The organism is Ensifer sp. GW101-20A05 (genome assembly GCF_059424735.1).
Window position 1 is genome coordinate 56913 of record NZ_JBWKZT010000021.1, and the last position, 42853, is coordinate 99765.

Sequence of the window (42853 nt, forward strand, 5' to 3'; positions counted from 1 at the left end):
CTATCTCAAGGGTGGTCAGGAGAGCATCCGCAGGATGATCGAGCAGTATGGGCTCAATGATCCCTCCTACATCCAGTATGGTCGCTGGATCGGCGGTGTGCTCAGTGGCAATCTCGGCTGGTCGGAAACCGCGCGTCAGCCGGTGTCCACGGCGTTGATGTCGTTGTTTCCAGCGACGCTGGAACTGGTGGTGCTCGCCTTCGTTCCCTGCCTGCTGCTCGCCGTCTTCCTCGGTTCTCGCGCCGGCATCTATCTCAACCGCTGGCCGGACCACGTCATCCGCATCTTCACCATTCTCGGCTGGTCTTTCCCGGTCTACGTCTTCGGCCTGTTGATGCTCTTGATCTTCTATTCGGCGCTCGACTGGTTCCCGCCCGGCCGGCTTAGCCAATGGGCACAGACGGTGGTCAGCTCCAGCGACTTCGTGCGCTACACCGGCGCCAATACCGTCGACGCGCTGCTCAACGGCAATCTGGCAATCTTCGGCGATGCGCTTCGCCACCTCGCAGCACCCGTCATCACGCTGACCTATGTCAACGTCGCCAGCATGACGCGGGTGATGCGCACCTCGATGCTGGAAACGCTGCGCCAGGATTATGTGCGCACCGCGCGTGCCAAGGGTCTGCCGCGCCGCGTCGTCGAATTGCATCACGCCCGGCGCAACGCGCTTCTGCCGCTTGCGACCATCGCCGGCATGGAGCTCGCCGTGATGATGGGTGGCGTCGTTATCACCGAGACCATCTTCGATTACGCCGGCCTCGGCCAGTTTGCCGCCAAGACCGCCGCCAATCTCGACTTTCCCGCCGTCCTCGGCTTCGGCCTCTATTTCGCGATCGTTCTGGTGCTGATGAACCTGGTCGTCGATCTCATCTATCCGTTGCTCGATCCGAGGGTGAAGACGCAATGAAGGTTCTTCGTTACCTCGCAAGAAATCCGGTGTCCCTGTTCGGCGTCGTGATCCTGCTTGCCTTCGTGCTGATCGCCGTTTTCGCGCCGGTCCTGGCGCCGCCGCAAAGCTTCCAGCTTTCCCCCTACGACACGCCGCGCGCCGGCTTCCTGGCAACGCCGCAGCCACCGTCGCCGGAGGCCGTTTTCGGCACCACGCAGGGCCAGTACGACATCTTCTACGGTGTCGTTTGGGGCACGCGCACGGCATTCAAGATCGGGCTCGGGGTCGTCGCGATCTCGGTGCTGATCGGCACGGTCGTCGGTGCAGTCGCGGCCTATTACGGCGGGGTCATCGAGGAAGTGCTGATGCGCATCGTCGACGTGTTCATGGCAGTGCCCTTCCTGATCGCGGCGATGGTGCTGACGGCGCTGCTCGGCAAGGGCATCGTGCCGATCACGATCGCGCTGACGACATTCGGCTGGATGAGTTATGCCCGCATCGTGCGAAGCGAGATCCTGAGGATCCGTGAGATGGATTACATCCACGCGGCGAGGAGCTACGGCGCCAGCGACCTCAGGCTGATTGTGCTGCATATCCTGCCGAATGCCATGTTCCCGGTGCTGGTTCTGGCGACGATGGCGACCGGCTCCATGGTGCTGTCGGCCTCGGCGCTCAGCTTCCTCGGTGTCGGTACCGAAGAAGGCTACGCCGACTGGGGGCAGTTCATCGCCTATTCGCGCAACTGGATCGTCGGCCAGCCCGGCAACCCCTTCCAGTTCTGGTACACGCTTGCCTTCCCCGGCGCTGCCGTCTTCCTTTTCGTGCTGTCGTGGAACCTGGTCGGCGATGCGCTTCGCGACATGCTCGACCCCCGTCACGCCCATTGAGACCCAATGCCTTTAAGGTCCCCCAATCCCTTTAAGATCAAAGGAGCATTTTCCATGTCCTCTCTGTCTGCTGCGTCCATCGAGCTGTTCGAGGATCTGATCCGCTACGAGGTCGAGGACAAGGCGATCCCGTCGATCTCCTACGCCCTTGTCGACCGTGACGGCGTGCTTGCCGAAGGCCATGTCCAGCGCCACGACCGCCATTTCGACATGGGCAAGGACACCTGCTTCCGCATCGGCTCGATCACCAAGACCTTCACGTCGCTGGCGATCATGCAGCTGGTCGAAAAGGGCCTGGTTGATATCGATGTCGACGTGTCGACCTATCTGCCGGGGTTCAAGCCGGAGAACCCGTTTGCCGGCGCTGAAGGCGGGCCACACGGTTCGGTCATCAGCCTGCGCAAGCTGATGACCCATACGGCCGGTCTCGTGCGCGAGCCGAAGAGCGGCCACTATCTCGACGCCACCCGGCCGCCGCTCGAAGATACCGTCAACGAGCTCGCGAGCTCGATCCTGAAGCAAGATCCGAGCCTTGGGGTGATGCACTATTCCAATGCCGGCATCGCTGTCGTCGGCCGGGTGATCGAGACGGTGACCGGCCAGAGCTATTCCGACTATGTCGCCGCCAATATCCTGAAGCCGCTCGGCATGGACAACTCCTCCTGCGGCATGGCGCCCGGCATTCGCGAGCGGCTCGCGCCTGCCGACATGTGGACGCTCGACGGCGACACGCCGGCGCCTGTGTTCAGCCTCGGCGGTTCGCCGGCGGGCAACATTTTTTCCACCACCGGCGACATGGCACGCTACGCCCAATGCCTGCTTCGTGGCGGCTTCGAAACGGAAGGGAATTCCATCATCTCGCCGGCCTCGCTGCGCGAGATGTGGACGCCATTCGGCAAGCGTCCGGTCGGCCACGACAGGACGTTCAACGGCTATGGCCTGTGCTTCGGTTCCGGCGACGTCGATGGCTGGACCTCCGTAGGTCACGGCGGTGCCGTCTATGGCTACGCCTCGCAGATGATGCTGTTACCGGCTGCGGGCGTCGGCGTGCTGATCTTTGCGACGCTCGATTTTGCCAACCAGATCGCCTCGCGGCTCGGCGTCGACGGCGTGCGCATCGTCCTTGCCGAGCGCAAGATGGGCAAGATGCCGGAGCGGACACAGCGTCCTGCGGAGATCTCCGAAGCTCAGTTCAAGACCCTGCCGGGCTACTACAGGGACGACGCCACACAGGAGATCGTCGAGGTCAAGTCCAAGGACGACAAGATCTATCTGATGGGCGAGGGTGTGCCGCACCGGATCCGTCCGGTTGCCGGCAACGACTTCGTCATCGATGGTCGTATCTACGGGCGGGGCGCGGACTACGCCCACATGAACCTCTCCTTCCCCGAAGCCGGCAAGCTTGCCTGGAAGGATGCGAGTTGGACACGCATCGAGGCACCTGATGATGAGACCGTTCCCGACGGGATCGCGCCGCATCTCGGCGAATACGGACCGGATTTCAACATCACCTACCTGACCTACAGCCATGGCGCGCTGAAATGCCTGATCGAGTACTTCTGCACCCACACTTGCGAGCCGGTCGAGGAAGGCCGCTTCCGCATGCATGGACGGCTTTACGAAGACGAGATCCTCGAGCTCGACGCCGTCGACGACAACGGCAAGCGCGGCATCCGCGTCGGGCCGATGTTCCTGGAGCGGCGCAGCCCATCCCAGGCGGAAGCGGCGTGACCCGGACCATGACCGCTCCGATCAAGATGGAGTCACCCCTCGGCGCCCGCATGTTCATCGGCGGGCGCGAGGTCGACTATTACTGCGGCACTTCGTACTTCTGCCTGCACGGCCACCCCGAGGTGATAGAGGCGGCCTGCGATGCGACCAGACAGTACGGCATGGGCCCGGGCACGCTCGCCCACATGCAGGTCTATGCCGACCTGCAGGAGCGGCTGCGTGACTGGTTCGGCACGGAAGAGGTCGTCTACATGATCTCCGGCTACACCAGCCCGATGGTGCTGCTGCAGGGCCTGCGCGACGATTTCGACGTGATCCTGATGGATTCGGCGACGCATTACAGCACCCGCGACGCCATCCCGACGCTCGGCAAGCGGATCCATGAATTTCGCCATGCCGACCCGGACGATCTGGCCGCGCAATTGTCGCAGCATGTGAAACCGGGCGAGCGGCCGGCGGTGCTGACGGATGGCGTTTTTCCGTCCTCGGGCAAGTTGGCGCCGCTTGCAGATTTCCGGCAAGCGATGGCCTCCTATGATGGCGCATTGCTCTGCATCGACGATTCCCACGGCGTTGGCGTCCTTGGCGAGACCGGCCGCGGATCGCTGCAACATGCGGGGCTCGAAGGCGAGGGCAACTATCTTGCCGGTACGATGAGCAAGGCATTCGGTGCGCTCGGCGGCATCGTCCCTGGGGATGCGGGTCTTGCGGCAAAGATCGCGGGCAATGCCATGATCATGCGTGGTGCCTCGCCGGCGCCCCCGGGTCTCGCGGCCGCCGCCGCAGCATCGTTGCGGGTTCTGCAAACGACGCCTGAAAAGCGTGCCAATCTCGTCCGCAACGTCAAGCATATGCGCAGCGGGCTGCGGGCACTGGGTTTCGAAGTCGCCGACACGCCAGTGCCGATCGTCACCACCAAGGGCGTCACCGATCTTGAGCAATTGCGCGATCGTCTTGCGGAGCGCGACATCATCGTCAGGGTGCAGCAGCCCGGCGGCTATTCCGATGCGTCAGACGTCTCGACGATGCGGCTTGCGGTGTTTTCCGAGCACACGCCTCACCAGATCGACCGGCTCCTACGGTCGATGGCCGAGCTTCTTTAAACCTGAGAGGCAGCGCCGCGGCCGAAGCTGGTGTCGGTAGAGTCCGGCCGTCCGTCGACGGAGCGCGGATGTCCGTTTGTGGGTGAGCCAATAAGTAATTGAAGTATCAGGAATTAGGCGATTTTTGCATGGAGTTTTGCCCAAATTGAATTGGTCAGTGGCGGCGAGTTGCACCAATGTTCCGTGCAAACGACGCGCGAATAGATCGCATATGGCTGTCCGCCAGGCGCCGCTCCGATGACTGTCTCGACCGTGCTCCCCGATCGTCCGCAGAGACCACGTCGTCGGCGGCACTGAACGTGCAATGCTTGGGCCCCGCGACGCTTGCCCGAAACGACCGCATCTACCCCGTAGTTGCCGACAGACATAAGAGGAACCGCCTATGAACGTCTTTATCTCCGCCGATATCGAGGGTACCGCAGGCATCGCCCATTGGGACGAGGCCGAGCGTACCCATGCCGACTGGGCCGAATTCCGAGCCCTGATGACCGCCGAGGTGGTCGCCGCCTGCGAGGGGGCGCGCGCCGCGGGCGCGACCGAAGTCGTGGTGAAAGACGCCCATGACAGCGGCCGCAACCTCATTCTCGACCGCTTGCCCGACTACGTCCGCATCGTTCGCGGCTGGTCCGGCCATCCGGATGCCATGATGTTCGGCCTTGATGCCGGCTTCGCAGCGGCGATCTATACGGGCTATCACTCCAAAGCCGGCAGCGAGGACAATCCGCTCGCCCATACCTCCACCATGCGCATCTCGCGCCTGCTCCTCAATGGCGAGGTCGCCTCGGAATTCACCGTCAACGCGCTCTGCGCCGCCGCCTACGGCGTGCCGTCGGTCTTCCTTGCCGGCGATGCGGGCATTTGCTCGCAGGCGCGGGCCATGGTGCCGGGGCTGAAGTCCGTGGAAACGCTGGAGGGGAAAGGTCGTTCGACGACTTCGATCTCCCCGGCCTGGTCGCGCCGGCTCATTCGCGAAGGCGTAGCAGAGGCGCTTTCCGGCGATTTCGCACAGGTCCTGCCGAGAAGGGCAGAGCGCTACGAGGTGGTGATCGAGTTCAATAATCCGACGGATGCCTATCGTGCCGGCTGGTATCCCGGTGCCTACGCGCACGGTCCCCGCGCCGTCGCCTTCAAGCACGCGGATTTCGCGGAAATCCTGCGCGCGCTGGTCTTCCTGAAAGCCTGATCAGGTGGGCTCGCGTTCCAAGAGCAGCTTTGCTGTTTGCCAGAGGTCTTCGACCCTGCGGCTGCGCGTCGCGGTGTGACGGTAGAGGCGAATTTCGAGGTCGAGGTTCCATCCCGCATCCTTGGAGGCGGGCACGAGGCCGCCGGTCTCGATCACGTCGTGCGCGAGGCTCTCCGGCAGCCAGCAGACGCCTGCCCCTGTCATCGCCATGTTCATCAGCCCGGCGCTGATCGTGTTCTCATGTGTGGTGCGGCGCCGGAAAGGCGGACGCCGGAGCATAAGGCGGGAAAGGGCGACACCGAAAAACGAATTGAACCCGTAGCTCAGATAGGGGATGGCGAGCCTTGGCTGGGCGACGGCGCGGTCGAGAATGTGCAGCCCCGGCAGCGTGCCTCCGGCCAGGGAAACGTTTGCCGCGGCAAGCGGGATCAGCCGGTCATGTGCGATTGTCAGCGACGAGAACTGTCCGCGGTCGAGGTGGAACGGCACCTCCGAATGGGCATAGGTCAGGAAGAAATCTGCCTCGTCGCCGATGAGGGCCTCGAGGTTCGCTTCGATGCCGCCACGGTCTGCCATCAGTGAGGTGCTGAAGGCGCCGCCTGCTTTTTCCAGCAGTTTGAGCCAGCGCGGGAAGATCGTTACCGTCAGTGTATGGAGCGCGGCGAAGCGGATGAGACCTTCTTCGTGAGACGGGCGTAGCGACTCGCGTGCCGCGTAGAAGGTTCGGATTGCCTCCTGCGCAATGGGGAGGAAATTGCGACCCGCCGGCGTCAGTTCCGCCGGCATGGTGGCGCGGCTGATCAGCGTCGCGCCAAGCCAAGCCTCCAATTGTTTGATGCGCCGGCTGAAGGCCGGCTGCGTCACGTTGCGCAACTCGGCAGCGCGCGAAAAGCTCCACGTGTCGGCCAGCGTCACGAAGTCCTCCAGCCACTTGATCTCCATGCCCGCTCCTTGTGCGTTAGAGTTGTAGGGGATCATAAGTTGTTGGAATGAAATCGCTATGCCGATATTGCATCGGCTTTTGCTAAAAGCGAATTAGCCAAACCCGATCAAACCTTTCAGGTTGTGCCCAAGGCAAACAGTTCTGATTTCAGAGCAGCGGAGGAGGCTGCGAAATCAGGCTGATAACAAAAGGGGGATTGTTAATGGCCTTCCAGCTTCACGCTGATCTTATCCTGTGCAACGGCCGAATCTGGCGCGGCAGGGAGGAGGGGATCAGCGAGGCCCTTGCCATCTGGCAGGGCAAGGTCCTGGCCACCGGCAGCGACGCTGACATGCTGAGCCTCAAGGGGCCGCGCACCGAGGTCATCGACCTCGAAGGACGTTTCGCCAGCCCCGGCCTCATCGACAACCACCTGCACCTGATCTCGACCGGCATTACCATGGGTTGGGTCGATGCGACGCCTGCCGCCGCGCCGACACTTGCCGTGCTGCTCAAAAAGCTTGCCGAGCGTGCCGCCGCCACCCCGAAAGGCACCTGGGTGCGGGCGCGGGGCTATGACCAGGTCAAGCTCGATGTTGGCCGGCATCCGACCCGAGAGGAGCTCGACTGTGCAGTGCCGGATCATCCTGTGCTGCTGACGCGGGCCTGCGGCCATGTCGCCATCGCGAATTCGCTGGCGCTGAGGCTGGCTGATGTCACCGAGGCGACGCCGGTGCCGGATGGCGGTGTGATCGGCACCACTGACGGCCGTCTCGACGGCTTCCTCGCGGAAAATGCGCAGAACCTCATCAAGGGTGCCATGCCGGAGGTGACGACGGAGGAACTGATCGACGGTATTGAGCGCGCAGGGCGTTATCTTGTGTCGCTCGGCATCACCAGTTGCGTGGATGCGGCCGTCGGCCAACTTGCTGGTTTTGCAGAGATCCAGGCCTATGAGATGGCCAAGCTTTCCGGTCGCCTGCCGGTGCGCGTCTGGCTGACGCTGCTCGGCGATCCCGGTGTCTCGATCGTCGAGGACTCCTGGCGTGCAGGGCTCATTTCCGGTGCCGGCGACGATATGTTGCGGGTTGGCGCTGTGAAGATCTTTCTCGATGGCTCGGCCGGCGGGCGCACCGCCTGGATGTCGAAACCCTATCTGGGCGAGCCCGACAATATCGGCGTGCAGATGCTGCCCGACGCGGAGGTCGAGGCGATCGTCAAGTCCTGCCACGATCGGGGCTATCAGATGGCCTGCCATGCCATCGGTGACGGTGCGATCGAACAGCTTGTCACGGCCTATGAAAAGGCGCTTGCCGCCAATCCCGATCCGGACCGGCGTCACCGCATCGAGCATTGCGGCTTCTCATCGCCCGGGCAAGATGCGCGCATGAAGGCCGCCGGCATCCTGCCCGCGCCGCAGATGGCCTTCATCCACGATTTCGGCGACAGCTACGTCTCCGTGCTCGGCGAGGAGCGCGGCAAGGCCTCCTACCAGATCGGTACCTGGATGCGCATGGGCCTCAAGCCCTCGACTGGCTCGGATTCTCCCGTCTGCTCGCCCGATCCCTTCCCGAACCTTCACGCCATGATCACGCGCAAGACCGGCAGGGGCACCGTGATGGCGGAGGCGGAGAAGCTGAGCCGTGAGGAGGCGTTACAGGCCTACACGGAGTACGGCGCCTATTCCCAGAAGGCCGAGGAAGTGAAGGGCAGGCTGGTGCCAGGCCAATGGGCCGACATCGCCGTCTTCGACAACGACCTGCTGGAGGCGCCGGCGGATACCATTCTCACAGGCACGCGCTGCCTGATGACCCTGCTTGCGGGCCGCGTCGTGCATGACGCGCGCTGACGGCCTGCCGGACTGATCAACACAAAGCCGAAAACGGCACGAGAGGGAAAACAGCATGCTGAAAAGATTGACACTGGCTGCAATGCTTAGTCTCGGGGTGGCTACAGGGGCGCTGGCCGCGGGCGAGCGCCATGGCGGAACGCTCGTCTTCACCGCCCCCTATGGCTCGAGCTTCGCCACACTCGACGTGCAGGCGAGCCCGAACACGCAGGAAGAATTCATCACCCAGGCTATCCACCGCGCGCTTTACAGCTGGGATTCGAACCAGAACAAGCCGGTGCTGGAACTGGCAACCTCGGAAGACGTCTCCGAAGACGGCACGGTGCACACCTATCACCTGCGCGACAATGCCGTCTTCCATAACGGCAAGCCGCTGACGGCTGACGACATTATCTACAGCTACAAGCGCATCGCCAACCCAAAGAATGCCTTCCCTGGCGCCAGCTACATTTCCGTCATCAAGGGCGCGGAAGATTTCATCGCCGGCAAGGCGGAGGAGATTTCCGGTCTCAAGAAGATCGATGACCACACGCTGGAGATCACCTACACAGGCCCGATCAATCCCGGCTTCCCGCTGATGCAGAATACGACGGTGATCTATCCGTCGAATGTCGAGGATGAATCGAGCTTCGCAAAGACCCCCTTTGGCCTCGGCGCCTTCGTCTTCAAGGAGCACGTGCCGGGTTCGCAGGTCGTCGTCGAGAAGTTCGACAAGTATTACGAAGAGGGCAAGCCCTATCTCGACCGCATCAACATCGTGCTGATGGCCGAGGACGCCGCCCGCGACGTCGCTTTCCGCAACAAGGAAATCGACGTCTCCATTCTCGGCCCCACCCAGTACCAGGCCTATCAGGGCGAGGAAGTTCTAAAGGATCATCTGCTCGAAGTCGCCGAGGTCTATACGCGCAATATCGGCTTCAACCCGGCCTTCGAACCGTTCAAGGACAAGCGGGTACGCCAGGCGATCAACCACGCGATCAACGCGCCGCTGATCATCGAACGCCTCGTCAAGAACAAGGCTTACCCCGCCGCCGGGTGGCTGCCGATTTCCTCGCCTGCCTTCGACAAGGACAAGGTGCCCTATGCCTTTGATCCCGACAAGGCGAAGGCCCTTCTGGCGGAAGCAGGCTATGCCGACGGCTTCGAGTTCGAAGTGACGGCGAGCCCGAACGAAAGCTGGGGCGTGCCGATCGTCGAGGCCATCCTGCCGATGCTGAAAAAGGTCGGCATCTCGGTAAAGCCGAAGCCGGTCGAAAGCTCGGCGCTCGGTGACGCCGTGACGTCGAACAACTTCCAGGCCTTCATCTGGTCGAACCTTTCCGGTCCCGATCCGCTGAATGCGCTGCGTTGCTACTATTCCAAGACGCCGCAGTCCGCCTGCAACTACGCGAGCTATGCGAGCCCGGAGTTCGACAAGCTCTATGAGGCAGCCCAGCAGGAGCGCGACTCGGCCAAGCAGAACGACCTGCTGCGCCAGGCCAACAACATCGTGCAGGACGACGCGCCGGTCTGGTTCTTCAACTACAACAAGGCGGTCATGGCCTATCAGCCATGGATCCACGGCCTTGTTCCGAATGCGACGGAACTGGCGGTCCAGCCCTATGACGAGATCTGGATCGACGAAACGGCGCCGGATGGGCGCAAATAAGCCTTGAGAGGTTCGGGGCGGCTTCGGCCGCCCCACACATCAGTTGTCCCGCCCGTCTGGGGTGGCCAAAATGGAACCGCTCATGCTTCGTTTTACCCTGCGCCGCATCCTGCAGGTCGCCCCGACGATCGTCGTGGTGGCGCTGCTGATCTTCGTTATCTTCTCCGTCGTTCCCGGTACCTTCGCGGCCAGCCTCTTTGCTGACGGCAAGCGTGCCGCCGATCCGCAAATGATCGCTCGCCTCAACGAGGAATTCGGGCTCAACAAGCCGCTGATGGAGCGCTTCGTGGCCTATGTCACGGATCTTGCACAGTTCGATCTCGGCACCAGTTTCCGCACGCGCCAGCCGGTCATCGACCTCATCAACGATCGCATGGGCGCCTCGCTTCAGCTTGCCGTCGCCGCCATGGCCTTTGCCATTATCGTCGGCGTGCCGCTCGGCTTCCTCGCAGCACTCCGGCCAGGTTCGATACTCGATACGGTCACGATGATCGGCGCGGTCTCAGGTCTGTCGATGCCGCAATTCTGGCTCGGCCTGTTGATGATGTATCTCTTCGCCCTGCAGCTGAACTGGCTGCCGAGTTTCGGCTATGGCGACGGCTCGTTGCAGAACCTCATCCTGCCTGCCGTAACCCTCGGCGTTACGCCGCTGGCGCTGCTCGCACGCACCACGCGGGCGGGCGTGCTCGACGTGTTGAACGCCGACTTCATCCGCACCGCCCATTCCAAGGGCATGAGCGAGGCGAAGGTGGTGCGCTGGCATGTGGCGCGCAATGCGCTGGTGCTGATCGTCACCACGGTCGGCCTGCAGTTCGGCTCGCTGATCGGCCAGGCCGTCGTCATCGAAAAGCTGTTTGCCTGGCCCGGTATCGGCTCGCTCCTGGTCGATAGCGTCGCGATCCGCGACATCCCCGTGGTGCAGGGCACGATCCTCGTCATCGTGCTTTGGTTCCTGATCATCAATACCGCCGTCGATCTGGTCTATGCCGCGATCGATCCGCGCATCAAGCAGGAGTGACGCGCGTGCGCCTCGGCTTCAACTTCTGGCTCGGTGCGACGCTGACAGCGCTGGTCATCTTCGCCGGTCTTCTCGCCCAATGGATCGCACCCTTCGACCCGGTGCTCGATGCGGACCTGATGAATTCCGAACTGCCGCCGGATGCCACCTTCTGGTTCGGCACGGACGGGCAGGGACGGGATGTCTATACCCGCATCCTCTACGGCGCACAGATTTCATTGACCGTCGGCATCGTGTCGCAGGTGATCAACTCGATCATCGGCGTCACGCTCGGCATGACGGCCGGCTATTGGGGCGGCTGGTGGGACGATCTGGTGAACGGGCTGACCAACGTCATGCTCGCCATCCCTTCTTTGATCTTCGCGCTCGCCGTGATGGCCGTGCTCGGCCCCGGCCTGCCATCGCTCCTGATCGCGCTCGGCCTGACTAATTGGAGCTGGACCTGCCGCATCGCACGGTCCTCGACACTCTCGTTGAAATCGCAGGGATACGTGCAGGCGGCACAGACGCTCGGTTATGGGGATCTCCGCATCATGTTCACGCAGATCCTGCCCAACATGATGGGACCGATCCTTGTCATGGCGACGCTCGGTATGGGGTCGGCGGTGCTGTCGGAGGCGGCACTCTCCTTCCTCGGCCTCGGCATTCAACCGCCTTTCCCGAGCTGGGGCTCGATGTTGACCGATGCGCGCCAACTCATCCAGCTCGCGCCCTGGGCAGCGCTCTTCCCCGGCCTTGCCATCTTCCTCTCGGTGCTCGGTTTCAACCTTCTCGGCGACGGCCTGCGTGACAGCCTCGATCCGCATATGAGGACGCGCAAGCCATGACCACGCCGCTTCTCGACATCAGAGACCTGCGCCTCGGCGTTTCGCTCGGTCGTTCGGCCCACCATCCGCTGCTCAAGGGCGTCTCCTTCCAGATCATGCCGGGCGAGGCCTATGGTCTCGTCGGCGAATCCGGCTCCGGCAAGTCGGTTACATCGCTCGCCGTCATGGGGCTTTTGAAAAGGCCGCTCGCCGTTTCGGGCGGGGAGATACTGTTCAAGGGACAGAACCTGTTGGCGCTGCCGAAACGCGAGATGCGGCGCCTGCGTGGCAACCGCATCGCCATGATCTTCCAGGAACCGATGACCGCGCTGAACCCGCTTTCGACCGTGGGCCGGCAGATCGCCGAAATGTTCGTGCTGCATCAGGGAAAAAGTTGGGGGGAGGCTGAAAAGCTCGCCGTCGACGCGCTTGGGAACGTGCGCGTGCCCAACCCCGATCGGCGCGCGAAGAACTACCCGCATCAGATGTCCGGCGGACTGCGCCAGCGCGTGATGATCGCCATGGCGCTTGCCTGCAGCCCGGACCTGCTGATCGCCGACGAACCGACCACCGCGCTCGACGTCACCGTGCAGGCCGAGGTGCTACGCCTCATCAAGGAGTTGTGTGCGGCGCGCGGCACGGCAGTTCTGTTCATCAGCCACGACCTCGGGGTGATCGCCAGCATCTGCCAGCGCGTCGGCGTGATGTATTCGGGCTGCCTCGTCGAGGAAAATGAGACGCGGGCACTCTTCGAAGGCCCGCGGCATGAATATACCCGCGGGCTGCTCGGCGCCCTGCCGCGCCTTGGCAGCCGCAGCGAACATGGGCGGCAGCGGCTCGTCGATATCGACAGCATCATCTCCGATCGCTCGAAACTGACCGAGAGCCGCTTCATCGCACCGCGCGAACTGGAGGGGAGCCAGCCATGACCGCTCCGCTGCTGCAAGTGGACGATCTGCACGTCCGTTTCCCCATTTCCGGCGGCGGCCTGCTCGGCACCGGACGGCGCACGCTTCACGCCGTCAACGGCATCAGCTTCGAGCTGGCCAAGGGCGAATGCCTGTCGATCGTCGGTGAATCCGGCTGCGGCAAGTCGACGACGGCGCTTTCCATCCTCGGCCTCCAGGAGCCGAGCGAGGGCATGATCCGCTTTCGCGGACAGCCGCTTGCCGGCCCCGGCGCGCCAGGTCGCATGGATAGGGCGAAGGCGGTGCAGATGGTGTTCCAGGACCCCTACGCCTCGCTCAACCCACGCCAGTCCGTGCGCACCTCGCTTGCCGCGCCGCTGCGCCTTCACGGCATAACCGCTGCCTCCGAAATCGAGGGCCGCATCGAGGCGATGCTGAAGAATGTCGGTCTGACGCCCGAGCAGGCGGGGCGCTACCCGCACGAGTTCTCCGGCGGCCAGCGCCAGCGCATCGGCATCGCCCGCGCGCTGATCCTTGAGCCCGAGATCGTCGTGCTCGACGAGCCGGTCTCTGCCCTCGACGTATCGATCCGCGCACAGATCATCAACCTGCTGCTCGACCTTCAGGAAAAGCTCAGCCTCTCCTATCTGATGATCAGCCATGATCTTAGCGTGGTCGAGCATATGAGCGATCGGGTGCTGGTCATGTATTTCGGCGAGATCGTGGAAGAGGGCGGCTGGCGCGAGATTTTCGAAGCGCCCACCCATCCCTATACGCGACGGTTGATCGCGGCCATTCCCGATCCGGATGCGGCCCTGAATCCGGCGGCCAGGCAGGATCTCTACGCCACCATGCCGCAACTCGTCGGCCGCAGCTTCGTTTCCGACGGCTGCACCGCGCCGGATGTCTTTACGGCACCGGCGCGATCCGAGCTTATCGAGATCGGCGGAAACCATAGGGTCCGGATGGCTTTGGCCTAGCCAGCGGCTCTCGTTCGGAGATAGATGTGGTGTCGGTATGAAAACGACTGCCTGCGCGGTCCGGACGGGATAAATATACGTAGAATTTCTAGATTCTGGGATGAACCAATGGACCGCATGCCGAAGATCGCCGTGATCATGGATGAGAACACCAGTTCAGGTGGCGGACGCTATGATACCTCGAAGAATTACTTCTCTGCGATCCGCCGCGCCGGCGCTTTTGCCTTCGGCATCCCGTACATTCCTGATCTGGTTGACCAGGTCGTCGAGGAGTTCGATGGGTTCCTGAGCGTCGGCGGCCGTATCAGTTTTCCGAAAGGCTGGTACGTTGAAGGAGTCCAATCCCAGTATCCGCCATCTGATCGTCTTGCCGTCGATATGGCATTGATGGAAGGGTTCCTTGCGCGTAACAAACCTGTGCTTGGCATCTGCAATGGCATGCAAATGCTTGGGTGTCTCAACGGCTGCCGGATGGTCTCGGATGTCCATTCGTCGTGGCCGGAAGCCCTCAATCATGACCAGGCAAATGTGTCGCATGACGTGCGCATCGTCGCCGGCACCAGAATGGCTGAAATCTTCGGCGCCGACACATTCGCTGTGAACACGTTTCATCGAGAGGCGATTGTGGAGGTAGCCGGCGCCGTGACCGTCACGGCCCGAGCATCCGATGGAGTCGTCGAAGCGATCGAGATCGGCTCGCAGTCTTTTGCCATGGGGCTGCAATGGCACCCGGAATTGCTGGACGCCGAAAGCCATCCGGGCGCTCGCGTATTTGACGCGTTTGTGGAGGCTGCAAGCCGTCGATCCCGTTAAGCGGTCAAAACGACATTGCATCGCGAGGGTAGGCTTCTGTTGGCGCGCTCAGTTATTGTGGCCGCTGTAGCGTAGCAGTTCCGGAACACGCAGAGCCAAGATCGCAAGTGAAATGGCCAACAGCGTCCCGCTGATCAGCGCCACATTGGCAATGCCGATGATTTCTGCCGCCGAGCCGAGCAGCAGGCTCGAAACCGGCATCACGCCGATGGTCAATTCCTGGATGCCCATCACGCGTCCCTGCACGTGCGGTTCGGTCATCATGAGCATGAGCGTGGTCTGCAGGATGCCGAACGGTGACGCCGACAGTCCGATGAGCCCCATGAGAGCAAACGACAGAGGCACCGAGGACGACAGAGCGAAGGTCGCCCATAGTCCGCCCCAGATGGCCGTGCCAATCAGGAAAAGGCCGCCCTTGTAGCGGAAGTCTCCGAGACTGGCGATGACGAGAGCCCCGGCCAGGCTGCCGGTGCCGCCGCATGCCAATAACAGGCCGAGCCCCTGTGGCGTCAGGTCCAGATGTTCCCTAGCGATAACCGGCATGAAGCCCTGGTAGATCGGCCACAACAGAATATTGGCCAAGAACGTGACGCCCAGGACAGACCGGAGGAGGACGTTCCCGGAGATGGTGCGAAAGCCTGCCGCTACAAGACTCACAAAGCCTTCTTCTCGATCTGGTTGCCGGCCGCTCTTCAGGTTCCTCATCGGCCAGAGCGCTGCGAACGAAACGAGATACCAGCCGGCGGAGATCGCTAGCGCCGATGCAGCTCCGAATGCCACGATCATCGTTCCTCCAAGCGCCGGCCCGATCATCTGCGTCATGCTCAGGACAAGCGAGTTCAGAGAATTCGCGTTACTGAGCTTCTCGCGATCGACGAGGTCGGCGACCAGCGCGAAACGTGCCGGCTGGGATGGGGATTGCGCCAGGCCAATGCAGAAGCCCCCAAAGACCAGGCCCCAGAAGGATATTTTGTCCAGGGCTACGAGAAGCGCAATCACGCTGAGGACGGCAAAGGCCCAGCCGGACGCAGCCAAAAGCAGTTTGGGCCGGTCGAAGCGGTCCGAGATCACGCCTGCGAGGGGACCAAGCATCATCGGCCCCAGCCTTGCCGCGGTGAAGAGGGCGACGGAAAACTCCGAGCGGGTGGTCTCAAACACCAGCCAGCCGAGCACGAGCGTCTGCGTCCAGAGGCCCCCGAAGAAGAAAAGGTTGGATATCCAGAGCCTTCGATACCCTGGATAAAGGAGAAGAGATGACGCGATCCTGGCCAGGAAACCGACGCGAAGCGCGCATGTGGAGGAGCGCTCGCCTGGGATCGTGTCGGAACGGGCTGCGCTGTCCAGTTCTTGCGTCATCATATTGCACCTTTCCAGGCGGCTGTTCACCCTCGGGCTAGCCGCCTTTCGAGAGGCAGCTGCTCGTTGCGGCGTCTGGGGTACCAATGCGATGTTCGCCGCTGCCGCATTGCGCAATTCGCGACCGGAGAGCGCGACATGGCCTCGCCTATAGGGATGTTTTCGGCTGTTCGGAAATTAAGAAAACCGATGGAAACCATTGCGTTAGCGAATGGACCGGGGTGCGAGATGCAGGAACCGATTTTTCCGTTCCAAACGCGACGATCCCTCATGAACTCGTCGGGCAGATACCTGGCGCGCTCCAGGGCTTCTCGGGTAGGTTCGGATGGAGGCTGGCCATCGTTCCGCAGCGAAGCCTGTACTTTTCCCTTTGCATGCAGATTGTATACAAGATAATAAATGCAACGCATTCAATCTTGGTGTGACGCGTGATCTGGACCGCCTGGTGATCGCATGGTGCGGCGATCCGCCGTCATCCTCGCCGAAATCGGCTCCAGCACATTTTTGGGGGACGAATGAACCGCTATCCCATGTTCAATCCCCAGCTGTTGCTGAGCTTTGTGGCCATTTGCGAAAGCAACAGCTTCACCCGTGCAGCCGAGCGGGTGAACCTTTCCCAATCGACAGTCAGTCAGCAAATTCGCCGACTGGAGGAAATGCTCGGGAAGGCGCTTTTCGAACGCTCGTCACATCAGGTGCAGCTGACGGAGGAAGGCGTCAAGTTGCTGAGCTATGCGCGCCGCATCATCGCGCTGAACGAAGAGGCGCATGACGCCTTGGCGGGCCCATGGCGCGACGGCGTGCTTCGCTTGGGAATGCCCGAGGATTTCATGGTGCCGACGGCCGATCTGCTGGCGGCTTTCAATAGCCAGCATCCGCACTTGCGGCTGGACGTGACGAGCGGTCTCAGCGCCGATCTGCAACTCGCCTATCGGGACGGGGAGCTCGACCTTATTCTCGTCAAGCAGCGCCGCAAGCAACAGCCGCGCGCGGCAAGGCCGGAACCGTTGCTGTGGCTGGACAGCCTCGTTCGCCCGGCAATCGAACAGGTGCCGGTGCCTTTGGCTGTGTTCCCGCTGAACGGCCTCTACCGCGACGAATTATGTCAGGCGCTCGATACTCTCGGCATTCGCTGGCGCATCAGCTACAGCAGCGCCAGTCTCGCAGCGCTTGCCGCCGCCTCGGCTGCCGGGCTTGGTGTCAGTCTGCTGCCTGCGAGCTGCCGTCTGCCTTCCCACCGCGTGCTGGGCGCTGCCGAGCGTCTGCCGTCCGTCGATGACTTTGAACTGGCGCTGTTTTACCGCGACGATGCTAGCCCTGCAGCACTGGCCTTGGCGGAACGCCTCATCGAGTATTGTGACCTGCGGAGGTAGCGACAGAGGGGAGGCGTCCACGCCTTTGTTATTCACGATCGCTGCGTGGTCGCCCGCTTGCATTGGCAAATCGAATAGCCAGCATTGGTAAATGTCGCTGCCATGCGGTGGCGCCGTTCGGTAGATTGGCGGCCCTAACCCAATCCATGATGAGGCAACGCAACAATGTTGGAACAGATGCTACCGCAAAGCCGCAGAACCTTTCTCAGCCGGACCGGGGCGCTGACCACGGCGTGCGCTGTCGCCGGGTTGTCTGGCGGAGCGGTTCGCGAGGCATCGGCCAGCGCGGGTAAGAGCGCCGGCGAGACGAACACCAAGACGCTCGCGGATCGCCACTACATCCTGACCGGCGTGCGATTGGAGGAGGGGTTTGAGTATGACGGCGATATCGTCGTCGCCACACGGACTGCGCTCTACGCGTTGGAGATCAAGGACGGCGCGATTGTCGCCTTGCACGCGGAGAATGCGAACCTGCCCGAAGGTGTGCCGCGCTATCAGGCGCACGGGCAACTGTTGCTGCCGACGATGCGCGATATGCACATCCATCTCGATAAGACGTTTTATGGTGGCCCGTGGCAGGCGCCGCGCCCGCGTCAGGGCAAAACCATCATGGATATGATCGCGCTTGAGGAGAAGCTGCTTCCTCAGTTGCTGCCGACCTCGCGAGAGCGCGCCGAGGGCCTGATCGCGCTGCTGCAGTCCAAGGGAAGCACCGTCGCACGCAGCCATTGCAACATCGACCCGGTTAGCGGCCTCAAAAGCCTTGAGCACCTGCAGCAGGCGTTGGAAAACCATCGTGATGATTTCGTGTGCGAAATCGTGGCTTTCCCCCAGCACGGCCTGCTTCACTCCAAGGTCGATGGCCTGATGCGTGAAGCCATGCAGATGGGCGTTCAGTATGTCGGCGGCCTGGATCCGACGAATGTCGACGGCGCCATGGAAAAGTCACTCGACGCCATGTTCCAGATCGCGCTGGATACCGGCAAGGGTGTGGACATTCATCTGCATGAAACGAGCCCCGCCGGCGTGGCGGCGGTCAACTACATGATCGATACGGTCGAGAAGAATCCCGCTCTGCGCGGCAAAGTCACGATCAGCCACGCCTTCGCACTGACGACACTTGCTCCGGAGGTGCTGGAGGAGACGGCGTCGCGCCTGGCGGAACAGAAGATCTCGATTGCCTCGACGGTGCCGATCGGTGGACTGATGATGCCCTTGCCGCAGTTGGCGCAGAAGGGGGTCTTCGTCATGACCGGAACCGATAGCGTCATCGATCACTGGTCGCCGTTCGGCAGCGGGGACATGTTGGAAAAGGCGTATCTCTATGCGCAGCTTTATCGTGGGTCGGACGAGTTCCGTCTCTCACGGTCCATGTCTATCGCCACCGGTGGCATCTTGCCCCTCGACGACAAGGGCAAACGCGCGTGGCCAAATGTCGGCGATGAGGCCTCGTTCACACTCGTCGGAGCGAGCTGCTCGGCAGAGGCGGTGGCCCGGGTGCCCGCCAGGACTGCGACCTTCCACAAGGGGCGTCTCGTGTCGGGTGGGGTCGGCGAAGCCTGATAAGCTCTGCGTTTGGGTGTCACGACGACGTTCGTCATCACGAGCCGGCCAGCGGCCGTATCTTGCCGAACGTCGAAGTGCTCCAAGAGCTGGTAGCGTGTGTGTCAAAGGAATGGTGCGCGCGCCGACTGTGCACAAGGCTCCCGCGTATCCTCCGGGAGTGCTGCGTTTCGCCTAGGCAAGGCCCTCCGCAACGGCGTAGGCAGACAGCACTTCCTTGATGTTTCTGTCCCCGTCGGTCGGAAGCAAAGCCCGGGTCGTCACCGAATCGAGGTGATGCGCCATAAGGGCTGCCGCCTCGTCGGTTTTGCCGGCGATCAATTTGTCCAGAAGCTCCTGGTGCTCCGATACGGCGCATTCCGAAGAATGCGGTCGGCCATAGAGCGCAAGGATCAGGGAACTGCGGGCGACCAGTTCATTCACGTAGCGGATGAGGCTGGCGTTGTTCGTCATCTGTGCCAGCAGCGTATGGAATTCGCCCGCCAGACGGATCGACGGAGCGCGCTCCTTCTTTGCCGCTTCCTCGGCAGCGATATGAGACGAGAGAATGCCGATTTGCTCGTTCGTCAATTTTCCAGAAAGCGTCTCGACCACCAGCCGTTCCAGCGCCATTCGGGTCAGGAACAGATTGCGCCCTTCCTCAAGGGTTGGTCGCGCGACCACGGCGCCCCTGTTCGGCCGCAACTCCACTAGCCCTTCCTCGCTGAGGCGAACCAGCGCCTCGCGCACCAGGGTCCGGCTGACACCCAACCTTTCGCCGATCGAATCTTCCGGCAGCTTCGATCCTGGAGACAGCGCCTGATCAAGGATTGCGCGTTTCAGGACGCGATGAACGGCCTGAGCGCGGCCGCCGCCGCCTTCGCTCTCTTTCTTTGCCATACTGGTCACTCCAAGCCGTAACAATTGTCTCCTCGAATTGCATACAAAACGGCGAGATGTCTAGTGATTTGGCATCGACCCTCGGCAACAGCGGTGGGCGCAAAACGAAAAGGCTCGTCGGCAGGTGATGCCTCTCGTGTTCTGGCCGAGTTCGTTCGCAAGATGCCGGTCAGCCCACACGAGGAGGGCCAAGGGTCGAAACCCATCGAGAGAGCAATATTTTGCTCAGATCGGTGAATGCATGGCTTGTGCGTAGCGTGACGGGTTGAAGCGCGTATAGAGGAAGAAAACGCCGACGACGCAGACGAGATGCAGCGTCCACCCAGGGGCGAAGCTGCCGCTGATGTCGTGCAGAAATGCCGTGGCGAAGGGGCCGAGTGACGCGATCAGGAAGCCGCCGCCCTGCATCAATGCTACCAGCACACCGGCTTCTTCCGGCCGCGGCAGATGATCGAGGGCCGTAACGATTGCCAGCGAGAAGCTGCTGCCGAGGCCGGCACCGCACAGGCCAACCCAGATCGCGGGCGCCGCTTGGGGCAGGAACGCAAGACCGGCGAAACCAATCGCCTGCATCGCCAGCGTCAAGCGCAGGAACGCACGGCGATCGATGCTACGGCGGGCCAAGACCGGAAGGGCGAGGGCGGCAGCCGCCTGACAGATGGCCATCAGCGCTACGAGATTGCCGCTGGCTCCGCTGCTCCAGCCGAGAGACTGGTAATAGGAGGCGAGCCAGGCGACGGCCGAAGAGTAGCCGGCGTTGACCAGGCCGAAGGCGAGAATGAGCGTCCAGGTCCGGGGCCGGCGGAGCAGCCGGCCGGTGAGCGCCTTGTCCGGGCGATCGCTGCGCGAATCCGACAGGATCAGCCACGCGGCACTGAGAGCAACAAGCGCCGGTGCCGCGAGCCAGGCAAGAGCCGGGCGCCAGCCGTAGCCGGCACTGACGAGGAATGGCGTCAGCCGCGCGCCCAAAGCCCCGCCGCCCATCAGGACGGCGGAATAGAGGCCGGTGACCACGGGTATGCTGCGCGGAAACTCCGCCTTGATGATCCCCGGGAAAGCCGCCTGGATAAAGGCGACGCCTGCGCCGCAAAGGGCGGCCGTCATCACCAACGCTATGCCGCCCGGTGCGACGAGCCGAAGCAGGGAACCGGCAGCCAGCACAACGAGAGCGATGAGAATGCCGCGCCGCGTGCCGATCAAGGCCTGCAGCGACGGCGATACGAAGGCACCGACGCCCATCAGCATCATCGGCAACAATGTCAGCAGGGCCAGGCTGCCATATCCCATGCCGGTATCGGCGACGATCTCGGACAGCACAGGCCCGGGAGCGGTAAGAAATGGCCGCAGATTGACGGCGACCAGCACGACGAGAATGAGCAGCATCCATTGGCGGCCCGTCGTGGGCTGGGTTGATTTGGGCATGATCGGGTATTTCCTTTACGTCTTCTTCTTGTTTGTGGCCCGAACGCGCACTTGCGCGGTGGCGCGTCAGTCATTCGCGATGGGCAAATACCCCAAGGTCACCAGCGAAGCCGGGGTAGCGGCAGGCTAAAAAGGATGGCGGCGACAGGTTCCCAATCCCGTTGGACTTTCGGCGGTGCGGAAAAGTCCAACGGGATTGCCATCCACGCTTACGCCGAAGCCAGCTCCCGCCCCATGATGCGCTCGACCGAGGGGGCAAGGCGGAGAAGCTCGCGGGTATATTCGTGTTTGGGCGCGGTGAAGAGGGTTTCGGTATCGGCGAGCTCGACGATCTCTCCAGCCTTCATCACGGCAACGCGGTCGCACATCTGGCGGATCACCGCGAGGTCGTGGCTGATGAACAGCATGGAGAGCCCAGCGAGATCACGCAGATCCTTCAGCAGGTTGAGGAGCTGTGCCTGCACCGAGACGTCGAGCGCCGAAGTCGGCTCGTCGCAAATGAGTAGCGACGGGCGCGGACCCAGAGCGCGGGCAATGGCGATGCGCTGGCGCTGGCCGCCGGAGAAGGCGTGCGCGAAGCGTGCGCCGGCATCGGCGGGAAGGCCGACCGCTTCGAGCAATGTCTTTGCGTCCTGCCTGGCTTCATCCGCATTCGAGGCGAGTTTGTAGAACAGAATCGGTTCCGCAATGGCGGCGTTGATCCGCAGGCGCGGATTGAGCGCCGAATAGGGATCCTGGAACACCATCTGCAGGGACTGGCGGATCGATTTTTCTCTTCGGCCGCCAAGCGCCGTGCCCTCGAAATCGATGAAGCCTGCGCTCTGGGTGACAAGACCGGCGATGGTGTTGGCAACGGTGGTCTTGCCGCAGCCGGATTCGCCGACGAGGCCGAAAATCTCGCCACGCCGAACATCGAACGAAACGCCTTTGACGGCCTTGAAGACCGACGCCTTGCGGCCGGGGAGCAATCCGCGTCCCCCGTACTCCACCGCAAGGTCGCGCACGGAGAGCACCACCTCGTCACGGCTGCCGGTCTCGCTCTTCGCACTCTTGCGGCGCACCGTGGCGCGCGCGTCAAGCGTTACCTGCGTTTCTTCGCTCGGCACTGGCAGACGATCGAGCCGCGTATCGATGGGCGGCACGGCCGCGATCAGTGTGCGGGCATAGGGCGCTTTGGGTGCTGTCAACACGTCGCGCGTCGGGCCGCTTTCCACGACCGCACCGTTCTGCATGATGGTAACGCGGTCGGCGATCTCGGCGACGACGCCCATATTGTGGGTAACAAGCAGCACGCCGACGCCCCGCTGGTCGGCAAGATCCCGGATGAGCTTGAGGATCTGCGCCTGCACCGAGACGTCGAGCGCGGTGGTCGGCTCGTCGGCCACGATCAGCTGCGGATTGCAGGCGAGTGCTGTGGCGATGACCACCCGCTGGCGCTGTCCGCCGGAAAGCTGGTGCGGGTAGCTGCCAAGCCGACGCTCGGGCTCCGGGATGCCGACGGCCTTCATCAATTCCAGCGCGCGAGCCTTCGCCTCCCTTGAGGAGAGCTTCAGATGCGTGAGCATGCCTTCGCACAGCTGGCTTTCCACCGTGAAGAGCGGGTTGAGGCTCGTCATCGGATCCTGGAAGATCGCACCGACGTCACGCCCGGGCACGATGCCTTCGGTGCGACCGGTGCGCAGGTTGATCTCCTTGCCGGCGATGGCGATCGAGCCGGCGGCGATCTTGCCGGGGGCCTGCAAGAGACCCATCAGCGCGTTGCCGACGGTGGTCTTGCCGGCGCCGGATTCGCCAACGAGGGCGTGGATTTCTCCGGGCCGGATCGAAAGATCGATGTCCTTGACGGCGACAAGCGTGTCGCCGTTGGCCAGCGGATACTCGACACGGAGATTGCGAATATCGAGAACGGGGCGCGTTGTTTCGGTCATCTCATCGAGCCATCAGTTTCGGGTTGAAATGGTCGCGCAGATAGTCGCCAATCACGTTGACGGCCAGCACGAGGATGACCAGCACTGTCGCCGGCATCACTGCGATCCACCAGAGACCGGAGAACAGGAACTGGTTGCCGATGCGGATCAGTGTGCCGAGCGAAGGATAGGTCGGCGGCATGCCTGCGCCGAGGAAGGAGAGCGTTGCTTCCGTCAGGATCGCGCCGGCGAGGTTGATCGTGGCGATGACCATCACCGAACTCATGATGTTCGGCAGGATGTGGCGGCCCATGATGCGGGTGGATGGCAGGCCGATGACCTTGGCGGCGCGCACATAGTCTCGCGCGATCTCCACCATGGTCGAGGCGCGTACGGTTCGCGCGTATTGCACCCATTCGTTGATGGCGATGGAGAAGATCAGCACCAGCGGCGCCCAGGCGAGCATCGTCTCGGCGCTGAGCTGGGCGCGGGCAATGCCACTGATGAGCAGTGCGACGAGGATTGTCGGGAAGCTGACAAAGATATCGGCGATCCGCATCACGATGCTATCGACCACGCCGCCGAAGAAGCCGGCGACGAGGCCGAGCACGACGCCGAGCACGGCCGCAAAGACCACTGCGCCGAGGCCGATGACGACGGAGATCCTCAAGCCGAACAGGATGACCGAGACAAGGTCGCGGCCCTGGTTGTCGGTGCCGAGCAGGAAGCGGGAATCGCCGCCCTCCATGAAGGCTGGCGGAATTTCCATGTCCATCAGCGAATAGGAGGCGACGTCGCGCGGGTCCATCGGCGCGATCATCGGCGCGAAGATGACGAGGACCAGCATGACGACGAGCACCAGGCTGGCGATGACAACGGAAACCGGCGGAAGTCGGCGCATCAGGGATTGCGTAGCCATTATCGTGTCCTCAGGCGCGGATCGATGAAGGTGTAGAGAATATCGACGATCATGTTGATCATGACGAACAGGAAGCCCACGAAGAGAAGGTAGGCGGCCAGCACCGGCACGTCGGGATAGCCGACGGCGTTCGTGAACAGCAGGCCCATGCCCGGCCATTGGAACACCGTCTCGGTGACGATCGCGAATGCGATGAGTTGCCCGATCTGCAGGCCCGTGACGGTGACGACCGGCATCAATGCGTTGCGCAGCGCGAGCCGGCCATAGATGTAGGTCCGCGGCAGGCCGCGCGCGAAGGCGAAGCGGATGTAGTCCGACGACAAGACGTCGATCATTTCCGAGCGCACCAGCCGCATGATCAGCGTGAGCTGGAACAATGCCAGCGTGATCGAGGGCAGGATCAGCGACTTCAGGCCCGAGAGCGAGAGAAAGCCGGTCTGCCAGAACCCGATATCGACGAGATCACCGCGTCCGGAGGACGGCAACCATCGCAGGTTTACTGCGAAAACCAGGATCAGCAGCAGGCCTGTGACGAAGGTGGGCATGGAAATGCCGACAAGTGTCGCTGACTGGGTCAGCCGCGAGAAAAAGGCGTGCGGCTTCAGCGCGCAGAGCACCCCAAGCGGTATGCCGAGCGACAGTGCCAGCACGGTGGCAACGATCACCAGTTCCAGCGTGGCGGGAAGGCGACTGAGCAACAGGGTCGTCACTGGCTGCTGGTAGCGATAGCTTGTGCCGAGGTCGCCGGTCAGCACTTGGCCAACGAATTTGACGAACTGAGCCAAGACCGGCTTGTCGAGACCGAGCGCGACACGCACTGCGTCCTTTTCCGCCTGGGTTGCCCCCTCACGAACCATTGAGGCGACTGGATCGCCGACGAAACGGAACATGACGAAGGCGATGGCCGTCACCGCGACCATCACGAGGATGGCCTGAAGCAGCCTGACTGAAAGAAGTCTGATCATCGGATAGTCCTTACGGGGAGCGATCTTGCCCTAAGGGCGGCCGCCGGGCTTATGCGCTCCCGCATCCTCCGTGCCGTCGCCGGTTCTGGAGGGGTTGACCCGGTTTGCGGTCCAGTCCCAGCTTGCTTTCGCTTGCCGGGACTGGCCTTGGGAGAGTCCCGATTACTTCTTGATCTGCGCGAACCACGGACGGACATATTCGTCCGGGAACTGCGGCATGTCGACCTTGCTGTTCATCGCCCATGCGACCGGCTGCTGATGCAGCGGCAGGTAGAGGACCTGATCATGGGTGATGCGGAAGGCCTGCTTCAACTCCTCGACGCGCTTGGTTTCGTCGAGTTCCGTCGAAGCAGCATAGGCCAGCTTGTCGATCTCGGGATTGGAAAGCCCATCGGCGTTGCTGCCGCCGAAGGTGCCGTCATTGGTGGCGAGCAGCGCTTGCAGCGGGCTGAAACCGTCCATCGGCGGCAACGAAGCCCAGCCGAGAAGATAGACATCGAACTCGCCCTTGTCGGTCCGTGGGAAATAGGTCGTCTTGCTCTCGACGCTCACATTGGCCTGGACGCCGATCTGCGCCCACATGGAGGCGACGGCAAGGCAGATCTGTTCGTCAGCGATATAGCGGTCGTTCGGGCAGGCGAGGCCGGTCTTGAAGCCGTCCGGATAGCCGGCTTCCACCAGCAGCGCCTTGGCCTTGGCGACGTCGTAATGCAGCGGTACATCGATGTCGTCGTCGTAGCCGGTCACTGCCGGTGCGACGAGCATGCCGGCCGTGCGGGACTTGCCGCGCATCAGGCGCTTCTGGATCGTGTTGGTGTCGATCGCGTGCCACAGTGCCTGGCGCACGCGCACATCGCGCAGCGGGTTAGGCTGGCCTGGAGTTGCATGCAGTTCCGGCCGGTAGCTAAAGACAAAGAAGATGGTGCGCAGCGACGGGTTTTCGATGACCTTCAGTCCGTCGGTGGCCGCAATGCGGTCGACGTCCTGCAACGGAACCGGTGCAATCATGTCGACTTCGCCCGACAGCAGGGCCGCGACGCGGGTCGCGTCGGAGGCGATCGGACGGAACTCGACCTCGTCCAGATTATGCTGCGGCTTGTCCCACCACTCCTTGTTCACTTCGAAGACCGAGCGCGAGTCCGGCTCGTAGGCCTTCAGCTTGAACGCGCCCGTGCCGTTGGCATGGTTGCTGGCATAGGTGACGACGCCGGTCGAAGCATTGCCCGGCTTCAGTGCGTCGTGCTCCTCCATCCAAGGCCTGCTCATGATGTAGATGGCGGCAAGATCGTTGAGGAGCAGCGGGTAAGGTGCGCGCAGGATGAGGTCGACGGTATATTCGTCCACCTTCTCGACACCGACAACGGTGGAGAGGTTTTCGCGGTTGCGCGCGCCGGGATCGATCTGGCGCTGGATCGTTGCCACCACGTCGTCGGCGTTGAAGGGCTGGCCCTCATGAAACTTCACGCCCTGGCGTAGCTTGAAGCGCCAGCGCGTCGGCTCGACGACTTCCCAGGACGTGGCAAGCGCCGGCTCCAGCTTCAGATCCTTGTTGCGGCGCACCAGAGGATCGAAAACCATGTGGTGAACGCTCTGGGTGAAACTGTCGACCTGAGCGTTCGGGTCGTAGGAAATGACATCGCCGGATGAGGCCCACCGCAGCGTTTCGGCAAATGCGGGCGCAGACAGCGGCGCCAGAAGGGCGAGTCCCGCCAGAAGGGTCTTTATAGAGGTTTTCACTGGTTTCTCCCGTTTAACGTATACATGTTGTCTTTGTTATTGGATACGAATGGTCCCAAAAATAGTGTACATCTGATGCAAGCAATATCAAGATGGCGAAAGTCGATTTGGCAGCGCTTTGTCAAAAAAGAACGCCAAACCCGGCAGCCGGAGAGGGAAACGTCCATGACGAACGCACTACTGATTGAAAATGCCACGATCATCACGATGGATCCGGGACGGCGGGTTCTCGATCGCGGCCATATTCTGGTCGAGAATGGGCGCATCGCCGCCATCGGTAACGGAAGCCTTGTCGGAAAAACGCATGCGGAGCGCATCGACGCGGCCGGCATGGTCGCGATGCCCGGATTGATCGACACGCACGCCCATGCCGGACATATGCTGACCAAGGGGCTGGGCAGTGAGGCCGAGGACTGGATGTCCGTGACCGGCCGTATCTACGCAACCGCGACAGATCCTGAATTCTGGGCGGCGGAGGCGGCGCTGTCGGCCGCCGAGAGGATCAAATGCGGCACGACGACCGCGGCGCTGCTGTTTGGCGGCGGCCCGGATATCATGCGCAGCGAGGCGCCGGAGGCAGCCGAAGCGCACCTCGCCTCGGTTGCCGCCATGGGCGTGCGGGAGGTTCTGGCAGTGGGGCCGAACCGTCCAGGACAGGATCATGTGTATCGCCAGTATACGCCGACGGCCCACAGCGACATCGTCGTCGACCCGGACCGGCAAATCGACGTGGCCACGGAGTTGGTCGATGCCTGGGCGGGACGTGACGAGCGGCTGCAGGTCGTCTTCTCCCTGCCCGTATTCGATGAGCAGGAATTGCGCGATGAAACGGTATACAGAATTGCATGCAAGGTCCGAGATCGTGCGCGGGAAAGAGAATGCCTCCTGGTACAGGATGGACACCGCGACGGATCCATCGCCGCCAATGACGTGCGCCTCGGCCTCTTTGACGAGCGATCGCTGCTTGCCCATTGCATAGACCTGACCGAGGCCGACCGCGCAGTCCTGAAACGAACCGGTGCCAAGGTCGCACACAATCCCAGTGCATTGATGTCGGTTTACGGTCGGTGCCCGGCGCCGGAACTGATGGCGGACGGTGTCACGGTTTCCCTCGGCACCGATGCCGCGGCACCCGATAGGCCCTTCGACATGTTTCGCAACCTGTTCCAGGCGCACCGCTACCACGCGCGCCATTTCGCGGACGATGCCGTGTTGCCGCCGCTGCAGCTGCTTGAGATGGCGACGATCGAGGGTGCGCGCGCGCTGATGATGGAGCATGAGATCGGCTCGCTCGAGGCCGGCAAACGCGCCGACATCCTCCTCATAAACATGCGTCAGCCCCACCTCTGGCCGCCGCACGATCCGGTGCAGCGCATCGCGCGCTTCGCCAACGGAGCGGACGTGGATACGACCATCGTCGGTGGACGTGTGCTGATGCGCGCGCGGCGCCTTGTTGGTCAGGCCGAAGACGCGATCCTGGATCGCGCCTTGCGCGCCTTTGATCTCGCCATGGCCCGTGCCGGACTAGGCGATCGCACGTAAACACCGGCATAGACGAGGATTTCAAGGTGACTGCAGACCTACTCATCCGCAATGCCCGTCCCTTCGGCGGCCCGCTCGAAGACCTTTTCATCCGTGACGGCCGGTTCGTTGCGGCAGATAGCGTCCGTGCCGCCGTCGAGATCGATGCGGCCGGACATGTCGCCATGCCGGGTCTTGTCGAGGCTCATACCCATCTCGACAAGACCCTCATCGGCATGGACTGGTTCGAAAACCGCGTTGGCCCGACCCGCAATGACCGGATCCTGGCCGACCGCAACGCCAAGCGCGAACTTGGCATCAATGCCCGCCGGCAGTCGGCCCGTCAGATCATGCAGACGCTTGCCTACGGCGTCTTGAGCATTCGCAGCCACGTTGACGTGGATACCGAGATCGGCATTGCCAATATCGAGGGTGTCCTCGAAACGCGCGAGGCGATGCGTGATCTGGTCGACGTGCAGATCGTGGCTTTCCCGCAGAGTGGCATGCTGCCGCGCGTGGGCACGCTCGAGTTGATGGACGCGGCCCTCAGCGCCGGCGCCGATATCGTCGGCGGTATCGACCCTGCCTCCATCGAGCGCGATCCGGTGCGTCATCTCGATGCCATCTTCGCTCTTGCGGAACGTCATGCAAAACCGATCGACATCCATCTGCACGAACCGGGTGACCTCGGTGCATTCTGCCTTGATCTCATCATCGAACGCACGCGCGCCTTGTCGCTGCAGGGGCGGGTCATGGTAAGCCATGCCTACTGCCTGGGGATGCTCGATGCCTCACGGCAGGCTGGGTTGATCGAACGGCTGGCTGCCGAGCGTATCGCGATTATGACTGTGGGAAGTCCATCGGCGCCCGCATTGCCACTAAGGTTGATGCGCGCGAGCGGTCTCACCGTCGCCTCAGGTTCCGACGGTATTCAAGGCACCTGGGAGCCGTATGGAAATGGCGACATGCTGGAGCGGGCGAAGTACCTGGCGCAGCGCAATGGCATGGCCAACGACGTCGATCTCGAATATGCGGCCCGCGTCTGCACTTTCGGTGGAGCGGAAGGCATCGGGCTCGGCGGTTACGGTCTCTCCGAAGGTTGTTTCGGCGATCTGGTGCTGGTGCCGGCGCGCACCTTGGCGGAAGCGGTCGCGCTGACCCCGCGCAAGCGCACCGTTATCCGGCGCGGCCGCGTCGTCGTGGACGGCGGCGAACTGGCAGATGACCTGCCGGTCATCGAGTGACGCTTTGTGGATGAGATCGGCAACCGGGCTGACGAAGGAGAGTTCGACCGGTTGAGACGTCGACAGGCAATCGCAGGAACGGTCGGTCCATGAGGTCGGCCGCGCCTTTGCCGTTCCGATTGGGGGATGATAGTTGTTTGCGGTCCATCCTCGGCAGACTCTTTCGACCGCACGCCCGCCATTTTTCAGGTTCTTCATGACGACGCCCAAACCCAGCGACAGCAATGCAAAGTCTTCGGTTCCCAAGTCGGACGTGGTCTATCGCATCCTGAAGCGCGCGATCCTAGACCAGGCCTTCGCTGCGGGAACGAAGCTTCCGGAGGATTCGATCGGCGAGCGGCTCGGCGTTAGCCGCACGATCGTGCGCCAGGCCCTGGCCCGGCTGAACGGCGAGGGACTGATCGAATTGCGTCCCAACAAGGGCGCCTGTGTCAGCCATCCCAGCCTCGAGGATGGACACGATATCTTTGCCGTGCGGCGAGCCCTGGAGACATTGGTGGTCGATAGCCTGATCGGCAGGCTGACGCCGCCGAAGATCAAGGAGCTTGAAGCGCATGTCGATGCGGAGGACAAGGCAAGGGTCAGCAATCCGTCGACCTCGATACAACTCGCCGGTGAGTTTCACGTCCTGCTCGCAAGACTGACCGAGAACGCGACGCTGTTGCGGTATGTCACTGAACTCGTTTCGCGCTCGTCGATGATCCTGTCGCTCTATGGGCGCCCCCATTCTTCCGATTGCGCCGTATCCGAGCACCGCGCCCTGATCGCCGCCCTTGCGCGGAACGATCGCGAAAAGGCATGCGAGCTGATGGGCCATCACATCGGCGCCATCACCGCCCGAGCTCTGCTGAAAAGCAACGTTGAGGACGGCTTGCCGGATCTCCTTGCTGCCTACGCAAAGGAAGAGGGCCTTTAGGTCGCAACGCCCACTCGGACGCTGCTTGCCTTGCGGAAACCCAGGTTCGGGGATGCGTACCCGCACGTTTTGTATGCAATTTATTCGGGGACGCGATCAAGGAAAGCTCGTCCACATCTTTCGCGTGCGGGTGACCTGGATCCGCCTCTACCACCCCTTCTTCCCGTAGAGTTCGGCAAGATCCTGTTTTCTTTTCCATATATGCCTGCCAGTTTTACGCGGCGAGTTTCTTGCCTTGCTGGAGAAAGGTCCACCTCTCTAATCTCCCCTATTATTGTATGCAATGATCGTGTACGATATTGACGTTATAATGGATGCAATATAGCTTGTTCTTCGGGATTGGCACTGTCGGGGAGGGCAGCATGCGCATCGTACCCGTTGCCGACCGGAGGGCCGGCGATGCTTTCCTGCGGATCTATCGTTCCCAGCGAAGGATGTACGCCGGTGTTGGCCGTGTCTGCGCGCACAAGCCATCAGTGCTTTGGGCTGCCCTTTGCCGTGCATCGACGCCGTTCCCCAACGTAGTCAACGGCGGGCGTGCGCGCTGCCGCCCCGATTGTCGCCGCGCCGGGCGTCGGGGTTCTTTGCTGAATTTTTCAACAGGCAAGCAGGAGATCCGGACTTGAACATAGATTTCACCACGCTACCGCCTCCGGATCGCTATCGACTGCTGACAAACTTCATCGGTCCGCGCCCCATCGCGCTCGTTGGCACGCGATCGCCAGCCGGACACAACAACGCAGCGCCCATGAGCTTCTTCAACGTGTTCTCCCATGAACCGCCGTTGGTCGTGCTCGGGATTCAGAACCGTGGCAATGGCGACGAGAAGGACACGGTCGCGAACATCCGCCGAACCGGCGAGTTCGTCGTCAACATGGTCGACATGGCGCTCGCCGATGCGATGATCGTCTGTGGCGTCAATTTCGCCTCGGAGGTCGATGAACTCGATTTCGCGGGCCTGACGCCGATACCGTGCAACCAGATCGACGCCGCCCGTATTGGCGAAAGTCCCTGCAGCTTTGAATGCAGGGTCGAACAGATCCTCGACTATCACAGACGCGTGCTGGTTATCGGCAGGGTCGTGCACATGCATATCCAGGACCGGTGCCTCGATCCTGCGGGGCGTTATGCGAACCCCGAGACCTATCAGCCGATCGCGCGGCTGCATGCCGACAATTACATCACCTCAGATCGACAATTCGAACTTAAGAAGCCGGAGGAACTGCTGCCTCTCGAGCTCGCGCAAGTGAACCCAAGGCCGGAGAGGGCCGCCCGATGATCCGCATACATGTCATCAACCCCAACTCGACCGCATCAATGACCGATCAGATCGCACGGGCCGCCGAAGCTGTGCGATCGGAAGGCTCTGTGATCGATGCGGAGACCGCAATCGGTACGCCCGTCTCGATCGAAGGTTACGCGGACGAGGCGATGTCCGTCCCGGCGATGCTGGCGGCGATCAGTGCTGCGGAGAAGCGGGGTGCGTCGGCGCATGTAATCGCCTGTTTCGATGATCCCGGCCTTGCGGCTGCGCGCGAAGTGGCAACCGGCCCGGTGATCGGTATCTGCCAGGCGGCGGTGCAGGTGGCAATGACGGTGGCAACCCGCTTTGCCGTGATCACCACCTTGCCGAGGTCGGTGCCGGTGATCGAGGATCTCGTCAGGCAATATGGTGCTGCCGCGCGCTGCCGGCGCGTGCGCTCAGTCGATCTGCCTGTTCTGGCCCTGGAGGCCGACCCGGAAAGTGCGCGGACGAAACTCCTCGGCGAAGCGCGTGCGGCGATACGCGAGGATGGCGTCGACGCCATCGTCCTTGGCTGTGCCGGCATGGCGGAGTTGTGCGATTGGCTCTCTCGCGAAGCCGGGGTACCGGTCATCGATGGCGTGGTGGCGGCCGTTAAGCTCGCCGAGGCATTGGCGAGTGGCGGCTTTCGGACCTCAAAGGCAGGTGCCTACGCCTTTCCGCGCGACAAGTCGGGTGATGCCGCGGCCGCTCGCTGAGCCCTCCGGCCGCATTGGAAATCGAGCGCGGCCGAAAGATTGGCATCGGCACTGACGGTACGAACAGGGGTACGGTGCGCCGAGATCAGGGATGTCGAAGGTCGGATCTTTGCGGTGATACGGCAAGGCGCTGTGGGAGGCCGGTTTCATGCCGAGTGGACGAAGCTCAACCACCCTGCGGCTCAAGTCTCAGGTGTATCGCAACACGCGGCCGGAATGTGCGCTTCGAGCGGGTACAATCCAGTTGCCCCACCGCGCATGCGGCGGGGCAACTGGAAACATTACGCAGCGGATCGAAGTCCGACCGCTGCGGCGAGACCCCTTGCCCGTTCCAGGCACGCAGGTTGCTGATCGGCAAACCGCTCGGCGCCGATTTCCATGATCAGCGTCGTATCCGGAAGGAAGGTCAGTTCGGAGAAGATGTCGTCCCAGGCAATGTCGCCCCAGCCGATCGGCAGATGCAGATCGCCAATGCCGAGCGCGGTCGCTTCGGCCGGATGATAGAAGCGGTTCATGGAATAGGGCAGGCCGAAACTGTCGTGAACATGCAGGTGGCCCGTAACCGGCGCCATTGCCCTCAGTTCGTCACGGAAATCCAGCCCGCGATGCGTGGCCTCGATATAGGCATGCGAGAAATCGATGAGCGCGACGACGTTGTTCGAGCCGATCGCTCGCACGGTTTCGGCCACCTGGCTCGGTGTCTGTCGATACTGGCCGCTTTCCGTCGTGAAAATGTTCTCGAGCGCGATGCGGACCCCGTATCCCTTTGCGATCTCCGCCGTCTCCGCGAGTGCGTCGCGTTCCATCTTGTCGAGATCCGCGGCATTCTCTCCGGGGGCAAGCTGCGCTGCGCCGGAGTGGTGGACGAGAATCCCCGCACCAAGCCGGTCGCACAGCTCGAGCATCGCCCTCACGACCTTCTTTTGCAGATGGTGGTGCTGGCGATCCATGAAGTTGGATACGATCTGGCCGTGCAGCGAAAGCTTCTTGAAGGTGTACTTCTTCGTCATCTCGGCGACGCGCTGGACACGGTCTTCGATGATGCGACCGCCACTGACGATCTCTTCGCCATAGATTCCGATCTCGCAGGCGTTGGCTCCGGTCTCGGCAATTTCGCGCAAGGAGGCGTCAAGGCTCGAAAGATCGCCCTTGCCCGTTCGATTGCAGAATCCCACGGCGGATATGATGTCGTTCATCACGGTTTCTCCTGATTTATTGAAGTGATCAGACTGCTTGGAGCGTCGGATGGCTGGCTGCGCTGCTGACGGCGCGGGGCTCCAGATCGACGTGGATCCGCCGGCCGGTCTCCTGGTCGAAGAGGTGCAAATGCCCCAGAGGCAGCTCCAGGGTGATCCGATCGCCCGGCCGGGCGCGCGTATGCTCGTCGACACTGGCGGCGAAGGGATGGCCATTCAGTTCCGAGTGGATGACGCGGCCGGAGCCGAGCTCCTCGACGAAATCCACCTTGATCGAGACGCCCTTTGCTTCAGGCGCAACGACACATTGTTCCGGGCGAATACCGACCGTGATCTGCCTTGCGCCCAATCGCGTGGCAAGCGCCCTGTCGATCGGCATCTTTGTGCCGCCAACCGCCAAGCACGCCATGTCGACGTCGACGGTGGCTTCGAACAGGTTCATCGCCGGCGAACCGATGAAGGATGCGACGAAGATGCTTGCCGGGCGGTGGTAGATGTCGAGCGGCTGGCCGACCTGTTCGACCACGCCCTTGTTCATCACGACCAGCTTGTCCGCCAGCGTCATCGCTTCCACCTGATCGTGCGTGACGAAGATGGACGTTGCCTGGAGACGCTGATGCAGCTTGCGGATCTCGGCCCGCATGGTGACGCGCAGCTTGGCGTCCAGGTTCGACAGCGGCTCGTCGAAAAGAAAGACTTTCGGTTCGCGAATGATCGCGCGCGCCATGGCAACGCGCTGGCGCTGGCCGCCGGAAAGTGCCGCCGGCTTGCGATCGAGATAATCGGAAAGCCCGACGATCTTCGCCGTTTCCTCGATCCGGCGCAAACGCTCCGCCTTCGGGACACCGGCCACCTTCAGGGCATAACCGATATTTCCCGCGACCGTCATATGCGGATAGAGGGCGTAGTTCTGGAACACCATGGCGCAACCGCGTTCACGTGGCTCAAGCCTGTTTACGACGTGGCCGTTGATGGCGATTTCGCCAGCGGTGATGTCCTCAAGCCCCGCGATCATCCTCAGAAGCGTGGATTTTCCGCAGCCGGACGGGCCGAGGATCACGACGAATTCTCCCGACGCAAAGGCGAGGTCGATGCCATGCAGGGTGGGGGTCTTTCCGTAGGATTTACGCACGGCGCGAATTGCGATGTCAGCCATGGGCGCGGACCTCTCTGTCTGTTCTGTTTGGGGAAAGCGGGGTCATTTTTCCGTGGCCACGAGGCCGCGAACGAACCACCGCTGCAGGACGGCAACGACGATGAGTGGAGGCAGCATGATGATCAGCGATCCGGCGAGCGTCACGTTCCAGTCCGGCGTGCCGTTGTCGGACGGCAGGAGTGCGACCAGCGACATCATCGTGGTCTTGTATTGGGGGTCCGTCACCATCAGGAGGGGCCAGAGATACTGGTTCCACCCATAGACGAACATGATGGTGGTCAGTGCGAGCATGTTGGTGCGCGAGAGCGGCAGCAGCATGTCGATGAAAAAGCGGATCGCGCCTGACCCGTCCATGCGTGCGGCCTCCGCCAGCTCGTCGGGCAGGGTCAGGTAGAATTGGCGATAGAGGAACGTTCCGGTCGCGGTTGCGATCAACGGCAGCGTGAGGCCGGCATAGGAATTGAGAAGGTTCCAATCGACGGAAACTTCGAAACCGGTGACGGCGGAAATCAGCAGTCGAACCGGCTGAAACAGGTCGGCAGCGACCGCATAGGTGGGCACCACGCGCACCTCGAGCGGCAGCATCAGGGTGATGAACACCATCCAGAAGAAGAAGCCCTTCAGCGGCGTTCTGAAGAACACGATGGCAAAGGCCGTCAGCGCCGACAGCGCCACCTTGCCGACCGTGACGAGGCTGGCCATGACGAAGCTGTTCAGCATCGCTGTTCCGAGGTTGGCGCGCGACCAGGCGGCGCCCATGTTCTCGAAGAGGCGGTCCTGCGGCACGAAGCTGAAGGGTATGGCGTTGACCTGCTGGAATGTCTGGCTGGCGCCCGACACGATGACGATGAAGGGGCCGATCAGCAGCAGGAAGCCGAAGATCATCACGCCATAGGTCAGCACGTTGGCGAAAGGTGTCCGCTGGATCATGGGAGCCTCACTTGTAATGGACCTGGCGCTCGATGAAGCGGAACTGGATGAAGGTGAAGATCATGATGAGGCCGATGAGCACGAGGCTCTGGGCCGACGCGCCGGAGTAGTTCAAGCCGCGGAACGCGTCCTCGACGATGCGGTACACCATCACGTCGGTGCCGTGGTTCGGGCCGCCATCCGTGGTTCGGGCGACGATGCCGTAGGTATCGGCGCCGACGAAACCTTCGGTCATCATGATGACCAGCAGGAAGAAGAGCGTTGGCGCCAGCAGCGGGATCTGGATGTCGACTGCGCGGCGGATCGGGCCACATCCGTCCATCGCGGCCGCCTCGATCAGCGATCGAGGGACCGACTGCAGACCAGCAAGAAGGAAGATGAAGGTGTAGCCCGCCCATTTCCAGGCGAAGACGACGATAACGAGGATAAGGGCGTGGCTGCCGTACTTGGCTGGGTTCCAGAAATCCGGAAACGTGGCGTTGACCGATGCCATCAGCCCGCGCTCAGGCGACAGGATGAAACGGAAAGCCATGCCGGCAGCCGGCCCCGCAATCGCGTAAGGCAGAATGTAGAGGAACCGGAACGGTGCGGAGCCCGGCAACTGCCGGTCGACAGCAAGGGCAAGAACAAGGCCAATGAAAATGGTGGCAAGCGTGCCGCAAAGGGCGAATGCCAGGCTGACGCCGACGGAGTTCCAGTAGAGCGGGTCGGCGAATACTTCCTGGAAGTTGGCAAAACCGACGAACTCAGCGGCGCCGCCGAATGGCGGCTCCAGCGTGAAGGCCCATCGCAATACGGCGACCGCCGGCCAATAGAAAAAGAGCAGGATCAAAATGATCTGTGGCAGGGCGAATAGGCTGGGCAGCCACCAGCTGCGAAAGGCCGCACGCTTGTCCATGTGTTGAATTTCCGATGCGCAAGAATAGAAATCGGAGCCTGCCGATGTTGCGGCAGGCTCCGGGCGGATCAGATGTTAGTTCAGGGTCTGTCCGGCGTAGGTCTTCTCGAAGCGACGCAGAACGGCGTTGCCGCGTTCAACCGTCTTGTCGAGCTCAGCCTGGACGTCTGCGTTTTGCATGAAGATCGCTTCGAGGGCGGTCGCGAACTCCTTGCGGATCTGCGTGAAGCCGCCGAGGCGGATGCCGCGGGTGTTTTCAGAGGTCGGGGTGAAGGACAGGCTCTGGATGGCGAGTTCACGCCCCTTGTAGGGTGCCTTGTCGTAGAACCCGTTGGCCTTCATGGCGTCGAAACCGGTCTTGGTCACCGGGATGTAACCCGTCACCGTTGACCACCACTCGGCCATTTCCGGCGTCGCAAGGTAGTTGAGGAAGGCGGCCGCGCCCTTGTATTCCGCCTCCGGACGACCGGCGAGCACCCAGAGCGATGCGCCGCCGACGAGCGAGTTCTGCCGCTCCGTGCCCTTCCATACGGGCAACATGGCGACTTCCCACTTCACACCTTCGGGAAGGGTCTTGCCGATCGTGCCGTGGTCGGCGATCGAGGTCTGTATCATCTGGCAGGTCTGGGACGTGAAGGCGGGGACGATGTCCATGCCGAGTTGCTTGGTCTTGACCACGAAGAGCTTCTCGTCGGCCATCTTCTTGAAGAACTTCACGTGATCGACGAACTTGGTCTTGTTGACGACAAGCTCGGCGTCCAACCCGTTGTAACCGTTGGCCTTGGTGGCGAGCGGCTGGTTGTGGATGGCCGAGAACTGCTCCATCAGCGGCCAGGTGTCGAAATTGAAGGCGAGCGGGCATTCGTAGCCGGCGGCCTTCAGCTTACGGGCTGCTTCCTCGACCTGTTCCCAGGTGTCCGGCTTGAAGTCGATGCCGGCCTTCTGGAACGCGTCGACGTTGTAATAGAACATGGCCGTCGAGGAGTTGAACGGGAAGGAATTCAGCTCGCCTTTTGCCGTGGCGTAATAGTTGGCGATGCCGCCGAAATAGTTGTTCCAGTCGATGGTGTAGCCGTTGTCGGCCATCAGCTTCTTGGCGGGCACGAAGGCGCCCGACAGCATCATGTCCAGGGTGCCGGCATCATAGATCTGGGTGATTGCCGGCTGCTTCTTGGCGCGGTAGGCGGCAATCGTGTTCTGCAGGGTCGTGTCGTATCCGTTTTGAGAGGTGCAGACGATCTCGAACTCGGACTGGCTGTCGTTGAACTTCTTGCAGGCATCCTGGACACGTTCGCCAAGGTCACCCGAAAGGCCGTACCAGAATTCGAACTTCGTCTTTTCGGCTGCAGCCGCCGACGCGCCAAACGCGACGCTTGCCATCAGGCCGATGAATACGGACGTAGTGACGGAGACTCTCATTGCAAAACGCTCCTTGCAGATTGGCGGACACCAGGTTCGGTGGCACGAATGAAGCCGGGCGCTTGCTAACAGTTGAATGTGACAGTCCGTGCCAATCTGCATGATGGAAAAATGAAAGTTTGATTACGCTGTCAGGCGGCGGCGCGCTCCCTGGTTGCGGCAGGTCTGTTCTTGCCGGGGAGCCCGAAGAATAGCGGCGCTCGACTGTCCCTTCACGCGGATGCTTGCTGTGGAGCAAGGAAGGGGGCGGGCGTACCGGCTAGCTATGCGTCGGCTCCGGACATTCTCGGAGACAGCGTAGAAGGAGCTTGATTGTGGTGAGGCGACGCAACGGTTGGGGACTGGCGTTCATCGCTGCCTGCCTGTTCGTGCTGCAATCGGTTTCCGGCGCATTTGCCTTCAGCTCGATGCCTGCCTTCTCGCAACTCGACGCTTTCGGCAATGCACTGTGCATCAGCGCGGATCACGCCAGCAACGGCAATCACGACGGCAATCACGACGGCGGCCATGGCAAGGCTGCCGATTGCTGCCTTCTTGGATGTTGCGTGTCCTCGCAGGTCCTGGCCGCTGCTCCGCAGCCTGGCGACGGTCTTAACCACCAAGTCGCCTCAGCGGTGCACACGTTTTGGTCCGCGGCAGAGCCGTTGCCGACGGGCGAACATCGCCTCGGCTATCCTCGCGCGCCCCCTCGGCTGCTCGCCTGATCGGTTGCGTTCGCTCCAGCCTATGTCGGGGGAGGGATATCCTCCCATGGCGTCCGCCGGCCCCATCGCGACGATCTACGACGCCTCCCGACGTCCCTTTCGTGTGCTCCAAGCCTGACTGCAGGCCGCTCTTGAGCCAACGGGGACCCGTGCACTGACCGTCTTGTGCGATCGCTGCCCGCCACCGACCAAGAATGTCGGCAACGTTTTCCGGATCACTGCATCCAATCCCTGACAGCCGCGGGGGATTTCCCGCGACCCAACACAAGCCCAATAACCTCAAAGGAATAGCCATATGTTGTCGAAACTCATCACCACCGCTGCCTTCATCGCGATAAGCACCACGGCAGCTTTTGCCCACTCCACGCTCGAAACAACGGAGGCGCATGTCGGCGCGTCCTACAAGGCCGTCATCCGCGTCCCGCATGGATGCGAGGGCAAGCCGACCATCGCTCTGCGCGTTCAGATCCCGGAAGGCATGATCGCCGCAAAGCCGATGCCGAAGCCGGGCTGGACGCTGGAGAAGGTCAAGGGAGCCTACGAGAAGTCCTATGACTACTTCGGCACGCCGATGAAGGAGGGCGTGAAGGAGGTCGTCTGGAAGGGCGGCAGCCTGGCCGACGACGAATATGAGGAGTTTGTCTTCCGCGCGTTTCTGACCGACGGCCTGCCAGTCGGCAAGACACTCTACGTGCCGCTGGTGCAGGAGTGCCCTGATGGCGCGACCGAGCGTTGGATCGAGGTCCCGGCAGAAGGCAAGTCGAGTGACGATCTCGAAAATCCGGCGCCCGGCATCAAGCTGCTTGAAAAGAAAAGCGGGCACTGAGCAGCGCAACGTGGGGGCGAGGGCCAAGTGACCGGAGATCACGCATGATGCAGGTATCATCGAGCTTCACTCGTCTTGCGAGGCTGATGGTGATCGCGCTCTGCGGGATCCTCATGCAGGCCGCCGCGGCTTTCGCCCACGCATCGCTCAATACAAGTGAACCGCAGGATGGCGCGGTCGTCGGCACCGCGCCATCGGTCTACGTGCTGACCTTCAGCGAGCCGGTTTCGCCGTTGTCCTTAAAGCTCGTCAGACCGGATGGAACAGCGATCCCGCTCGAGCGGTTCGACCTGAAGGATCGAGTGGTCGTGATCGCGGCGCCATCCGATCTTGGGCACGGCACACATGTGCTCAGCTGGCGCGTGACCTCTGCCGACGGGCATCCGATCGGTGGATCGGTCGTCTTTTCGGTTGGCGCGGCCAGCACCGCTCCGTTCATGAACGAAGACGAGATCGACTGGGCCGTGCGCGCCGGTCTCCTCCTATCGAAGCTCGCGCTTTACGTGGGGCTGTTCATCGGCGTCGGCGGTGTGTTTTCGCGCCACAGGCTGCTCTTTGGCTCGCGATCAGGGTGCAAAGTCGTCGCAGCAGCGCTCGGTATAGGGCTTATCGGCGCACTTGCCGCTGTGGGTTTTCAGGGGCTCGATGCACTGGGCGTTTCCGTGACGCAAATTGTCGAGCCGGTCGTTTGGTCCACGGCGATGGCAACGAGCTTCGGCGGGACGGCCATTGCCGCCTTCGCTGCCTTTTGTGTGGCCGCCATCGCCTCCCGGGCGAAGGGTCGGTCTGCTCGACTGTCATCTCTCGCCGCGCTGATCGCGTCATCCGTCGCCTTGTCGCTGAGCGGCCATGCATCGACAGCCGAGCCGCAATGGCTGATGCGCCCGGCAGTCTTCCTGCACGTCGCAACGATCAGTCTCTGGGTTGGAGCGCTGGCTCCCCTGGGCCTCGCGTTGCGGCGCAAGGACCCGATGGCCCTTCAGGCGCTCGGCCGGTTCTCGGCGTCCATCCCTTACGTGCTCGTTGTTCTTATCGTGGCGGGTTTCATCTTGGCCATCGTGCAGGTGGAGAAGCCACAAGCGCTGCTGGAAACCGCCTATGGCCAGGTGCTCATGGTCAAGATGGCGTTGCTGGTCGGACTGTTTCTGTTGGCGCTTGCAAATCGCTGGCGCCTGACGGAACCGGTAATGGCTGGCGATCGGGCTTCGGCGAAGCGGCTGGTCCGCTCGATCGCCGCGGAAACACTGATCGTCGTCCTCATCATCGGCGCCGTTTCTTGCTGGCGCTTCACGCCGCCGTCGCGCGCGCTCTTAGCTCTGGCGGCTCAGCCTGCAAGCGTTCACATCCACACGGACAAGGCGATGGCCCTCGTTGAGGTCTTGCCCGGACGGGTGGGCGAGGTCGACGTATCGATCAACCTCGCCACGGGCGAAGTCGAACCGCTTGCCGCCAAGGAGGTGACGCTCGTCCTATCCAAGCCTGATTCCGGCATCGAGCCGTTCAAACGTGCGGCAGCGCGGAGCGGCGACGCAGATTGGCGGATCGAGCGCGTGAACATACCGCTGGCGGGCACCTGGCAGGTACGTGCCGATGTTCTGATCAATGACTTCGAGAAGGTAACGCTGAGCGATCAAATCATCATTGGGCCGTGAGCGCGGAGGCCGCCGCACAATCTCGCGCGCACGCCAGCGGATCGCCCTGTGGGCGTTCGATCGCTACTGCCCTGGAGGTGTTCCGTCTAGCCCCGGCTGGTTATCCAATAGTCCGTTTAGGTTCATTGCCTTCGGATGAAGCCTCTGTCAGCCTTTTCCGATTGCGGTTGCGCCGACGTCGCAGTCCCCGCTGCAGCGGCCAATCGCAAGCACCTGACTCTGGGCCTCTGCTTGGTTGGTGGAGGCTCTTTTTTTGGACGCGGGCGTGGGCGGTAGCCGACCGGAGGCGGTCCGCTCGACATAAATCGCAGATCACGTCCCACGTTAATAATTTAGAAACATCGAATGTTCATTCTGCTCCGCCATGCGCGGTTTCCTGCTGATGGCGATTTACGCGGGCGGATTGTGGGTGGTCGACACGACGATGTGTGAAGGCCGCTACACCCAGGAGTTTGGGCATGAGGTTCAATCCGCGACCAGACAGGCCCGGTATTGGCTGAACGTCCAATTGAATTTCCTGGCCGCCCGCTTCTAACTGACCATTGCTACGCGGTGCCGGAGAAGCGGGAAGTCGAGGATTTCTGCCTCCCAAGGGAATGGTTGGCTACTCAAGCGACAATCGAAGGCACTGAGATCGTAAGGCGCAAAGCAACGAGAAACCCGCCGGGAGGGGCGGAGTTCAGGCGGAAGTCGTTTCACGGAAGCCGCTGTCGAGAGCATTGTGCGCTGCCTGCATGACGTCGATGTCGTGAATGTGGCTTATGGTTGCCATCTCCATCATCAGATCGCCGATTACCAGATCAATACGTCTCGGCGCGTCGCTTTCCTTTTTCGCGATGGCGGTCTCAAGCTGCTCGTGCGATCCCCCCAAGGCAACATAGAGTTCCAGCGCAGTCGTCAGAACGTTCGTGCGACGCACGGAGATATCGCTGGTCGAAGCATCGCCTAAGGAGGCAACCATCAATCGAACAGCTCTGTTTTGAAACTCACTCATTCTGCAACCTGTTCAAATGCCATTTGGTGCGGAGCATATCGCCGATTGCTGAACCCTATCTTAAGCGCAAAGGTAGTGTAGGTCGTGGCGCTGAGGTTTTACTCAAGCTGGCGAAGTCGAACCTTCATGGGGGCAAGGTCTCGTCATGACCATTCGGCTTGCGACCGTGGTCTCGCCGACTGCCGGCGCAAATGAGAACGTTTAGAGAACTTTCCTGTGTGACTGCACCATCTGCCGGTGTATAAGAGCCGGATGGTCCAGAGAGCAGGCAGTGCAGATCTTCCGCTTCACGGTGGCCGGGTTCCCCGGTGGCTTGGCGAGCGCATGACGAAACTTGGCGCAATCATCACCCAGGCGATCGTCATCGAATATGGTCGCGACGAGTTTCTTCGGCGGCTGGCGCATCCGTTCTGGTTTCAGTCTTTCGGATGCGTCATGGGTATGGACTGGCACTCTTCCGGCTGGAGTTGCCCCCAAAAGACCGGACATGCTCAGATTTGAGATTGCGAGCTGATGAACTCGCGCGGGGACTGATATC

36 protein-coding genes and 1 pseudogene (1 of these 37 running past the window's edge) are annotated in these 42853 nt (G+C 62.1%); 23 read left to right on the forward strand and 14 right to left on the reverse strand.

Features of this window, described 5'->3' with window-relative positions; genetic code table 11:
• The 5 genes from AC070A_RS31155 to AC070A_RS31175 all read left to right on the forward strand — a co-directional run.
• Positions 1–907, forward strand: partial view of an ABC transporter permease gene (locus AC070A_RS31155; RefSeq protein WP_244495589.1) — the 3' portion only. The gene continues 131 nt to the left of window position 1, outside the view; the window shows 907 of its 1038 coding nt (coding positions 132–1038); the start codon falls outside the window, past its left edge; its stop codon occupies positions 905–907.
• Entirely contained in the window at positions 904–1776 is an 873-nt protein-coding gene (locus tag AC070A_RS31160; RefSeq protein ID WP_492384367.1) for an ABC transporter permease, read from the forward strand. Before AC070A_RS31155 ends, AC070A_RS31160 begins: the two co-directional genes overlap by 4 nt.
• Positions 1777–1830: 54 nt before the next feature.
• Complete coding sequence (locus tag AC070A_RS31165; protein ID WP_492384366.1) at positions 1831–3507, forward strand: serine hydrolase domain-containing protein; 1677 nt, start codon at positions 1831–1833, stop codon at positions 3505–3507.
• Complete coding sequence (locus AC070A_RS31170; protein ID WP_492384365.1) at positions 3504–4610, forward strand: aminotransferase class I/II-fold pyridoxal phosphate-dependent enzyme; 1107 nt, start codon at positions 3504–3506, stop codon at positions 4608–4610. Before AC070A_RS31165 ends, AC070A_RS31170 begins: the two co-directional genes overlap by 4 nt.
• A gap of 382 nt (positions 4611–4992) precedes the next feature.
• Positions 4993–5793 (forward strand): M55 family metallopeptidase, encoded by an 801-nt coding sequence (locus AC070A_RS31175; protein ID WP_110879639.1) that lies wholly within the window; start codon positions 4993–4995, stop codon positions 5791–5793.
• On the opposite strand, the gene AC070A_RS31180 is transcribed toward AC070A_RS31175, so the two are convergent.
• Positions 5794–6735: a LysR family transcriptional regulator gene (locus AC070A_RS31180; protein ID WP_492384364.1), complete on the reverse strand. Its 942-nt coding sequence runs from the start codon at positions 6733–6735 to the stop codon at positions 5794–5796.
• A 203-nt stretch (positions 6736–6938) separates the two neighbouring features.
• Between AC070A_RS31180 and AC070A_RS31185 the strand changes: the two genes are divergently transcribed.
• From AC070A_RS31185 to AC070A_RS31215, 7 genes are all read left to right on the forward strand, one after another.
• A complete protein-coding gene (locus tag AC070A_RS31185) occupies positions 6939–8564 on the forward strand; it encodes an amidohydrolase (RefSeq protein WP_492384363.1) in 1626 nt (541 codons plus the stop codon).
• A gap of 55 nt (positions 8565–8619) precedes the next feature.
• Positions 8620–10212 (forward strand): ABC transporter substrate-binding protein, encoded by a 1593-nt coding sequence (locus AC070A_RS31190; RefSeq protein ID WP_492384362.1) that lies wholly within the window; start codon positions 8620–8622, stop codon positions 10210–10212.
• Positions 10213–10294: 82 nt separating this feature from the next.
• A complete protein-coding gene (locus AC070A_RS31195; protein WP_110879635.1) occupies positions 10295–11230 on the forward strand; it encodes an ABC transporter permease in 936 nt (311 codons plus the stop codon).
• Positions 11231–11235: 5 nt separating this feature from the next.
• Positions 11236–12057: an ABC transporter permease gene (locus AC070A_RS31200; protein WP_110879634.1), complete on the forward strand. Its 822-nt coding sequence runs from the start codon at positions 11236–11238 to the stop codon at positions 12055–12057.
• Positions 12054–12965, forward strand: coding sequence for an ABC transporter ATP-binding protein (locus tag AC070A_RS31205; protein WP_110879633.1), 912 nt, complete (start codon positions 12054–12056; stop codon positions 12963–12965). The genes AC070A_RS31200 and AC070A_RS31205 overlap by 4 nt, the downstream gene beginning before the upstream one ends.
• Positions 12962–13924: an ATP-binding cassette domain-containing protein gene (locus tag AC070A_RS31210; RefSeq protein WP_492384361.1), complete on the forward strand. Its 963-nt coding sequence runs from the start codon at positions 12962–12964 to the stop codon at positions 13922–13924. Before AC070A_RS31205 ends, AC070A_RS31210 begins: the two co-directional genes overlap by 4 nt.
• Before the next feature lie 108 nt (positions 13925–14032).
• Positions 14033–14737, forward strand: a complete 705-nt coding sequence (locus AC070A_RS31215; RefSeq protein ID WP_492384360.1) for a gamma-glutamyl-gamma-aminobutyrate hydrolase family protein — start codon at positions 14033–14035, stop codon at positions 14735–14737.
• Positions 14738–14785: 48 nt separating this feature from the next.
• Here the strand turns inward: AC070A_RS31215 and AC070A_RS31220 are convergent, their stop codons facing one another.
• Positions 14786–16096, reverse strand: coding sequence for an MFS transporter (locus AC070A_RS31220; RefSeq protein ID WP_494773624.1), 1311 nt, complete (start codon positions 16094–16096; stop codon positions 14786–14788).
• A gap of 512 nt (positions 16097–16608) precedes the next feature.
• Between AC070A_RS31220 and AC070A_RS31225 the strand changes: the two genes are divergently transcribed.
• Entirely contained in the window at positions 16609–17466 is an 858-nt protein-coding gene (locus AC070A_RS31225) for a LysR family transcriptional regulator (RefSeq protein WP_058321912.1), read from the forward strand.
• 165 nt (positions 17467–17631) lie between these two features.
• Entirely contained in the window at positions 17632–19029 is a 1398-nt protein-coding gene (locus AC070A_RS31230) for an amidohydrolase family protein (RefSeq protein WP_492384358.1), read from the forward strand.
• Positions 19030–19203: 174 nt separating this feature from the next.
• On the opposite strand, the gene AC070A_RS31235 is transcribed toward AC070A_RS31230, so the two are convergent.
• The 6 genes from AC070A_RS31235 to AC070A_RS31260 all read right to left on the reverse strand — a co-directional run bounded on the left by AC070A_RS31235 (position 19204) and on the right by AC070A_RS31260 (position 26858).
• Entirely contained in the window at positions 19204–19908 is a 705-nt protein-coding gene (locus AC070A_RS31235; protein WP_058327190.1) for a GntR family transcriptional regulator, read from the reverse strand.
• A 225-nt stretch (positions 19909–20133) separates the two neighbouring features.
• A complete protein-coding gene (locus AC070A_RS31240) occupies positions 20134–21330 on the reverse strand; it encodes a cyanate transporter (protein WP_492384357.1) in 1197 nt (398 codons plus the stop codon).
• Positions 21331–21539: 209 nt separating this feature from the next.
• Complete coding sequence (locus AC070A_RS31245) at positions 21540–23258, reverse strand: dipeptide ABC transporter ATP-binding protein (protein ID WP_492384356.1); 1719 nt, start codon at positions 23256–23258, stop codon at positions 21540–21542.
• A gap of 1 nt (position 23259) precedes the next feature.
• Positions 23260–24156 carry an ABC transporter permease gene (locus AC070A_RS31250; RefSeq protein ID WP_093235046.1) on the reverse strand — a complete coding sequence of 299 codons (897 nt, stop codon included), beginning with the start codon at positions 24154–24156 and terminating at the stop codon, positions 23260–23262.
• Positions 24156–25121: an ABC transporter permease gene (locus AC070A_RS31255; protein WP_057249798.1), complete on the reverse strand. Its 966-nt coding sequence runs from the start codon at positions 25119–25121 to the stop codon at positions 24156–24158. Before AC070A_RS31255 ends, AC070A_RS31250 begins: the two co-directional genes overlap by 1 nt.
• A 162-nt stretch (positions 25122–25283) precedes the next feature.
• Positions 25284–26858 (reverse strand): ABC transporter substrate-binding protein, encoded by a 1575-nt coding sequence (locus tag AC070A_RS31260; RefSeq protein ID WP_492384355.1) that lies wholly within the window; start codon positions 26856–26858, stop codon positions 25284–25286.
• Between the two features lie 165 nt (positions 26859–27023).
• Between AC070A_RS31260 and AC070A_RS31265 the strand changes: the two genes are divergently transcribed.
• The 5 genes from AC070A_RS31265 (at position 27024) to AC070A_RS31285 (ending at position 32540) form a co-directional block, all read left to right on the forward strand.
• On the forward strand, positions 27024–28400 hold the full coding sequence (locus AC070A_RS31265) for an amidohydrolase family protein (RefSeq protein WP_494773625.1): 1377 nt from the start codon (positions 27024–27026) through the stop codon (positions 28398–28400).
• A 26-nt stretch (positions 28401–28426) separates the two neighbouring features.
• Positions 28427–29623, forward strand: a complete 1197-nt coding sequence (locus AC070A_RS31270; RefSeq protein WP_492384353.1) for an amidohydrolase — start codon at positions 28427–28429, stop codon at positions 29621–29623.
• Positions 29624–29819: 196 nt separating this feature from the next.
• The gene (locus tag AC070A_RS31275) at positions 29820–30539 is read left to right on the forward strand and encodes a GntR family transcriptional regulator (protein ID WP_494773622.1); all 720 of its coding nucleotides are present in this window, start codon (positions 29820–29822) and stop codon (positions 30537–30539) included.
• Positions 30540–31161: 622 nt separating this feature from the next.
• Positions 31162–31818: a flavin reductase family protein gene (locus tag AC070A_RS31280; RefSeq protein ID WP_093235051.1), complete on the forward strand. Its 657-nt coding sequence runs from the start codon at positions 31162–31164 to the stop codon at positions 31816–31818.
• Positions 31818–32540: an aspartate/glutamate racemase family protein gene (locus tag AC070A_RS31285; RefSeq protein ID WP_492384430.1), complete on the forward strand. Its 723-nt coding sequence runs from the start codon at positions 31818–31820 to the stop codon at positions 32538–32540. The genes AC070A_RS31280 and AC070A_RS31285 overlap by 1 nt, the downstream gene beginning before the upstream one ends.
• A 281-nt stretch (positions 32541–32821) precedes the next feature.
• Here AC070A_RS31285 and AC070A_RS31290 read toward each other — a convergent pair whose 3' ends face one another.
• The 5 genes from AC070A_RS31290 to AC070A_RS31310 form a co-directional block, all read right to left on the reverse strand.
• Complete coding sequence (locus tag AC070A_RS31290; RefSeq protein ID WP_093235052.1) at positions 32822–33736, reverse strand: TIM barrel protein; 915 nt, start codon at positions 33734–33736, stop codon at positions 32822–32824.
• A gap of 28 nt (positions 33737–33764) precedes the next feature.
• Positions 33765–34892 (reverse strand): sn-glycerol-3-phosphate import ATP-binding protein UgpC, encoded by a 1128-nt coding sequence (locus tag AC070A_RS31295; protein ID WP_492384351.1) that lies wholly within the window; start codon positions 34890–34892, stop codon positions 33765–33767.
• A gap of 42 nt (positions 34893–34934) precedes the next feature.
• Positions 34935–35822, reverse strand: a complete 888-nt coding sequence (locus AC070A_RS31300) for an ABC transporter permease subunit (protein ID WP_492384350.1) — start codon at positions 35820–35822, stop codon at positions 34935–34937.
• Between the two features lie 7 nt (positions 35823–35829).
• The gene (locus AC070A_RS31305; RefSeq protein ID WP_492384349.1) at positions 35830–36720 is read right to left on the reverse strand and encodes a carbohydrate ABC transporter permease; all 891 of its coding nucleotides are present in this window, start codon (positions 36718–36720) and stop codon (positions 35830–35832) included.
• 75 nt (positions 36721–36795) lie between these two features.
• Positions 36796–38139 carry an extracellular solute-binding protein gene (locus tag AC070A_RS31310; RefSeq protein WP_112946454.1) on the reverse strand — a complete coding sequence of 448 codons (1344 nt, stop codon included), beginning with the start codon at positions 38137–38139 and terminating at the stop codon, positions 36796–36798.
• A 317-nt stretch (positions 38140–38456) separates the two neighbouring features.
• Here AC070A_RS31310 and AC070A_RS31315 point away from each other — a divergent pair, with 317 nt between their 5' ends.
• The 3 genes from AC070A_RS31315 to AC070A_RS31325 all read left to right on the forward strand — a co-directional run bounded on the left by AC070A_RS31315 (position 38457) and on the right by AC070A_RS31325 (position 41321).
• A complete protein-coding gene (locus AC070A_RS31315) occupies positions 38457–38843 on the forward strand; it encodes a DUF2946 family protein (RefSeq protein WP_492384348.1) in 387 nt (128 codons plus the stop codon).
• 295 nt (positions 38844–39138) lie between these two features.
• A complete protein-coding gene (locus AC070A_RS31320; protein ID WP_492384347.1) occupies positions 39139–39669 on the forward strand; it encodes a YcnI family copper-binding membrane protein in 531 nt (176 codons plus the stop codon).
• A 44-nt stretch (positions 39670–39713) separates the two neighbouring features.
• On the forward strand, positions 39714–41321 hold the full coding sequence (locus AC070A_RS31325; RefSeq protein ID WP_492384346.1) for a copper resistance CopC/CopD family protein: 1608 nt from the start codon (positions 39714–39716) through the stop codon (positions 41319–41321).
• Between the two features lie 679 nt (positions 41322–42000).
• Here the strand turns inward: AC070A_RS31325 and AC070A_RS31330 are convergent.
• Positions 42001–42315 carry a hypothetical protein gene (locus AC070A_RS31330; RefSeq protein WP_492384345.1) on the reverse strand — a complete coding sequence of 105 codons (315 nt, stop codon included), beginning with the start codon at positions 42313–42315 and terminating at the stop codon, positions 42001–42003.
• A gap of 252 nt (positions 42316–42567) precedes the next feature.
• Between AC070A_RS31330 and AC070A_RS31335 the strand changes: the two are divergent.
• Positions 42568–42777: pseudogene (locus AC070A_RS31335) on the forward strand (DUF763 domain-containing protein); the annotation flags it as partial.
• Positions 42778–42853 lie beyond the last annotated feature (76 nt).

Bases quoted from the DNA above. Each gene is read 5' to 3' on its own strand.
- AC070A_RS31160 (WP_492384367.1), top strand. From the start codon at position 904: ATGAAGGTTCTTCGTTACCTCGCAAGAAATCCGGTGTCCCTGTTCGGC.
- AC070A_RS31165 (WP_492384366.1), top strand. From the start codon at position 1,831: ATGTCCTCTCTGTCTGCTGCGTCCATCGAGCTGTTCGAGGATCTGATC.
- AC070A_RS31175 (WP_110879639.1), top strand. From the start codon at position 4,993: ATGAACGTCTTTATCTCCGCCGATATCGAGGGTACCGCAGGCATCGCC.
- AC070A_RS31180 (WP_492384364.1), bottom strand. From the start codon at position 6,735: ATGGAGATCAAGTGGCTGGAGGACTTCGTGACGCTGGCCGACACGTGG.
- AC070A_RS31185 (WP_492384363.1), top strand. From the start codon at position 6,939: ATGGCCTTCCAGCTTCACGCTGATCTTATCCTGTGCAACGGCCGAATC.
- AC070A_RS31190 (WP_492384362.1), top strand. From the start codon at position 8,620: ATGCTGAAAAGATTGACACTGGCTGCAATGCTTAGTCTCGGGGTGGCT.
- AC070A_RS31195 (WP_110879635.1), top strand. From the start codon at position 10,295: ATGCTTCGTTTTACCCTGCGCCGCATCCTGCAGGTCGCCCCGACGATC.
- AC070A_RS31205 (WP_110879633.1), top strand. From the start codon at position 12,054: ATGACCACGCCGCTTCTCGACATCAGAGACCTGCGCCTCGGCGTTTCG.
- AC070A_RS31210 (WP_492384361.1), top strand. From the start codon at position 12,962: ATGACCGCTCCGCTGCTGCAAGTGGACGATCTGCACGTCCGTTTCCCC.
- AC070A_RS31215 (WP_492384360.1), top strand. From the start codon at position 14,033: ATGGACCGCATGCCGAAGATCGCCGTGATCATGGATGAGAACACCAGT.
- AC070A_RS31220 (WP_494773624.1), bottom strand. From the start codon at position 16,096: ATGATGACGCAAGAACTGGACAGCGCAGCCCGTTCCGACACGATCCCA.
- AC070A_RS31225 (WP_058321912.1), top strand. From the start codon at position 16,609: ATGAACCGCTATCCCATGTTCAATCCCCAGCTGTTGCTGAGCTTTGTG.
- AC070A_RS31230 (WP_492384358.1), top strand. From the start codon at position 17,632: ATGTTGGAACAGATGCTACCGCAAAGCCGCAGAACCTTTCTCAGCCGG.
- AC070A_RS31235 (WP_058327190.1), bottom strand. From the start codon at position 19,908: ATGGCAAAGAAAGAGAGCGAAGGCGGCGGCGGCCGCGCTCAGGCCGTT.
- AC070A_RS31240 (WP_492384357.1), bottom strand. From the start codon at position 21,330: ATGCCCAAATCAACCCAGCCCACGACGGGCCGCCAATGGATGCTGCTC.
- AC070A_RS31245 (WP_492384356.1), bottom strand. From the start codon at position 23,258: ATGACCGAAACAACGCGCCCCGTTCTCGATATTCGCAATCTCCGTGTC.
- AC070A_RS31250 (WP_093235046.1), bottom strand. From the start codon at position 24,156: ATGGCTACGCAATCCCTGATGCGCCGACTTCCGCCGGTTTCCGTTGTC.
- AC070A_RS31255 (WP_057249798.1), bottom strand. From the start codon at position 25,121: ATGATCAGACTTCTTTCAGTCAGGCTGCTTCAGGCCATCCTCGTGATG.
- AC070A_RS31265 (WP_494773625.1), top strand. From the start codon at position 27,024: ATGACGAACGCACTACTGATTGAAAATGCCACGATCATCACGATGGAT.
- AC070A_RS31275 (WP_494773622.1), top strand. From the start codon at position 29,820: ATGACGACGCCCAAACCCAGCGACAGCAATGCAAAGTCTTCGGTTCCC.
- AC070A_RS31290 (WP_093235052.1), bottom strand. From the start codon at position 33,736: ATGAACGACATCATATCCGCCGTGGGATTCTGCAATCGAACGGGCAAG.
- AC070A_RS31295 (WP_492384351.1), bottom strand. From the start codon at position 34,892: ATGGCTGACATCGCAATTCGCGCCGTGCGTAAATCCTACGGAAAGACC.
- AC070A_RS31300 (WP_492384350.1), bottom strand. From the start codon at position 35,822: ATGATCCAGCGGACACCTTTCGCCAACGTGCTGACCTATGGCGTGATG.
- AC070A_RS31305 (WP_492384349.1), bottom strand. From the start codon at position 36,720: ATGGACAAGCGTGCGGCCTTTCGCAGCTGGTGGCTGCCCAGCCTATTC.
- AC070A_RS31310 (WP_112946454.1), bottom strand. From the start codon at position 38,139: ATGAGAGTCTCCGTCACTACGTCCGTATTCATCGGCCTGATGGCAAGC.
- AC070A_RS31320 (WP_492384347.1), top strand. From the start codon at position 39,139: ATGTTGTCGAAACTCATCACCACCGCTGCCTTCATCGCGATAAGCACC.
- AC070A_RS31325 (WP_492384346.1), top strand. From the start codon at position 39,714: ATGATGCAGGTATCATCGAGCTTCACTCGTCTTGCGAGGCTGATGGTG.
- AC070A_RS31330 (WP_492384345.1), bottom strand. From the start codon at position 42,315: ATGAGTGAGTTTCAAAACAGAGCTGTTCGATTGATGGTTGCCTCCTTA.